Below are 57,671 nucleotides of genomic sequence, written 5' to 3'. Positions count from 1 at the left end.
CCCCGAGGGAAAATTCAGTGCCATCCTCGGCCCGAATGGGTCTTCTAAATCGTTACTGATGGAGGTTCTTGGAGGATTGGCCAGCGTTGATTCTGGCCAAGTGTTCACGTGTGGCGTCGAGCTCACGGCACTTGCTCCACAAAACCGTACTCGCCTACTTTCGGAGTCCGTCGCCTTCGTCTTCAACGAGCACAATGTTATCCGCAGTTTGACGTTTGACGATAATCTTCTCCTTGCCCATAAATTTTCGCGTCGCCCAGTTGATCGGGAGCTTTATCGCGACGTCGTTGAATCCTTTGGCCTTGCCCCCTACCTGGGTATGAAACCTTCACCAGAGACTACCGATATCAATCAACGCCTCGCAATAGCGCGTGCTGTGTTGAAAAAAGCCAAGTTAGTCCTTGCGTGTGAACCAACTCAGTTTTTACAACATAAGCCTTCGGAAAATGTTTTAGACAGTTTGCGGCGGTGTTCTCGTGAGTATGGGATGTCGATTATTTTGTCTACGCACAGCAATTTTGTTGCTACCTACGCAGATGAAGTGCACGTGTTTTTAGATGGTGCTCCCACCGGGAGCGTTGTTAATCCTTCACTACCGTCCTTGGCTTTTGCTCAAGAAAATATCACCTATTCGGCACGATAATGCTTAGTTTTGTTACTGAACATACGCTTACGTTTTGGCGCAAACACCTTACACCGATGCTGATCACGCTGGTGTGTTCATTCGTTGTGTATTTAGGTATGCTCACGCTAACTTATCTGCACCACTCAGTTGAATTCTCAGCAAAATCATCGGTGCCGCCAGCAGATATCACCGCCTACAATGTTTCACTTCCAGAGCCAAGTTTCCTATCTGAACTAGATAATCTCAGCGTTATCCAAACAACCTATTCACCTACTGCGTTGCAGGGTTTGGTGATAACTGACTCTGCTTCGGCTCAGCTTAATATCCGGTCAGTGCCACCAAAATCGTTGCGTGTTGAAGATTTTTATCGCGGTCACTATCCCAATAATGCCGATGAGATCGCGCTACCGGTCTCACTTGCACACCAACTCCAGCTCGCGGTTGGCGATGAGGTTTTGCTTTCTATTCCGTCAGTTAATCAACATGGATTCGCGCGCCGTGTCACGGTTGGAGGTATCTACGCCCACAGTCCTATCAATCCGGAACCTGATGCCACATTTAGTGCGCTATCGGGGATGGATATGCGTTCGTTGCGCCAAGATGTTCCAGATGAGCATCTCGTTGGTGAATCTGGAGTATTGGTTGTGGGGCAACCAGGAGTCTCGCTAGCCGATCTCAAAGAAGCGGTTTTGGGTATTCCAGGCACGGTGGTGATCACTTACAACGAGTCATATACCCGAGAACTCCATGAGAGCCAACAATTCGTTTCACAGCTAACTCTCACCGGCATTGGCATACTGGTCATCCCCCTGTTAATCACCGGAGTTTGCTGGTATTACTCGGCGCAAAAAATATCGGCATCGCGCAAAAAAGACTACTTTTTGTTGCTGTCCTTAGGCGTCTCGATGCCTCAGGTCTTCTTCATAGCTCTTGCCCAAATCTTAATTGCAGCACTTATTCCACTTGGCGTAGGGATACTGTTGGGCTACATGAGTGCAAAGATTCTTTTAGGAACGGTGCTAGATCTTCCAGGATCGCATTTCCTCCTACCTGCAATTCCTCATCTGCTAGAAACAACCCTCATAACGGGTGTGCTTGTAGTTGCCATAATATCTATTGCTGTCACACCCACTGCGTGGAACCTGGCATCGTTCTTCTCCGAACGCACAAAACCAGTATCAGGGTTATCGGAAAACAGTTTCGCTGTCATTCCTCGATGGATACTGCAGGTAGTCTTGGCAACAACCGTCTTGATTCTTCTAAGTTTCATGGCCTACGGTTCTACTCGCTGGCTTAGCTGGTCTGGGCCAGCAACCTTCCTAGCACTTGTGGCCATAGCCGGTTGTGTAACGGTAGCGTTTTTCTTTCATCTTCTGGCAACTCATTGGTTCGACTCCGTTTTAGCCTGGCTCAATATTCCACTTGCATTCACCACCGGCCAACGCCGCGATCGATACTTAGACATTGCCCGGCAGTCACATTCGCATTCGCGGCTTCTCATCGTGGCGGTAGCTAGCATAATCGTTGTTTTAACAACGCATTCATCACATGTCACACTAACTGCACACATCGCTGAGCACACCAGCCCCTACGACATCAATTTAGTTACCGGGCCCGATAACGACGTCGAAACCCGCACAGACCTTTTTGAATCGGCAATCGCCTACCCTGGCATTGCGGCTGCGCTCGATGTCCACACCGCGAGCGCATCGCTATCTCGTGGCCAAGGCATCTCCCCAGTCATGATTGATCTACATGCAGTCGATCGCCACGAGGCACTAAACTATTTTGGTGACGACGACGTGCCAGAAGTTGGCAAACGCGCAATGATCTACCTACCGCAAGCTCTCATGGCGCAACTCAACATAGGCGACGATGACGTCGTCTATGTTCCCGGCAATGACAACCGGCGTCTCCCCTTCGTCGTCAAACAAGCTACGAGCCCGTGGGCGATGATGGAGTTAGAGAATTTCCGCGATATCCAAGCCTCCAATGCAGGCTATGAATTGTGGCTCCGAAAAAAGCCTGATACTGACCAGGATCTCGCCTCGTATTTCGTGAGTTTTCGTTCCTCACTGCTAGGGGAATACCCCGATACCCAATTCCGGGTCTACTCTGGTACAACAGGGCAGATACTGGCTCACGAGGAGCTGCCAGAATGGACTACCCCTATCCTTATCGCCTTTTGCCTAGTAGGCATCGGAACAGCAGTGCTTGTGGTTCTTGGCAAAATCTCTCATCCGCCAAAATCACGTCAGCGCGATATATTCTTGCTAACGAGCCTCGGTATTTCACAATCTTCGCTACGTTCAAACCGTATCGTGGAAGGCGTGGGATACGTTGTGATCGATTCTGTGATCGGAGTAGCGCTCGGCCTGGCTATCATGCCAATCTTGTGGACGAATCTTCATCGAAGTCAATATGCTTCCTCGCTACACATTCCGCTAGGGCACATTGGGCTGTTGATCGTTGTTATTGGACTAGCTAGCGCGATAATAGCCTATGTCACGTCACTGCGCCGCCATCAAGAGCCGGTAGTTTTAGCTAGATAAGATGTGAGCTATCCCTAACCAGACAAACGTCACAGCGTCTGGTCTTTATTATCGAGACAAAAACTGCCAAGGTATCCATATAACTGGTAGCAGGTATCCATCTCACGAACAAAGGCAGTAAAGGAGAGTTGAAAAAGCTCAATGGATTGGCGACATAACGCTGCATGCTTAGAACACGATCCGGAACTATTTTTCCCCGTGGGTAGCTCAGCTGCAGCTATGGCACAAACTGAACGCGCAAAAGGTATTTGCCGCTCGTGCGATGTAGCCGAAACATGCCTACAGTGGGCGATATCAACAAATCAAGATGCTGGTGTATGGGGTGGGCTATCCGAAGATGAACGTCGCAGCCTCAAACGTCGTGGTCTTCGCGCTCAACGCCTCTCCTAGCGCTTACCTTATTTCAGCAACATCATAATAGTAACTACGGTTCCACCGGTTTCTCCTGGCTCCCAGGCGATCCGGCCATTTAGCTCAGAAGAGACCATAGTTTTAACGATCTGCGTACCCAGCCCGGAACCGGGAACAGAATCTCCTAAGCCTACGCCATCATCACTGACAGTGACGGTCAATTCATTCCCATCTCGTAAAGCATCGACCCATACCTGACCACCGTTTACTAACCCATGTTCGACGGCATTCGAAATAATTTCATTGAGTACAACAGATAGCGCGGCTGCTTCTTCGGCGCGGATAAGACCGAAGGAACCAGTAAATGAAGACTTGACCGCAACATCACTGACTGCAATATCGACCGCCATTTTAAGCACCGGAGTAAACAGCTCATCAAAATCGACAACTTCGTTAATCGTTTGAGAAAGTTGCTCGTGAACTAAGGCAATAGTAGCCACGCGCCGTTGTGCCGTAGCTAAAGCGGTTCGTGTTTCTTCAGTTGATGCGCGCCGCGATTGGAGCCGCAGTAGCGCCGAGACGGTTTGTAAATTATTTTTGACTCGATGGTGAATTTCGCGAATCGTTGCGTCTTTCGTAATCAGTTCTTTTTCCTGACGACGAAGTTCAGAAACGTCTCGGCATAACAACATAGCCCCGAGTCGCTTCCCGCCGTTACGCAACGGTAGCGCTCGCATCGAGACCGTAACTGAATGGGACTCAACTTCAGCCATCCACGCAGCCCGCCCCATAAGCACAACCGGCAACGACTCATCTACTGAAGAGTAATCATCAATCTTATCCGTCAAAAGTTCAGCTAAGACCCGATCATGGAGCGGCTCATCGATTCCGATTCGTCGGAAGTGCGAAATAGCGTTTGGCGACGCATAGATCACAACACCTTCTTCGTTGAGATGAATAACGCCGTCAGATACACGTGGCGTTCCGTGACGATACCCCGATGGCGCCTCGCTGTAGGGAAATTCTCCAGTGGTGATCATTTCCGCAAGCGCTTGCGCAATCGCATCATGGTTTTGTTGCGCATGGGACAACACACGATCAGGGAACAGAGCACTGACTGCAACGACGACGGCGATATTTCGTCCCCGATACCGCACCGGGATAAACGTCGTTTCAACTTCGTCGTCGCCCCACGTGATAACTTCGCCACTAGCTAACGCCGCGTCGATGCCGGGGCGATAAGTCCGTTCAATAACATCACCTACTGAATCTACTTCGAACAAGGTGGTTGCCGTTGCTGGGCGAGCTTGGGCAGCAATGACTGGCCCATCAACTGTAGCGGTCACCAGTAAGAGATCGGCGAAGAGAATATCGGCAAGGACTTGCCAGTCTCCGGTGAGCATATGTAGCCATTCGCGCTGGTCAAAAGCTAGGGCGGTTCGTTGTTGCAAAATATTTGTTAGTGTAGGCACAGTTCAACAATAGAGGGAAATGGTGTTCAATAGAAGTATGAACATCACACACGATCTGCACTATGGCGCAACCCTCATGGAAGTCCTTGACGTTTTACGTTCTGAAGAACTGCTTTTTGGGCGTCTGCAAAAAGTAGGACATCCTGATTACGAACTAGCTCACGATATTGTTGACGGTAAGAAGCGCACTGAGGTAACTATCAGTGCCGGTCCGAATCAAATTCCTGAACAGGTTGCGATGTTCGTCGGCAAAAATGCCTCAGTGACCGTTACCAGCCTTGAAACAGTCACTGACGCCGGTGCTCAAATTGATTATCTCATCTCCACCAAACTTCCCGTAAAATGCAGTGCACGAATGCTACTTGTCAATTCAGGTACTAGCACGGCTGGAAAACTCGAGATCCATCTCAGTGTCTCAGTGCCCATTGCTGGCGCCATGATTGAACGCAGTATTGAGAATAAGATTCCGCATATCCTTGATAAAGATACTGAATTAGTAAACGAAATACTGGAAAGAAAACGGAGTGAGCAGGCATGATTAATCGCCAGTATGAAGACTTGTTGGCTGATGTTTTAGCTCATGGGGATAAGAAAACTGACCGCACTGGCACTGGAACATTGTCCGTATTTGGCAGGCAAATGCGCTTCGATCTCAGTCGAGGTTTTCCTCGAATCACCACAAAATTTGTGGCGATGAAATCCATCAAGGGCGAATTGCTGTGGTTCCTCAACGGCGAAACGAATATTGCTTGGCTCAAAGAACACGGCATTACTATTTGGGATGAATGGGCTGATGAATCCGGCGAACTTGGCCCGGTTTATGGCTACCAGTGGCGTTCGTGGCCCACTCCATCTGGAGAACATATCGACCAGATTGCCCGCGTTATTGAGCAGTTGCGCACCACTCCAGATTCGCGGCGGATGATTGTTAGCGCCTGGAACGTCGCCGATCTCGATCAGATGGCACTCCAACCGTGCCATGCGTTCTTCCAGTTCTATGTGGCAGATGGCAAATTATCGTGCCAACTCTATCAACGTTCTGCAGATCTATTCCTTGGTGTACCGTTCAATATCGCCTCATACGCGCTACTAACTCACATGGTGGCGCAACAAGTTGATTTAGAGGTAGGCGATTTTATTTGGACTGGTGGAGACTGCCACATCTATCTCAATCACCTACAACAGGTTCGAGAACAGATCTCTCGCCAACCCTACCCCTTCCCCACGTTAGAATTACGCAAGGCTCGCGATATTTTCTCCTACACAATGGATGATATTTCAGCTGCCAACGGCTACCAGCATCATCCTGCAATTGTGGCTCCGGTAGCAGTATGAGATCAGAAAACACCATGCGAATCGGGGCGATATGGGCCCAAGGCCACGGGCGCGCCCTGGGCAAAGACGGCACGATTCCATGGCATCTTCCAGAAGATTTACGGCTATTTCGTCAAATAACCACCGGCCACCCGGTTATTATGGGGCGTTCGACGTGGGAGTCGTTGCCTGAGCGGATGCGTCCGTTGCCCCAGCGCACAAATATCGTTCTGACTCGAACTAAAGATTACCGCACTCCTGGAGCCCACCGCGCGAACAGTATAGATCAGGCTCTTGATATCGCGGACAACCAGGGTAGTGATTTTTGTTGGATTATTGGCGGAGCACAGATTTACCAGGCTTTTCTTGAACATTGCGATCTGATAGTCGTCACGAAAATCGACCTTGAGGTACCAGATGCTGATACCTTCGCACCACATATTCCTCGCGAGTGGATGTCGCACTGCTCGACGCAGTTGACCTCTATCTCGCAGATAACCTACCAGATCTGTAGCTATACGAACCCAGCATCGGCAATATCTAATGCGGATATTAACCAGCTACTGCCCCATATTTCTTTTCACCCAACACTGTAAGGATATTCATGTACGTTGCACATCAACATATGGTTGAGTCAGCCCAAGCTTTAGCACAAGCACAAGATATCGGAGTAGGTGAACTGATAACAGTGGGAGCCAACGGCATTAACGCAACGCGTGTGCCCTTCGTCGTCGTCGAGAAAAATGGGAAACAGATCCTTCAAGCTCACCTAAACCGAGTCAATCCGCAAGTTCACGACGACGGTGAGGCGCTTTTCGTCGTTACCGGAGCTCAGGCGCACGTACCTGGACACTACCTGCCGCCGGAAAAACCCGGCTCGGTTATGCCTAATGCGCCAAGCTGGGACTACGTCACCGTACATATTCGCGGAGATTTTTCCACATTTGACGACGACGAATGGAAGCAGGAACACTGGGAGAATCTTGTTGCTGCACATGAACCGATATGGACGATGAATGACACCGAAGAACACCGGATCAAGCGAGCCTATGCGGCGATCGTTGGTGTTGAAGTGGCGATTTCTGAGGTGATCGGCAAGGCGAAACTGCATCAGAATCTTTCTTCCGCGGACCTGACCCGGCTTGCCGATTCGATGGAGCGCGGCGGAGCTAGCGATGTCGCTGAACTTATGCGCGATATTTCGGTTCCGTGGGCACAGGCCCGTGAGGCGCGCGTAGGTAAAGCACTTGATCTACGCGCGCGCCACGAATATTAAACCGCTTACTCTTGCCGGTTTGTTCCTGGTTGGGTAATTCGGCGCATCATTGGAGTAAGCGCCGAGATCGCGCCAACTGCTAAGAGAAGTGCGCCGGCTAAAACTCCTAGGAGCAGCGGGTCAAAGCCGGCATCTAGTGTTGAGGAGAAAATACGCATCATAAACCAGGCAGTTCCAAAGCCCAACATGGCTGACATCAACAGCATGGCAAGCAAGGGACCAACGGTTTCAATGAGGATCATGCGTACAATATCGTAAAGTTGCATACCGCTTAGCCGTAAGGTCATCAGTGACCGTCGCCGTTCTAATAGACTGGCGTAGGTGGAGACCAAAATCGAGATGATTGCAATAACTATCGTGCCAACAATACCGATATAGACCAGGTAGGTGAGCATGATGATAGCATCTACCCCAGCAAATGTGGAGCGCTCATCTGCTGAGAAAATGAAGATCTGCTCTGCATTATCAGTTAAGATCCCTGTGCGAGCCAAAGTTGACCGGAGCTGTTCAAGACCGTGTGGATCGCGTAACTTCACGGCGATACTATAGATTGGATGATCTGTTGCTGCCCCGTATTCTCTGCCCACTTCTTCGATAAAACTAGCCATATCAGTTGCGTGAACTTGGCTCTGTTGCTCATCTGATGGGGCCCAAAAGTTCACACCAACAACTCCCTGATAGCAGGATACGTCTAGATATTCCGTGGCTTGTTGGCAATCAAAAACTGTCCATCCTCCCGCGATAAACGGGAAAACATCACTGCTGGAAACCTCTGGCTCAGCCTCTAGGAGGCGATCGAGCTTGGTTGCTTGGTCTTCGTCGACCAAACCACTGATCACTGATACCCCGGTTTGTACCGAATGAGTGGTTTGTTGGGAAAGGGCATAGACTTCATCGCTTTCCGATATCGCGGTGAGGAAGAATGAGCCAGCAAAGACTGCCAGCACAACACCCGTCACGGAACGTGAAATACGCGAAGCGTGGGCTTGAACATAGGTCAAACCGATAATGGTCGGTGCTCGGCGTGCCCAACGCGCACTCAGCCGGGCAGTGATGAATGTCAGCCACGGACTTGCGAGCACTAAACCGATCATAATACCCATAACGACGCCCATAAGGATATAAGTATCGTCTATAGTTCCTTCGTTAGCTCCAACGGTGAAATACTCGTAGCAGATCGTGGCGATGGCGATGACCAACAGGCTCATGCGCATCCAGTGCGGACGTCCCTGGGTGTTTTGACGGCGCACTACGCCCAGTGGAGAGAGATGGATTTTACGCATACCCCAACTGTGGGCGAAGAATACCAGAAGTATTGTTGCCAATGCGATGATGCCAGCTTGGATGGGTGTGACTGCGAAGTTTTCAGCCCAGATGTGTTTTCCATCTATGGCAACTGTTGGAAAAATATTTTTGATCCCTAGGAAGATTGCGAACCCGGCGATATACCCTAAGATAGCTCCGACGAATGCTTCAAGTACCAGCATTCGCAATACTTGTTTACTTGTTGCGCCCACTAATCGCAATGCCGCGTAGCGTTGTTCGCGTTGGACGCTGCCCAGGGTTGCCGAGATAGCGATCAGGAGAACAACCGGGAAGAGTAAAACCACGAGTCCCACATACATAATGACGACACTAATTTTGAGAGGTTCTGCTCCGGCCTGAGAAAAGTCGGCAATACTGACGCCACCTTGCGGGAGGTCACGAGCTCCACTGATCACAAGCAGATCGTCAGGGCCAGTGGTCAATTCATGAGGTAGATCTCCAGCATCGGTAACGCCGAAGCGATCTGGAAGCTGATATTCCGGATGGTCATTCATGATCCTTCGCAACCCAGCTGAAACGAGATATTCACCCGGCTCAGGCCATGACATACCAAAGAGTTGTGGTGCCTCTACTGTATCGGTCGTGTCCACTAAGACGCTTGTGATGACTTCGCCTTCGACTTTCATCACAGGATTCATCGCATCTTTATAGATGCGTACAGACACTGCCGGATCGGGTGCCGGCCGGCCTTCTTCTTGAGAGCCACGTTCTTCACTGATGCTGCGCAACCATTGCTGAGAGGTATCGACTGATAGAGCATTATTGAACGACGCTGCGGTTAATAAGAGCACCACTCCCAATGCCACTGCGCCAGCGATGAGCGCCAAACGTCCTTTAGTTTGAGACAACGAGTTTCGAAGGAGTGTCCACGATAGGTACATGGTTTATCCTTCCAACATGCCGTCACGAACAATTACTTCACGATCGGCATAGGCGGCGATCAGTGGTTCGTGAGTGACCATCACAACGCTCATGCCAGTTGAACGAGCAATATCCATAAACATGGTCATCACTGATTCGGAGTTGATCGAATCTAAAGAACCGGTTGGTTCATCAGCAAATAATAGAGATGGCTGCGGGCTTAGTGCGCGCGCGATAGCCACGCGTTGCGCTTCGCCACCTGAAAGCTGACCTGGCAACGCATCGGCATGGTCGAGCAGGCCGACGGTCTCAAGCCATTTATCAGCCGCATGGTAGGCTTTGGCTTTTGATTTTCCGTCAAGGAGAAGCGGGACAGCAACATTGTCACGCGCGCTGAGTTCTGGGACAAGCTGGGAAAATTGGAAGACGAAGCCGAAGTCTCGACGTCGTAGAATTGTGCGCTCGGTTTCGCTCATCGTGGTCAGTTCGCGACCATTGAACTGCACCGATCCAGAATCGGGTAATTCGATACCGGCAAGAGCATGGAGCAGCGTGGATTTTCCTGAGCCAGACGGACCCATAATTGCCAGAGCTTCACCGCGTCTGACGTCGATCGATATCCCCCGCATAGCATGGGTTTTTCCGTAAGTTTTGATTAAATCCTGGGCGCTAATTATGAGTTCTGACATAGTTCTTCCTTAAGTTTTTCGACACGTGCTGTAGCAAGTTCGATCCACCTCAGATCGGCTTCAATATGGAAAATGGCGTTATCAAGCATGAGCGTATCGGCCAACGACGCATCTTTTTTCCGAGCAGTTAGCTCACGCAATCGCTGCAAATGACTGTGGCGTTGTGCTTGCAGGTAGGGTGCAGCCTCGCCGTCAACAATGAGCGCGAGAACAGTTTTGGCATACATCGTTGCCTGCAAAGTTGGGGAGGGAACTTCAGGTTTATGCAGCCATTCGACGACGGCGTGATGCCCGGCGGGCGTCAAGGCATACCGGGTGCGAGCTGGACCATTAGATTCGCCGTCGTCATCAATCTCGATGACCTTAGCGTCACGCAAGAGGCGAGCCAAGGTGGAATAGACTTGACCGGGCAGAACTGGTTTGTCGCCGGCGAAGAGCTGATCGTAGAGTTTTTTCAACTCATAGCCGTAATTTGGTTCTTGGGTCAGTAAGCCAAGGAATGCATACTGGACTTCCATACAACCCCCTATACACTGAGTGACTAGTTACCTCTAGTCACTCAGTGTATAGGTGTTTTTCTTATCGTGTCAACTAAACTTTCTCCCAGGACTCAACGCCGCCGGGAACCACAACAAAAATAGGATGAGCTGAATACGAATCATCAACCCACGGTTCTTCACTCAACAAATGCGGTGCCCGCCGCCCAATCTTCTCACGCAACCAACCCGCCTCATAGGCCAGCTGTCCATCGGTCACTTCAATCTGGATATCAGCCAAATTCTGCGGTAAAAACAAAATCTTCGACCGGTCGAAATTATAGCCCCGGCGCGTAGCGTCGTCATAAAGCCCGGTCAACCATGCGCCAATAGCCAACATCGGATCGGGATATTCGCGGAAACGTTGCAACTGCGGATGGTGACGATAACCTTTGGTTTGACCGGCAAGAACTTTTTGCGCCAGCAAACCCTCACGCCAGCCAGCAATCAACGCTGCACGATCCAAATTAGCTGGATGTAAACTCCACAACCGCACGGTAGCCTCCAAGGTGTCACGGCGATCGCCGTCGTTACTAAAATTTCTCCGCCACCACTCTAACTTATGGCGTAACCCAGTCGGCGGTGTCGGACGCATGAGCCAGCGAGCGCCACAAAATAATTGCCAGCAAAACGCCCGCCACAATTAGCGCCCCGATCGACACCTCATACCGGACAAACATCGCCCCGATAAATGCCCCGAACGCCATCGAGAAAATAGAAACCAACCGGCGGCCTATATTGTGCTCTTTACCAGCCTCGCCGCTACCGTCGCCAGCCAGGCCAGTAATCGTTAGCGTGAGCACGGTCGTCGTCAAATCTGGGACAGCAATAGCGCGCGCAGTTGCGTTTTGTACTCCCATAGACAAACTCAAAAACACAATAGTGACCACCAAGCCCACAAAATGCACCTGCGAAGCCAAGATTAGAGAAGAAAATATCGACGATACGACAAGCGCGCCTTGTGTCACCATCGCAGTAGCTAAAAACTGCGCTCTATGTTTGCCATATTTACTGCGTTGGATCACACCTCCAATAAACGCCCCCGCCATAAACGCAACAATCGCCAAAATTGAGGCCCACCACGTAAAGCCCTCCGCCCCTCCAAGAGCAAAGCCTAAGAAGACAACATTTCCGGTCATATTTGCAACGAAGACTCGACCAAGAACAAGATAGGAATACGCATCAACAAGCCCAGTTACCACCGTCCACAACACAAAATAACGCGGAAGTGGCCCATGCCGATTGCCCTGAACTGGAATAATAGTTTCTTTTACCTGGCGAATGACCCGATTCATATCAACTCCCATCAACACTATCCGGTAGGCGAAGTACACGAAGCCTGTTGGCAATAACGAGCACGTCACCACATTCATGGATAAGAACAACCATAGTCAGTCCCAGTATTCCACTCAATGCCAATTTCAGCTAGAGTCAGCTAGAGCCGGAGCAGCCCAGGTCGTGCGGCGGATACCCGATCACCACATCCCAGCTACTCTAAGCTCTCCTTGGCTGCTTTTCAGCTGAGATCGGCTCATCTTGGCTGACTTCCAGCCGATCTAACCGCGGCGCAACCATCTTTCCGGACAATCCCGACCTCTATTGACCGACTTCCAGCTGACTCGAGTCCATTTCAATCTCGAATAAGACCACAACATGTTACAAAACCGGGGTATATGGGGCGATGTCCTCATATACAGGGCGATCACCCCATATACCCCGGTTTCGCGACAGGGAAGTCCCTTTACCAACCTTGACAACCCTACATTTCAGAATAAACGGCGCGTCGGATTCTAGGCTCTTCGAGCTTTAACTGAGCCTGGGATAGATTGTGGACTCTTCCGGCTTTAGCGGCTCTTCGAGCTTTAACGGCTCTTCGCGTTTTGGCGGGGTGTGGAGATGCAGAAGTGGTGAAGGTAGTTCATGCTTAGAGTGTGAATCAAAAACTTGAACGTACCTTCACCGCTTATGATCCTACCGTAATTCTTGCTCGGCTTGTGAGTTTGAAAGATATTCGCGTCTTGGCGTATCACCGTCATGGCTCTCAACAGGAAATCGAAATTGAACAAGTCCTTAAGAGACCAACATGCCCACGTTGTGAAAGTCTTGCACGCGTTAAAGAAAGGCCAAGAGTACGGTATATAGATTTACCTGTCTATGGTCGGTCTATGAGCTTGTTATGGCGTAAGCACCGCTGGTATTGTCCAAACGTTGCATGTGATGTTGGTTCATGGACAAGTCAAGATAAACGTATTGCTGCTCAACGTTGCCAGATGACTACCAGGGCAGCTAAATGGGCGACCCAGCAAGTAGGCATGGGACGAACAATTAGCGAAGTCGCAGCTGAACTTGGTTGTTCTTGGCACACAGTCAATGATGCAGTAACTATGTATGGTCAAGTGTTACTACAAGCAGACCGTAAGCGTTTAAACAAGACTCACGCAATCGGGCTTGATGAAACAAGTTTCGTTCGCATACAAGGACACCGCACAAGTTATGTCACTACGGTATGTGACGTCGAGCATCATCAAATCATTGATATTATCCCAAGCTGTAACTACATAGACGTAGCCCGCTATTTAAAAGACCAGCCCAACGCTTGGAAAGCACGAATCCGCTATGCCACTTTAGACATGAGCCCAACATACCGTGCTGTGTATAACGTGGTATTACCCCAGGCAACTCAAATAGCTGATCATTTCCATGTGATTACGTTAGCCAATCGTGTGTTAGATACTGTACGTAGACGCGTACAAAATCAGACCTTGGGACACCGTGGGCATAAAAAAGATCCTTTATACAAGATTCGGCGTTTACTGACATATGGTAGTGAAAAACTACTGCCAGCAATGGTCCAGCGTCTAGAAAGCATGCTTGTGTTAGGAGATCCTCACGCTGAAGTAGCGATTGCGTATCGGATAAAAGAACGCTTACGAGAGTTTTATCAGCAAACAGATCTTGGTGTTGCGACCACCATGCTTGCAGAATTGATACAAACATGCCTGGATGTGGCTATGCCCCCAGAAATTCAGCAGCTAGGACGCACGCTACAACGATGGCAGCTTCAAATCTTGGCGTATCATCAAACGCATCTTTCTAATTCCATCACCGAGGCGTTAAACAATCTCATCAAACGTATTAAACGTATCGGATTTGGGTTCACGAATTTCAACAACTATCGCATTCGTGCATTACTGTATGCCGGTAAACCTAACTGGAGACTGCTGCATAATATCTTCGTGTAACCTGTTTACCAGTGAGAAGATCACAAGGCATTTTCTATCATCGAGTGTTGCTCGCACTAACACCAACGGGTTAACAAAGACAATGTATGTTGCTTACTTTTGTATAGTTATTCCGGGCCACTAAAAATCTCATCACCACCACATTAACGCCAACGAAAACACAGCTGCTAACTTTAAAATCACTACACCAGCACCTGATACTAGGCCAGTAAACCCACCGAGTAACAACGTTTCACCCCGCCAAAACGCGAAGAGCCGCTTTAACGACTCTTCGGATTTTGGCGGGGTTAGGGGAAGATTGTGTTGAGAAGTCACCAGTTGGATTTGCCGACATAGAATAGGCATCGGCTCAGCACTGGTGAAGTTGGTAGGCCTCAAGAGCCTACAGGGCACACTTAGAAAAGGGCGTACTTAGAAAAAGCATATTTAGATAAAACAAGGGCGGAATCTCAACGATTCCGCCCTTAATAGTTGCGGGACCAGGATTTGAACCTGGGACCTCCGGGTTATGAGCCCGGCGAGCTACCGAACTGCTCCACCCCGCGCCGGTAGTTACTAGCTTAGAATCCTTAACCGCTAAGTTCAAGGTAGAAGCAGGTGCCCTTTCTCACGTCAGATCTTTTATAGGCGGTAAATTGAGGTAAATCAAAGAATAATGACGCCTAAACAGCGTAGAAAATTGCCACCTAAACAGCTTGACAACTTCCTCAGTTGCATGGTTAATTAGTCATGTAACTAACCAGTTAGCGAGGTGATGTCTGTGAATGATGAAAAACAGATGCGTTTTGAGTCAAACACGCCAATATACCTACAGATCGCTGAAGATATTCGCCGCCGAATACTTGACGGTGATCTGCAACCAGGAAGTCAACTCATGTCAACCACGCAATACGCCACCACATACCGTATTAACCCGGCAACAGCCAACAAAGCATTTGCCATATTGCAGGCAGAGGGCTTGGTTTACAAACAGCGCGGAATCGGAATGTTTATCACCGATGATGCCCCAGCTCTCCTACGCGCTAAAGGGCAAAAAGAATACCTTGACTCCGTTCTATTACCAGCTATCAACCACGGATTAGCGCTTGGATTTGATGCACACAAAATCCAAGCCCTAGTTCTTTCGATTTTGGAGGAGCACAAATGACACCGAATCCACCGTTGCACGTCGTAACCGACAAAACTAGCTACTCATACTTCCACCACCGTGCTCTTGACTCAGTGTCAGCCACTTTCGAAGCAGGCACAATCACCGGCCTTCTCGGACGTAACGGATGTGGAAAATCTACACTATCAATGGTTTTGGCTGGACAACTGAAATATTCCGGTCATGTGCAGATGAGCTGGGCTGGGCAAACATCCTCGCAACCCATCTGGGAAAACCGCGAACTTATGCAGCATGTTGCCCTAGTTTCAGATGAGACTTCAGTCTTTACGGATCAAAAGATGCGTGAAACAATCGAGCTGTGGCAAGCCACCCGGCCCAACTTTGACCGCGAGCTATGCCTCGAACTTCTCGATCAATGGTCGATCAACCCTAAGCGTAAACCCAAAAAACTCTCTCGCGGACAAAAATCAGCATTCTTTGCTTCGCTTGGTCTTGCTTCACGTTGCGCGCTAACCATATTCGATGAAGTACACATAGGCATGGACGCAGTAGTGCGCCAAGAATTCTACGATGCCTTGTTAGCCGACTACGTCAAACATCCACGAACGGTCATCATTTCTTCCCACCTGGTTAACGAAATCGAAGACATGATCGAAAACGTCGTCATTTTAGATCGCGGCGCAGTGAAAGAATCTGGCAACGCCGATCAGTTGCGTGCAAAGTATTCGGCCGAAAATACCCTGGCTTCACTGACCGATGTTCTCATCGCAGCAACTCGGAGGAACTCATGAAACTCATCTCTCGTCTCATTTTTTCTAACCAACTACGCCTAACCGCCCTGTGGGCTTTAGGTTTGATTACCGCTATCTATGTGCTTAACGTGTGCATGGCATACTTCTTCGGTGCTTCTGGCGGATTCGTACTCAGCGCGAATTTCTTCGACGTTGAATTGCAAGCGGTTCCACCAAGCGGGGATCTCGGTCAACTGTCAACGATTGTTGGCGCAACAACGCTGGGTCTGTCAGGTCTTCTGCCGATAGTTTCTGCCGGTTTGCTCATAGCTGTTTTCGGAGAAGGCGCCCGAGCCTGGTTGGCTGCCGGGGTAAATCGTCGCACGATCTACGCCACCTGCCAAGCGTTCGCAGCCTTGACCACCGTCGTAATCACTGCCTTGATCTGCTTACTCATCGGTGGCACGATATTCACCGGAGCAGCAGTTTTCACAGGGTTTTCCCTCACAACCGTGGTCGATACTCTCTTGACCTGTATCGTAATCTCGCAACTAGCACTTCTAGTCACCGCCGTTTTTCTGCGATTTTCAATGTGGATAGGGATGAGCCTACTCATCGGCATTCCCCTAGCCGTGGGATTATTCATAGGAAACGTCGGAACGTGGATACCTCAGCTGATTATTGGCTTTGACCTGGCTAACAACGATCTGCTGTTATACGTTCTACTGATAGCTTTCAGCCTCCTCATGGCTGTATTGAGCTGGCTACTCCTCTACCGCTTCCCCATGCGCCGCGGATAAACCCCAACACAATCAAAAATGGCGAGCGCTATGCTCGCCATTTTTGATTCCCTACATCTTAGGGCTGATTTTGTGCATCAACCTTTTGCTGGGCCTCAGCCGCCCGGGTGATAGCTTCATTGAGCTTCTTTTGAGCCTCACCATAAGCTGCCCAATCGCCGGCCTTCAACGCTGCATCAGCAGATTCAATCGCTGCCTTCGCATCATTGAGTGCCGTATTCAGATCCGCAGCTGGAGTGCCTGCAGGCGCGTCTGGCAATGCCGGAGCTGGCTTGGCTGGCTCGGCGGGCTTAGCAGAATCTGAATCGCTGCTCTCAGTTCCCGGAACCTTGACCTTATCGCCATCAACTGGTGCAGCCTTGTCACCAACGATATTCGCATCACCTGCATTCACACCAGCATCACCAGCGAAGACCATATCAAGAGATTCTTGCAAGGTTGGAGCAAAACCGACTGAATCACCAAACAGTGTTAGCACATACTGCAAGGTTGGATACTGGGTACCCTTTGACGCTTGAACATAGACCGGCTGAACATAAAGCAGACCGCCGCCAACAGGCAAGGAAAGCAAGTTACCTTCCAATACCTTGGTACCGCCTTGACGCAACAAGTTCAAATCCGTGGATACCTTCGGGTTAGCAAACATTGTATTTTGTGCTTGTCCTGGCCCTGGAACCGTTAAATCACGCGGAAGTTCTAGTAGCCGCAACTTGCCATATCCCGGCGCAATCTTTCCAGTCTCGTTACCCGCATTAGAATCCGCGGCTAAGAAACCAGTCATCACGTTTCGTTTAGTATTTCCGCCCGGAATGTAGGAGGTCGATAGTGAGAACGAAGTTTCGGTTTGGCCGGGCATCTGCAACGTCAAATAGTATGGCGGCTGTGCCGGTGCATTCACATCATTTTCCGACTGCCCGGTGGGCTCGCGCGGAATCTGCCAGAAGTCACCACCAGAGTAGAACGATAACGCATCATCAACGTGGTAGCGGGCAAGCAGTGAACGCTGAACCTTAAAGAGATCCTTCGGGTAGCGCACGTGCGCAATCAAATCTCCAGGCATCTGCGCCAATGGAGTAACCTGCCCAGGGAAAATACCTTGCCACGCCTTCAAAATCGGATCTTTTTCATCCCATTGGTAAAGCGTTACCTTACCGTCGTATGCATTCACAACGGCCTTGACCGAATTACGAATATAGTTAATTTCGTTTGTACCGCCAGCAATCAGCGCACCGCGACGATTTGTTGCATCCGAGGTTGCTTCATCGAGGGTCTCACGAGCCGAATACGGATAGTTATTTGACGTAGTATATCCGTCAATAATCCACACCAATTCAGCTGGGGTATCCGGGTTGGAATCCATATCGACGACGGCGGGAACCGCTTTCGAATCGAGGGTCAAGTAGGGGGCTACTTTCGCAACGCGCCGATGGGGATCGCGATCAAACAGAATTTGCGACTCGCTTGTTACACGGTCGGAGAAGAAAAGTTCAGTAGAACGATACTTAATCGCAAACATGAGCTTAGCCCATGTATTGCCAATTGACGGGCCACCATTTCCAGTGTAGGTAGTATTGACCTGGCCGTTAGGGGCATTATCGTTGGGATAATCGAGCTCCCACGGCTCAGCGGACTCGGGCGCACCAACGATAGAATACTCTGGAGATTGTTGACCGAAATAAACGCGCGGCTCAAATTCGCCTAGCTCACCTGTTGAAGGAATACCGGCTTCCCAGAACGCCGGATCACCCTTGGAGGTAACAGTATTGCCGTAAGCAGCAGCGACGCCGAAACCATGGGTAAAGACGGTGTGGTCATTAACCCATGAGCGCCGTTCATCATCTAGGCCCGCAAGATTCAATTCTCGAACAGCGATCACAGTATCGCGCAATTCGCCATCAATCGTATAACGATCAACCGTCAAGGGAGCCTTGAACGAATAATACTGGCGGTTTTGCTGTAACTGGTTAAAGGAAGGATCAACAATATTGGGATCCAAAAGACGAATCTGGGCAGTGGTTTGCGAATCCTGGCGTAGCTGCCCAGCCTCGACCGTGGTACGCGCTTCGTATTGCTGGGTCTCGACGTCGGATAACCCGTAGGCTTCCAAAGTTGCGTTGATATTTCGTTGGATGAATTCTGATTCTAGCTCAGCCGCGTTTGGATCAACCTTGAACCGTTGCAAAAGCGCTGGATATGCGAGATTAACAACCAGGGCCACCGCAAATACCGAAGCGATACCAACGATAGCTGGCTTCCAGTTGCGCACAATACCGGCGTATAAGAACAACACCGCAACAAGTATGGTGACAACTGCCAAAATAGTTAGACCCGGTTGTGAGGCATTGATATCGGTATATGTTGCGCCCGAGAAACGCTGCTTGTTGCCTAAAAGCAAATTGTAGCGATCCAGCCAATAGTTACCGGCAAACAGTAAGGCGCCCAGCGCGAGCAAAATGCTCAGATGTAGCTGAGCTTTGCCCTTCAAGTGTGGCCGGTTCGCCTTGAACTCAAATGCACCACTAACCCAGTAACCGGCAATCGAAGCCATGAGGGAAAGCAGTAACAAACTGCTTAAAAATCCGAGAAGGATCTGTAACGCGGGTAGTGAAAAGACGAAGAAAGAAATATCGAGCCCGTATTCTGGGTCGGTTGCCTCAAATGACGTCCCGTTAAACCACAGCAAAAATGTTCGCCAGCTACGCGATAACCCGGCGCCAAATATAACTCCTGCGGCAAGCGGAATGATTCCATACGTTACTACTGAGTGCTGCCGTAACCATTCGATATTGCGTGCTAACGGATTCGTGGAGACAATAACATCGGCATTGGCCGGAGCTTTGCCGAGCGAAACTCGCAAATTAATCGCAAAAGCAAGCCCGGCTATCAACGTGCCGATGACTCCCAAACCGATTGCTGCTCCGTATTGGGTCCAAAATACTCGGGCGGCACCGACTTGGTCAAACCACGCCAGCTCGGTCCAAAAGTCAGCAAAAATCACAAGACCAAAAACGATTACGCCCAACACGATTAATGTTGGACCGAACGCGCCACCTGGAAGCTTGCCCAACTTCGGAGTAGGACGCGAGAAATTCGACGTCGGTGATGTCACTACAATGTCCTTCAGCTCGATACACTATTTATGCATTCGCATAAATACTTTCCTTAACCGTATCTTACTTGCCCGCGATCATAAAGCTCACACGAAAGCCCTTAGATATGCCGGTGGAGAAATATGGGACAATAAAACTATGACACGTGAACTAACAGATCAATTACGCGCATTGCGCGATGCCACCGTCGATATTGAACGCCATGTTGCCACCGGCGGTTGGGATGGACCAATCCGGCTTTTTGCACTCGTACGCGCCCAAGCCGCATTGGCGAAAACTCCAGAACTTGCCCAAGAACTACCTGCCGATGTCTCGGCTCAGTCTATTACTGATCCGCTTTTGTTGTTTTCCGTCGAACAAGAGGGACTTCCGCACACGTCGTCGCTCGAAGAGCTTTTGGGGCAAATTGTTTGGCCCGACGACGTCGATGGGGCAGCGTTGTCTGTGGAACGGATCGTCTTACCGCCGTCGGCAGAAAATGATATTCCGGCCGATCCGGCTCAGGCTCTCGAATATTTGCGCAATCATCGCGATCGTCAAGATGTGCGTATGGTGGTTGCGGTATTGCGCGAAGGCCAGACTTGGAGTGTGATTCGGATGCGTTCACATGACACTGATGCCGAGGTGCTCTCTGGAGAAAATCTCGTCGAAGGGCTCACGGCTGCGTTGCAGGCTACGTTTGAATAATCTAGCCCTGGGTGGCTTCAAAGGAAAATAGCTCTACATTACTGAGCACTATCTACCGGTTACTGAGCAATATCTACCGGTGGTCGAACTGCAGAACACGGGGTCAGGTCCGAAGTATCTGCCGCACCGATTGCTTTAACTGCCTGGATTGAATCGTCGATTGTGCGTACCGCCCACACATTCATTCCATCTGGAATACGACCAGTTGTTTCAAAACAATTTGCTGCCGGAGCCAAAAAATCACGTGCTCCAGCTTCGTATGCCCCAACGAGTTTTTGTGCAATACCGCCAATAGGTAATATGGTGCCATCCCAGGAAAGTGCCCCGGTGCCTGCGATAATGTGGTCTCCTCCAAGGGATCCTGGCGTGAGCTGGTCATAGATTTCGACCGAGAATATATTTCCAGCACTTGGCCCGCCAATGCCATCAATAACGTAATGCGCTTGGGCTGGCATAGTCACATCGGTGACGTTAATGAGCACTCCCATAATCGAGCCGGGCCGTAGGCTACCATCGAACTCTGGCTGACGTTCTTGGGTTACTACCGAAACTTCACGTTCTACCCCGTCACGTTCGATGCTCACGCTTAACGTTGTGCCCGGTTCGATACCTGCTAAGAACCCGGTGAGTTGGCCAAAAGTTGCTACTGTTTGAGGCTGGTCCATCTGCGCGGCTCGCACTGCACGAATAACATCGCCTTCCACAAGGTCGGCTTGTTCATTGGTATTTCCAACAACCACGAGATTCATTGAGACTTCTAAGCCGGCACGTTCCATTGCCACTACCGCAGCAGTATCTTGGGAGGACATCATCATTTGTTGGTCACGCGCCGAAATCTCATCTGCACTCTGGTTGGGTGCATACAATGCTCGAATAGGGACAATCCGTGAGGAGTCATTAAAAATCGCCGCCGTCACTGTTGCGCCATTGGCACCTGTTTCGGCAGAACCATAAGCCGATACGGTCGTCATCAATAACTGCGTCTCGGAAGGATATGTTGGTAGCCCGGTAACATCAACAATCGGTGTGCCTTGGTAGAGTGCGCTAACGTCATTTGCTGGACCTGGGCGCATCACAATGAAACTGGTAGGCATCAGCAAAGCTGCCAGCATAAGTATTCCAAACAGCAACGCTGGAATAGCAGGTGACTTCGCTGGTTGGAGATTGGGCGACGACATTTTGTTCACCCTCCTATCATGCCCTACCCGAGATACTCCTGGGTATCTCGTTCGCCCTGCGCGCACCTAACTACCTGCGTTGAAGGTAGCCTGCCTTGCCCGCTAGGCTAGAGACAGATACAAAGGAGAGCAGTATGCCGGAGCAGAATAATGAACAATGGGAAGAGATGTTGCGCGCTATCATGGGCGATTCCGCTGATGAGGTGATTCGCTCTATGAAGGATTCTGGCATGGATCCTTCTGCTTTGGGTGGTGCGCTAACTCCCGATCAGCTGCATGCTGTGACCTCCCAGCTCAAAGCAATGCTGGGTTCGCATGGGGAAGGCCCGGTTAATTGGAAGATTGCGGAGGAAGTGGCGCGCGATACGATTATTCGTACCAATATGGATAGTTTGTCTGCTGCTCAAGGCGATAAAGTCCGTTCTGCACTCTCGGTTGCTTCCTTGTGGCTGGATGCAGTGACCGACGTCGATCCCACAACTGGTCCGAATTTGGCCTGGACGCGCCTAGATTGGATCGCCCATTCCCTACCGACGTTTAAAAAACTTCTTGATCCGTTGGGAAGCAATATCAATCGTGCTTTTGGTGATGTGATGCGCGAACAACTCGCCGGGTTGCCACCGGAAATGGCTGGCATGATTTCCAACCCAGAAACACTATTGAGTTCGATGATTTCCTCATTCTTAGGAATGCAATATGGGACTGCTCTTGCTCAGCTGGCGCTATCGTCTTTCGGGACAGCCGATATTGGTCTACCACTGATGGAGGGTTCATCGGCAGCATTGGTGAACTCAAATATTACTGAATTTGCTGCTGAGCTCGAAGATTCCCCGGATGATGTTCGCATGTATATTGCAGTGCGTGAAGCCGCCGCCTCGCGGTTATTCACATCTATTCCATGGTTGCGCGCGCGAATTATTGATACGGTTGCAGAGTATGCGCGCGGTATCGAAATCGACATGTCCTCCATTGAAGAGCAAGCTCGTTCGTTTGATTTTTCGAATCCGCAAGCAATGCAGGATATGGATTTCACCGGCGTATTTTCGCTAGAACAGTCCGCGTCACAAAAGGACGCCTTGGCTCGTTTAGAGCATTTACTTTCCTTGATAGATGGATGGGTTGCCGCAGTTTCTGCGCGAGCAGTGTTGGCATATCTGCCCAATGCAGCCGCACTGCGTGAAATGTTTGCCCGCCGCAACGCTACATCACACCCGGCTAAAGCAGTTTGGGGAAGCCAACTCGGCGTGGAGTTAGCTCCGCGCAATCTTCGTGCCGCCTTGGCTTTTTGGGAGCAGGCAACAACCCAATTGGGTGACGCCGGCCGGGATCGACTCTGGACTCACCCCGATCTTCTTCCAACCGCCGAACAACTAGCTGATCCACAGTTGTTCTTCTCTCCGCAAGCAGCCACGATTGAAGAAGAACTCGAATCGTTCTTATCTGAGTTACTTGACGGAGAAGATAATACCGGAACCGGAACCGGCGCTCAGTAGTTTTTCCACAGCTGTGGATGCTTCGCCTCGCCGTTCTCACGCTTTGTTTTAGTCTGGTGCCACCACGAAGGAGGCACCATGCAGATAAAGCCCGGTTTACCGGTTGTTTGGCGAGAAACCGATCAGATCCAGATCGGTTTAGATCCACGAAGCGCTGTTATCCTCAACGGGCTGACCGCCCAAGAGCTACATTTTGTTGATTCGTTGAGCGCATCGCACTCAGATATCGACTTATCCATCCGCGCCCGCACCCACGATGTCTCACTTGAGCGGGCGCGAAGCATTATCGCTATGTTGGAGCGCAGCGGTGTGCTGACTCGAGAAACCGCCGCGAGTGCCGATAGTGCAGCTCATCTGCGCCTGCACAATCGGATTTCGCAGTCACGCCAACGAGCACACGTAGTTTTTCCACGAGGTGACTACTTAAGTACAGCGGCGGCAGTTATTTTGCGCGACGCTGGTATCACGGCTCTTTCATGCCGCGACACCTCGATGGTTGGTTCCCAAGACCATCGGTTATTAGCTACGGATTATCTTGGGATTCCGCGATATTTAGCTTTCCGATCTGCACTTAACCTGACCACCGATTCCCCAGAAGTTTTACAACCACCTACCGTGGTAGTTGAAACTGGCTCTTATTCGCTCAATCCCGCACACAGCGCACAGTGGCTTTCTGCTGGGATCCCTATTGTTCATGGGTGGGTGGAAGAAATAGATGTGGTGGTTGGGCCGACGACGATTGCGCATGAAAGTGCGTGCACTTCATGCATATATTTACATCGATGCGATGTTGATCCGGCATGGTCACGATTGGCGATGCAAATGTTTGGTCGGCCCGATATCCGTGCTGATCTTTCTTCGATGGAACTCGGAGCTGCTCTCATTGCGCGCGAGGTGCTCGCGCTAATAGATGGCGAACAACCTGCTTTACTCAATAAGCTCAGCGTTATCGGCCCACAGCCAGCTCCCCCTGCCCTGTGTGACATATCGGTTCATCCGCAGTGCGGTTGCCAAGACTTCGCGGACTGAGGCGGGCGGCTCGCCACGCTACACAGCCTGGTCTGCCAAGTTTGCCCTCAGCAGGCTCACTGTGCCGAGAACTGTGCGACGACGGCGAGGACGCCTTGGCCAAAATGTGATAGTTTCATGGCACCAATGCCTTTGATCTGACCTAGTTCTGCCAAGTTTCGGGGTTTAGCAATTGCAATATCGCGCAACACTGAATCATGGAAGATCAGATACGGTTTGCGTTGTGCTTGGCGTGCCACATCGGCACGCCAAGCACTAAGCGCATCAAACAATTGTTGATCGTCATGGTGATAGATGGTGAACTCTTGGGCTTGTGCTGCAGACTTTTTGCGTGCCTGGGTTGATCGTGATTGCATCTGTGGCCAAATCTCATCTAAGAACCGGGAACGTTTGCGATCCGATCGACCAGTGTTAGTACGCGCATACGAGATTGCTAAATGTTCTTTAGCACGAGTAATACCGACGTAGAGTAAGCGCCGTTCTTCTTCGATACCGGCTTCGCCTTTGGCAAGCGAGATCGGCATGAGTCCCTCACTCATCCCGATGAGGAATACTGCCCTCCACTCCAAACCTTTCGAGGCGTGCAGTGATGCTAGGGTTACGGAATTGGAAACCGGTTCGTTCATCATCTGTGCACGTTCATCCATCTCATTGATGAACTCTTCAAGACTGGCATCGCGCTTTTCTTCCATATCGGCTGCCAGCTCACGCAATGTGTTGAGTGCATCCCATCGTTCGCGAATTGCGCCTCGGCCAACTGGCGGCTCGGGTCGCCACCCTATTTGTTTCAATGCATCAATAACTGCATTTTCTAAGCCACTATGTTGTGGGAGGCGGGCAACTGAGCGAATCGAAACCATTGCCTCTTTGACATCTTTACGTTGGAAGAACCGATCTGCATCTTTAATGGAGACCGGTATTCCAGCTTGAGATAACGCGGTTTCACATACGGCAGATTGAGCATTAGTACGGTACAAGATCGCAATATCGGAATACTGCATTCCGCTTTCCACCAGCGTTAAAATCTTGCCCGCCACTTCGTTCGCTTCATGTTCATCATCGCCGTACTCACTAAAGCTTACGGGACGCCCCGATGGCAACATGGAGGTGAGGTGGACTGCGCCATCTAACTGAGATTGCCCGATAACCGTATTGGCTAATTCCACCACTTGTGGGGTGGAGCGGTAATCACGGTGTAGTCGCACGATCTGAGCTTGGGGAAAGTGGCGCGAAAACTCAGAGAGGTAGGTTGAGCGCGCTCCAGCGAAGGAATAAATAGTCTGCGCCACATCACCCACCACGCATAGATCTTTGCGATCCCCTAACCACAGTTGAAGTAATCGGTATTGCATCGGGGAAACGTCTTGGAATTCGTCAACCACAAAATGGCGATACTGGTGGCGGATGATACTTGCAATTTCGGGTTCTTCACGCATCATACCGATGAGCAATAAAATGACGTCTTCAAAATCGATGACGCCGCGTTCGGTTTTAGCTTCCTCATAATGCGAGATCAGATGGGCAATATCGCGGTATGTTGTGCCGGCAATATAATCTCGGTTTTGTTCGCGAGCGCGCTCCTCGTATTCTTCAGGCGGACACAAGCTCACTTTCGACCATTCAATTTCGGCAGCAAAATCTCGGATAGCTGGCTTGCTCGTTTCTAATCCGAGAGCTGCCGCAGCACCCGAGACGAGCGGTATTTTTGATTCTTTAATTTCGGGCACGTGCCCGCCAATAGCTTGCGGCCAAAAGTGGCGTAGCTGAGCTAAAGCAGCGGAGTGGAATGTTCGTGCATTTACTGGGGAAACACCGAGATCACGCAACCTAGATCGCATCTCGGAAGCAGCTTTCGTGGTGAAAGTGACTGCTAGAATATTGCGCGGATCAAAAGCCCCTGAATGTACCGCGTAGGCGATGCGATGAGTGATGGCACGGGTTTTACCGGTTCCGGCACCCGCTAGAACTGCCATAGGACCGTAAATATGCTCAGCTACTGCACGCTGATCTGGATCTAGAAAATCAAGCAACCCATCGGTGTTCATGCTACCGCTCCTCCCCCGCGAATCATTTCCGCCGTATATTGATTGTAGTTGGCGCCTCCGACATCGCGTGACGTCACAACCACAAGGTGTGGATTAACCCAATTTTCCACGTAGCCAGTATTCAATTAAGGCTCGTCCTACCGAGGCCTTAGCCGGCAAAGTTAGGTCACCGCGGCCAACTGCTTCACCCACCTGCTCGCGAGTGCAAAAGAATGCTTCGGCAATTTCGTCGTCGTCGATTCTCACAGCAGTATCACGAGTGTAGCCGACGAAGGCGACCATTAAAGAACGCGGGAAGGGCCACGATTGCGAACCGAGATAGTGCACGCGATCGACCTGCACTCCGGCTTCTTCATGTGCTTCGCGGCGCACGGCTTGTTCGAAGGACTCCCCAAGTTCTAAAAATCCAGCCAACACAGATACGCGCCCTTGCGGCCAGCGGCTGTTGCGCGCCAACAGTAGTCGCCCCTGCTCGTCAACAATCGCCATAATGACGGCTGGATCCATGCGTGGAAACACCACATGCCCGGTTGCGCATTGACGTTTACGCCCGAGCCGGTCACGCACGAGCGGCGTTCCGCATTGTTCACAGAAACGTGCCTTGCGATGCCATGCGGTCAACGCCAACGCCGACCACACCAGTTGCATTTGCGCGGTAGGTAACTCCCCCACCACATGGCGGACGTCAAGAAACTCCACCCCACTTTTTTGCAAAATTTCCTCCCACGCGCGGTAACCCTCAGGACTTGGCGAACGCTCACCGTCGTCGTAACCGAAATAATCGTGAGCCGAATCGGAGGCAAGATAGATCAATTCCTCGGCTGGAAGAGCTGCGGTTTCCTCGCCATCAAACCAGGCTATTTCCCCGTTATTGAACGCAATAGTCGCAGAGCGTACACACGCTATCTTCATTCTTTCTCGCACAGGCATAAGCGCACTATCAATAACGAACGCCCCAGTGTTATCGGGCACGTCTAACGGGTTATACGTATGAGTTAAGTCATCCACTTTTACAACCTTACTCTTAGCCTGCCCGAAAACTGCATAAATTTGCCACAATATAAGGCGTGACTATTTCAGATACGCCATATATTGACGCTCCCCTAGCTCAGCCCACGCTTAGCAACCCGCCCAAGCTCGGTGCACACCTCATTGCCGACGGGGTTGATATCGCTGTGGAAGCACCGCACGCCACGAACGTCTGGGCGTGCTTTGTGGATCCGGACAATAACCATGCCGAACATCGCGTAGCGTTACGCCGCGGTCTTTATGGCGTTTGGGCTGGTCACATTGCCGGCATTACGGCTGGAACTTTTTATGGTTTTCGGGTTGATGGTCGCTGGGATCCAGCCGCCGGTCACGTCTATAATCCGGCGAAGTTGCTACTCGATCCGTATGCGCGCGCAGTGGGACGCACCCCGATCATCGATCCACGGCTGTACGGCTATGTGATGGACGACGATCACACCGCTCACCTCGACCAGCGCGATCCGCGTGACTCGGTGGAGGTTGCTGGGCTCGGCGTAATTATTGCTGATGAGCCAACCGCTTGTGCGCACCCCTACACGCCGTGGGATGAGACTGTTATTTATGAAGCTCACGTTGTGGGTTTGACCAAGACGCTGCCGGGCGTACCAGAAGAATTACGTGGCACCTATGCGGGCTTGGGCCATCCAGCGACGATTACGCACCTAAAATCGTTGGGAATTAGCGCGATTGAGTTGTTGCCGATTCACGCCAAGCTCAGTGAACCGTTCTTGATTCATAAGGGTCTAGAAAATTATTGGGGCTATAACACGTTGAGTTTCTTTGCCCCAGAGCCGAGCTATGCGAGCGCTGCTGCTCGCGCGGCTGGTGCCCAGGGCGTGATTGACGAAGTGAAGAATATGGTGGCTGCGTTACATGCGGCTGGTATTGAGGTGTTGCTCGACGTCGTCTACAACCATTCGTGTGAAGGCGGTATAGATGGCGTGACGGTGTCGTGGCGCGGCCTTGGTTCAACGCACTATTATCGCCACGATTCGGCTAATCCGGGTGCATTGAAGGACACCACGGGGTGTGGGAATTCTTTCGATTTCCGCCGCACGTCTGTGATTCGGATGACGTTGGATTCGTTGCGTTACTGGGTTGAGGTGATCGGCGTGGACGGGTTCCGGTTCGATTTGGCGGTAACTTTGGGGCGCGAGGGCGATAATTTCAACCCGAATCATCCGCTCTATAGTGCGATGGCAACCGATCCGGTGCTCAGTACTGTCAAGCTGATTAACGAACCGTGGGATGTGGGTTATGGTGGTTGGCGTACCGGCCAGTTCCCGGTGCCGACGGCGGACTGGAACGATCGCTTCCGAGATACGTTGCGTTCGTTTTGGCTCAGTGAGCCGGCGGCGATCGTGCACGGCGGGCACGGTAGCGATCTGCGTGATTTGGCCACTCGTATGGCAGGTTCTGCTGATTTGTTCGGCCACGGCCGACTCCCTGGTGGACGTGGCGTGCATGCCTCAGTTAATTTTGTGACGGCACATGATGGTTTTTCACTCAACGATTTGACCGCTTATTCGCATAAACATAATGACGCGAACCTCGAGGATAATCGCGACGGTAGCAATAATAATTTGTCGTGGAATCACGGAGTTGAAGGTAGCGCGTCGGAGGCTATTATGACGATGCGGCGTAAATCGGCACGTAATTTGATGGCGTGTTTGATTTTGGCTGCCGGCACTCCGATGCTCACCGCCGGGGATGAAATCTTGAAAACCCAGCATGGCAACAATAATGCGTACTGCCAGAATTCGCCGTTATCGTGGCTGGATTGGGAGCTTGGCGAGCATGAAGAAAACATGTTGGCAACGACGTCGTTCTTGTTGCAGTTGCGCCGGGAACATGCGGTGTTCCGCCCGACCCAGTTCTTTACCGGCAGTCCGCGCGAGGGCGACGCGCTACGTGACATGGAATGGCTGGACGCTTCTGGCAACCAGATGCAGGACTACACGTGGTTTGATCCCCAGGCCCGGTTGGTGCAAATGTTGCGTTCGGGGCGCGGAATAAGTCGCGATGCGTTGGTGATTATTAACGGCCAGGCTCAAGCTCAGCAAGTCACGCTCCCGTGGGGACGCGGTACCGATTTCGAACTCATGTGGGCCAGCCAATGGGAACGCCCACGCGACCACACGGAGCATATTGCACCCGGTGGGCATCTGACCCTCGCACCGTTCTCAGTCGCAGTATTGCTTGGCGAAATACTAGAAAACAACTGAACCAATGAATAGATCGGCCCTTCGACAAACTTAACAATATCGACAGCAAGAGGAGCGCACGCGATGCATCCAGATTTTAATAAGCTGTGGTTTGCTCGTGCTTCTTCTGATGCTGGAGAAGCGCTTGCAACTGGTGCACTATCATTAGCAGCAGTCACGCTTCTTTCAGTGTCTTCGCTTGAGCTTTCGCTACTTTCTGCGATCCCTGGCTTTATTAGCGCGTTCGTCATGATTGTTGCTGGTCCGTGGCTGGAATTCAGAGCCAAACGGCCACTGATGATATGGATTGATATTTTGCGTGCAGGCATCCTCGCAACCATTCCTATCATGCTCGTTTTCCAATCGTTTTCTTACGTTCATCTGCTAGTTGTTGCAGTTGTGCTCTCCACGCTCTCAAGTCTTTTCTTGCCAGCTTCAATGGCACATCTCAAGGATCTTATTCCTGCTGAACAGCGTGTATGCGCCTTATAAACAGCAACTCGTCGAGGGCTTTGGCTATATCGCTTCAAAGCCTATACTGCTCACGCTTTTGGGAAATGCCACGTTATTTGCCGGGTTCCTTGCCTTCATCTACCCGTTGGAGATCTTGCTCCTGCTAGATTCTTGGAAACTATCACCTATTGAATTTGGTATAGCTCTTACTGTTCCCGGCTTTGGCGGGATACTCGGGTCAACCTTTGCCGGACGAATCACCAACACATTGGGAGAACGCAATGTTCTTACCTATATTGGAATGCTGCGTTCGCTTCCTATCTTTGTTATTCCTTTCCTTCCTGGAACAACAATAGGCTTTACTATCTACGTGTGTGCGAATTTCTTCCTCATGTTTCTTGCTGCTCTCTTCCGTCCCGCATACGCTACCGTGCGGTTGACTGAAACTGACGATCACCTCATAGCGCGAGTTACTACCGTCTTTAGCCTTTGCTCGAGAATCTCTGGCCCCTTACTCACAATCGCCGGTGGCATCATCGGCCAGTACTGTGGAATCCACACTGGAATCTTCATCGGTGCTTGCGGTTTACTGATAGCAAGCACTATCCTGCCGTGGAACACATGGCAGGCGCCAACACCCCCGTCGTCGTAAAATCTTTTAGACAACGGTTACAAACCCGAACTAATATCCATCATGAAAAACAATCACCCTCACCCTAGTGTGATACGTTTCAACACCGAAGAAAACGCGGTCAGTACAGATAATCAGGAAGAGACTGTTGCAGACGATGTGGTTACTCAACTAACTCACCAGTTTGCCAACAATTACGAACAGGCACTGTGCGAACTTGCCCATCAAAATCCCCACCACGGATCAGAACAGCCAAGCAGCGAAAATATTCGGTAAACAGATGCTCTAGCCTTATCCATAGTCGCAGTATTGCTTGGCGGAAGTGTGGAGAGCTAAACCGAGCATTGTTCGCACTAAGCCGTGTTGCACTCTACTAGCGATTAACTAGTGCACACCATTAGCTTCACCATACAACGGGAAGAATAACGAGGTCGCCCAGCTCAGTATCTGTAGCACGTTCATCGAATACTATTAAGAAAAGCGTCAACTCCAAGATTATGTTCCTATTGTTTGCGGGTGTAGCAGATGTTGAGCTTTCGGCTACTAGCCGAGGTGCCAGTAGTAGATCCCGCCGCTAATAGTTAGTAGCATACCGGCCGCGAAGGACACCCGTCATTCGAACTGGTGGAGTCCTTCGCGGCCGGTTCTGTTTCAGCGCAGGTGCGACAAGATAGCGGGGTCTTTAATCTTCTTGTCGTTCGCCAACATGAGAGCCTTGCTGACAATTTCGGCGGTCTTCGGGTCACTGTCCACGAAGGGAAGGAAGATGCGTCCGCGCTGCTGTGAATGGACGGGGAATACCGGTAGCATTCCTCTGCCGGCCACATGAATCACGCCGGAGCCTAAGTGCATGGAGTATTCATGCAACAGGCCTTTAATGGTGATGTGGGAGCCCTCAATCTGGTAGTTGCTAACTCCGAACAGGCCCAGATTGTGTTCGAGGATGCGGGTGCGTAGTTCAATCGTGGTGTGATTGAGCTCAGGATCAACTCCGCCCACGTGAGCAACCGATACAACCAAGTCAAGGTCTCGCATGGTTTCGCTGAAAATGATGGGATCCAGCTCAGCCATGTTATAGGTTTTACCGGTCTTGTTGTCCAAGAAGACAACTTTTTCGAAACTGGGAGCTTCCACGTCACCGGCGGTATACCAGTCAGCGTAGGAGTACAGTTCAATCCGCAGATCGCTATGATGGTGGACTTTCTCGAAGCCTTCCTCGCCATTTAGCATCCATCCGCGAGAGTTCAGTAAGCCTAGGGTCTGGTTGACAGCAACCTGGTAGCCGGCGAAGCGTTGCGTGTATCCATCTTGTTTGCGTTCTTCCGCGGTCATGGTGTAGAGCTCGCGGAAGACCTGCTTGAAGGGCTGAATAATTTCACGTTCCAGTAGCAGGTTCTGCCAGGCCACCCAGTCGTGTTTAAGCAGATCAACGGGATGGGCGATGCGGAGCTGTGCGTCCTCGGCCAGCTCTATCTCTGCCTTAATCCCCTCAAGTTTTCCGTTACGGAAGAATCCGACCTTTCCTTCATGGATGAACAAAAGGTCACGCATGAGAGCTGAGACGACCGGGACTGTGTCCAGTTCAGCAAGCGCTGACGGAGTGAAGGTTTCCCGTGTGCACATGGCTTCTTCGAGCATGGTGCGGGCCCGCCGATACTGGGCTTTGAGTGCAGCCGTAACCGCTTTTAGCTCTTTCACGTAGGCATTCTTGCTGATCTTGCCGGGCACGCTCTTGAGTTGCTTATCATCTTTTGAGACGATGATTTGCGGCTTCTCAGGCCTAGTCAGGTCAATATGGATGAAATAATCGTCAACTTGATGCGGGCTGAAGAATTCCGCTTGGCTCTGCGATAGTTTCGCTTCCATGCTCCAGGTGAAACGGTTAATGGACATACCCACATTTCTGGCTAGGTTGTTCATCGCGATGGAAACTTTGAGGGCTTCCGATGCGCGCCGTTGGGAACCGAACTTCTTCGATTCAGCGAGGAAGGATTGGAGTTTCTGGTAACGGTGCAAAAGATCCTTTTCGCGGTCTCGAGATTTACCTTTGCCGAGGGGGATGAGGCCGTATGCCAGCACCATCTCCTGATTTCGTTTATCGGAGATCCGTGATTCAACTTCTTTGAATTTGAGTTTGCCGCGGACTGCGTCGGCGAAGTATTGGGCGCGCTTGTGTTTGCCGCCATCCGTAATGTACTTGGCGGCGTCGTAGAGTGCTTGGAAGTTGTTTTCTCCTAGCTCTTGGTAACTTTCTTTGAACCAGTTCAGGTCCATTTGCCCGTTCTCAAAATCAGTAAAAGCGATGTCAGTGTAGCGACGCACAATCAGTTTTTGCTGGTCGCTGAGACTGTCATTCAAATGAGTTTTGAAGAAGTAGGCGGCTTTCACTAGCCCCGGAATCTTCAGATAGTTTTCCGCGTATTCGATGAAACGCAGATTGTAAACGCAGGCCTCTAGCAGGCGCTGGTTATCAATCTGATACTGCTTTACGAGTTCGTTGAAACGTTCTTGGGTGAGGTCTTCTTCAGGCAAGGTTCGGGCAATAATCTTGGAGAACATTTCTTTTTTGCCTTCATGCCCCCAAGAGTAGCCGCGCACGAAAGTTAGCTTGTCCATTTTGGAGAGGGTCTTCAAGAAGACTTCCGCGCCATAGAAAGCAAACACTCTAGAGATTGCTTCAGAATAAGGGGTGTCAGAGTCGGTGCGGGCAATCTCAAACTCCACCAAATAGGAAACCATCGCCCGGTAAACTTCTTTCTGCTTTTCCAGATAGGCGGGCTCTTGATAGGTTACGTTCGTACTATGATTGACCGCCCGACTCACATTAGTGGAAACCTGAAATAGCAAGGTGTTCAAATGGGAGTCATATTCCACGGAGGAGCGCCGATAGCTGCGGACAATGGGGTACGGATCGGGGTCTAGCATCAGCGTGTAAATCAAATCCAGCCCGATTAGTCCCAGATCTTCCAGTTTGAAGAGCACTTCAATTGGGAACGTGTAGTTGTGCTGTTTGGAAATCGAAACTAGGTTGAGGACTATTGCCAGCATTTGTTCCGGATTAGCCCACGTGGTTTGCGTATCGAAGGCCTGTATGGACACGTAGCGTTCGTAGTCGAAAAGGCTGACTGTCTCTGGTTTGGCCTCTTCAGGCATGTCATCTAGCGGAATCATTTCTCCTGCCTGGATGCGTTCTCTTTCTTTCGCTACCTGATATGCCAGTACTTGGGCGAAGAAATCTTGACAAGAATCGTTGACTTTCTTGTGTTCGCGGCGGGCCAGTTCCATATTCAGGGCAGCTCGCGCGTTAGAGATAACATACTCGCGATCGGTCTTGTTTACCTTTGAAGATGCCCACTCTTTAAACATGCTGGAGAGGTCCGGAAGATACTGATGCTTAATCGCCCAATCTGTAATCTCATCACGGTAACTTCGCCCGTAATCCTCATACTGAGTGACGGCCGTCAAATAGTGTCGCCAGAGTAGGCACTCTAGGTCGGAAAGTTGTGTGGTGAAAGGGAGGAAGTCTTCGTAGAACGTGTAACCATCGTATGGTGTTGTTTCCCGATACTGGCTCACAACGTCAGTCATGTAAAAGAAGTCGTATCCGGCGCGAGCCTCATATTTAGCCCCATCATATCCGGTGCGGACCACAGTTTCCCCATGATGGGCGGCGAAGGCTTCCGCACAGTCATTCATGAACTTGGTTAGTTTGTTGAGATCAGGGTTCAGGTAGGTATCTACCGCTTGCGGATCCCAGTTAAGTTCTGGGCGGGGAATCTCAGCAACCGGGGTGAAGAAAAGCTCTCGTTCCTCATGTGCGGGCTTTTCTTCGCCGAGGAGGACCGCCACCTGATCTTGTAGCGAGGTTTCAAACTCGATGCCGCGAATAAGCTCTTGCACTTGAGCGTACTGGGGCAGGTTTTTAACTACCTCATAGTTGTCGGTCAGGATGCCAATAGCACCGTTACGCTTGTTCTTATTGCGGGTAGACAGTGCAGCATGGGCTACCTCAAGAATAGTTTCAGCGGGTGCTTCCTTGAGTAGCTGTGCCACGTTGTTACGAACCGTGGAGCTCTTTAATCTCAGCAGATCACCTACGGTGAGGAAGTCTTCATGGGTTAGCTCTAGCTTTGCGGCTTTGATGATGTCGAACGCGGTATCGCTAATACCGGTACCGATTGCGGCGACCACAGCCTTATGGACCGCCGGTACTTTCATCCTCGGAATCATCGCGCTGTGGTCGCCCCAAGAGGTCCAGTACTTAGGAAAGACCGCGTAGGCTTCCTCGTAAAAGTCTTCAACCTCATCGACTAACGGAAGGACCACAGACCGGTAGTGCAGGTTCACATAGTAGGAACTGAAGGGGGCATCTCCTTCACCGTAGATGTTGTGGTACCGGGCAGAGGTCTTTACCTTAGCGAATAAAGGTAGGATTCCAGCCAAGAAGTCACGTTTTTCAGGGAGGGAACCGAAGCTGAGCTCGGGAATATTAGTTAGCAGAGCTGCCGCTAAATTTCTGGCTTTTTCTTGTCCAGCTTTGGTTTCTTCTGGAATCTGATTGATAGTTTGCATCAAAAGGGTCGGGACAGAGCCCGGTATGGTGAGTTTTGCTTGCCCAACGAAATGCAAAGCGGCAATTTGTTGATGTTGATCCCATGCTCCGAATCGTTCAACAATCACAGATAGGGCATCTTCAACGCTATGGCAGGCTTTCAAATACAGGCCGAGATAGAACTTCACATAGTTCTTTTCCAGTAAATATTCTTCAGCCTTTTCCTCTAACAAGCCCTCAAGCAGCCATTGGCCCACCAACGGAATGGTTTTATCGGACAATCCATCAGTCAGGCCCCCAAAAGTAAGGAAAGCCCGTTTTACCGAAGAAAACCGGAGCAGATTCTCATCTTGAATAATCTGTAGGAAATATTTAAAAGTATCCAAAGAGCCAAAATCAATCACTTCAATAATACTCTGACGGAGGCCTTCAGACAGTTTCGCGGCCCGCAACAGCTTCTCAACTAGGGCAATAGCTCTGGGGTGCCCCGACATTATCAGGGCCTGAAGCAAAATGTTGGAGAGCTGGGAAACCCCCTCGGCCTCAAAAATGCCCTGCTCAATCCGGTCCAGAATACCTTCCCTGTCACGTGAAACTGCGTTATCGAGGCCCGACAAGTTCAGATTTGGTGCCAAGATAGCAGCCAAATACAGTCCTGCCTGCTCAAACATCCAAGCGTTCGCAGTGATGGGGTCTTCTGGCGAGAAGAACAACTCAGTCAGGTTCAACCCCAAGTGTTGATAGACGCTGAAGTGCTCCAAAATCCGATATCTCAACTCAATCTGCTGGTACGGAAAATCAGAATGGTAGGAGCGGCGCTGATAGGTGTTCAAGTGAGTTGCTAGTTCCGGTGCCAGCGCTAAGTAACGATAGTAGGCATCCCGGTAGTCATCATTTAATTGCTGGTACAGGAGGTCGAATGCAGGCAGGGCAAGCAATTCCTCAGGGGTGCGCGGGTTAGTGTCACGATACCGGCCCGCAATCATCATTCTCTCTTCTACGGAGTCATAATCTGAAAGATCAGAGACAGAATCTTCAACTTCTAGCAGAGCTTCTTCAACATCACCGTCAAAGGAGAGAATGAGCTCTTCAAGGTTCGTTGTTTGGGCTGTTGCAGGTGTTTTGCCGTAAATCAGTTGCTGCTGCGACTCCGGTAAACTGGCGCGCAGCTCACCCAGTGCGCACAGGTCACGCCATGCCTCTTTAAGAGAGTCGTTTTCTCCTAAGCCGACGCGGTTGAATAGATCCCGCACCCACTCAGGTTTAGTAGTAAAGTAGTTGTATTCGGTAGCCATGTTGCTCCTTCAAAATAATGCTGGACAGTGCAGCATGGGTTTAGTATCGGCCAGTCAAAAAGGTGAGTTTTAAGAGCACTAGACGGTCATCTTCTGCTAGGGAAATCTTGCTATCTAAACCAATAATCTCCGCATCGTTGAGGAAGATCTTTACCAGTCCATCCTCCACTGCCTGCAGAGCAGTGTCTATGGCATCAGATAACACGACCTCCCCCTCGTTTTCATGATCCCCGAACCAGACTTTGCCGGTCTCTAGCATCCCTGCCAGCTCCGGCTGAGTCAGCGCTACAGTCTCGGGTTTTTGCAAGAAAGCTGCCACCTCAATCTCAACCAGGGCGGCAATCAAATCATGCAGGGTGTTCACCTCAGACTGTAGATAGTACGGAATCTCGCTGAGGGGACGCGTCTTCCCCAGCGACTTCTTAACGACCTTGATTCTCATTGATAGTCTCCTAACCGGTGTTGCTTCCACTATAAAGGAGCGGCGGGACATTTAGGACTGCCCGTCCCACAGTTGGACATAAAACTTCTTTCCTAGAACACAAATTAGTAAAAACCGCCCGCACAAAACTGTGAATGGGGCTCCTATTTTTCTTTTGTTTAGTCTAGACGGCTAGTTTGACGGGCCTGGTTTCGTAGAAAGTCTCGTCTCGGATCATGGTGAAGAGGACTGCTAGATACTTGTGTGCGAGTGTGATTGGACTGGCCTAGTTTTTAGGGCCACTCGGCTTAAGTGTTGACCGTGTTTCCTTTTCTCCATCGTTGCGCGTATTGTCGTGGGCTAAGGTAACTCAGCGAGGAGTGCGTAGGGAAGTTATCGTAGAGCTGTGACCAGTGTCCGATGAGCACGCGGGCGTGAGAAGGATTCTCGATGAAGTTACCCTCGAGCAATTCCTCACGCATTCGATTGAGGAACGATTCAACAAACCCGTTATACTATGACTGGCCCGGTGGAATACTGTCTGAAGCGTTTGATCCTCACTAACCCAACTTTCCAGAGCACGGGAGATGAATTTCAGGTCCGTTATCCATCCGGATCATCCGTGGTTTATCACCATGTTCTTAAATGAACTCATCGATGATAGTACATATGCTGACCATCTTCCCGTGCCGGGCCTGAATCACAGTGGAAATCCAAAGACCACACATCTTTAGGGTATAGACCAGGGGCAACCTTACGGTGTTCTTCACCAGTTAAACGCTTACGCGTCTTCCTGGATAGCACACGCAGACCTTCCTCACACCAGATTCTGCAGAAGGCTTCCCGACATACTCCATATCCTTCTACTAGCGCCTTGATTCAAGCATCGCTGGTGTCCCCACCGGCGGTGGTCCTTAGCAAATGCGTGCATCCACTAGCACAAGGGAGGACACTTAACAGATTTGCTATCGTAGCATTTTGCATGCCGCTAAGCACTGTGTGAGAGCCTAACAATGTGCCAGGGAAGTCTTTGGAAGTAGCCAGCGCAACTAGATACCATTCCCATCATGACGGCGAGCTGGGCCTAGAATTTCCCACCCCATAGTTTCTTCCGCGCTACTTTTTCAACTCAACCCGGCCCAACAAAAGCTTCAGATGCGAGTTCTCGCCCCGCCTTCCTTAAGTTCGCGAGCCTTTTTCAACTTACGAACAATGTGTTCTGAAGTGGGCCTAATATAAGCCCACATCACCATTCATCCATTCTCCCCCCCCCGAAGGCAGGATATCAATAGACAACACTCAAGTCACCTGGATCGAAAAATCTAGAACGCTCCTATCTTCACTGGAACAATTTCCTTGATGGCTCACAAAACTGCATGTTTCACTCTTTAATGTAATTGGTGGTGGATACTCGGTTTGAGTATCCACCACCAATATTCTTCATATGTGTATCATGGTCTTCGCGAATCCCAGCCTACGATTACAAAAAGTATTCCAAGAATTTCAGAAAAAACGCCATAAGAGAGATATTTTGTAAATGACGCAACTTTTTGCAGCGCAGCAACAGAGAAATCTGAATCTGCGGCATGGTGTCCCGAACTAATATCGTCCAAAAGAATATTGAGAGTGTATGAACTATTCAGCGATGCAATAGTCAATAGAAACCCGACCAACACACAGATAATCCCTAAAACCAAGAAGACTTTTTTTAACTTCATTGCAATCTCATTCTCTCGTCGGTTTAGTAGATGTTATGACATTGTTCTCCAGCATACTGTCCATTTACAAACACTCTGGCACATTGCACACCTCTATTAACGGATTTGAAACGAGAGTAGATGGGACCTGTTGTCAAAAGTTTGCACCCCCAGTAGGTATTTCCGACATCTGTACGGTAGATCGTATTCCCGTAGCGATTCTGAAAGTCGATACGATAATTACAGAGGTTTAATCCTTCTGCTTCGGCCACTTCAGAGTTAATTGTCAAACCGCTTCCGTTGATTACGTGATCAAGCATCATTGACGGAATTCGGATGTCTTTAACGGTAAAACCTCCGATTGGTTGCGATCCCGACGCTGAGAGTGGCATTATGATATCTCTTCGCGTAGGAACAAGTTCGTAATTATTATCTCCTAGGCTTGGAACAAAATTTGGGAGAGAGGGATCATTGTTCTGAACCGACCCCCCGTAAATAGTGGTTCCTTCTTTGAAATTGTCTTCTGCCACGGCCGATGTCATCATGGACAAACTGACCACCACACAAGTGATGGATGCAATCAACATGTTCTTCACTGTGTTTTTCATGTTAGACCTTTCGTGTCAGTGCATGAGGTTTGCGATTATCACGACCTCTTCGTCGTGATAACTACTTTCATAATACAAAATTGATTAGTACCATGTGCTGGTTCGTGCAGTTTACTAAACGGAAATTTAAGTTACGAGAATTAAGGAATGTTTCAAATCGCTCACACACCCTGTGGCAGAAGAATAAATGCGATCATTTTTAAATCTATTTTTTACATACTATTCGGTGCGTCTCATGTCCCGTTGGTCCGGTAATACTGCACGATGTAGCGTTTTCGACGACAGTGTTCAACGTTTGTCTCCGCACAATAAACTTAAACCTAAACGATCACCACACCGCTCAAAGAATGATGGGGTTACCCTTGAATACCGGATGCCTAATTAGTGCGGACTGGGTGTTCGTACGGAAAGATGTTTGTTATGAGTCGTCAGAGGAAAAGATACACGTAGGAATATCGCGTTGAGGCTGCTGGCCTTGTTACTGAGACTGGGAGGACTATTGCAGAGGTATCGCGCGAGATTGGTGTTGGTCAGGCTTTGCTTGGTCGCTGGGTTAAACAAGAACGAGAGCACAATAACAGTTCCGGGGAACGGACATGTGCCGAATTAGAGGCCGAAAACTCACGGTTGAAAAAGGAACTGGCCTCGATCAAGCTTGATAATGAGTTCCTGTCAAAAGCCAGCGCCTTCTTCGCTGCGAAGCAACACGAGAAGAGAAATACGAACTAATGCAGCGCGAGAAGGCTAACTACTTTATTACCCGCATGGTCCGTTTGCTTAAAGTTTCGCGTTCATACTTTTATGCATGGGCTAAAAAGCAGGCCGCTATCTCAATTGGAGATGATGAGAAAACCAGCTACTACCAGCAACTAGATGAAAAAATTTATCGCATGTGGGAACGGTCAGACAAGGTCTATGGCACACCACGTATTACTGCTGATCTTCATGCTGGTGGTGTGAGTATTGACAAAAAGACCGTGGCCAAACGCATGAAGTTGATGGGCATTGAGGGTATTTCCCCGAGGAAGTGTGTACCTAGTAAAAAAGTTGGTGATGCTTCAGTTGCTGCAATCCCTGTGAAGTGTACCGGGTTTTCTTCCTAGGCTTTTGCCCTGGTTGGTGTTTGTATTTTCTGTGTTGTGTTAACGGTGTGCCAGTAGTCGTTTTCAACTTCGAGTGGTGTGCGGTAGTCGAGTGCTTGATGTAGCCGTGTCTTATTCCACCAACTTACCCATTCAAAAGTAGCGATTTCCACTTCGAGTACGTCTTGCCATGTACGAGGATGAATAAGCTCGTTTTTATAACAACCATTGACATTCTCAGCTAAAGCATTATCGTAGCTATCACCCACGCTACCGGTTGAGGGAATAATCCCTCCCCTGTGCTAGGTGCTCGTTATATACAATCGAAGCGTACTAGGAACCATGATCACTATGATCTACTAGCCCGCTGACCTCCTTCGCACAAGCAATTACTTGGTTTAACGCCTGTAGTGGTAAAGCCTGGGTTCGCATAGAATCCGACAACGCCCACCCCACGATCTTAGGGCTGAAAACATCCACAACAAAAGCCGCATACACAAACCCCTGACGTGTTCGACCATACGTAATATCGCCCCACCCATAACTAGCCGGGTTTAACGGCACAGAAATGACGATTAACTAAATCAAGACGAGTATCTTCACATCTTCTTAGTCAACTCACCACCGAGGATCGGCCTTTACCTTTGCCTAACAACCCGGCTAAACACATAAACCTAGCTGTTTGTTCACACCCAATCATGATCCAGGCACGCCCTAAAGCACGCCACATCTTACGCACCCCATACACACCATAATTCGAGGCATGAATATCCACGCATAATCCTCACAAGATCACTATCACGTCTGGCTCGAGCGCTTAACAGAACCGACCTGGCATAACAATAGCCACGAAAGGTAATGAATCCTCCCTCACGATACTTAATTCAACATCACGCACATGAAACACGACATGCGAAACGATCCTTATGAGGTCTGATGCATTTTTAGGTGACAGTCTTTTATGCAGCTTTGAGTGCTGTGGTTACTATTTTCTCATATTCTATGGGTGTTTGTTTACCGAGCCGGTTTTGGCAGCGTTATCGCCACACGCTCCAACTCTTCCCATGGACCCAATCAAGTGGTGATTTTGCAGGGCTTGAGTCTAAGCATTCGAACGAAATTGGCTACCGCGCTCGGAATGGACAATACATCCGTGCATGTTCATTCCTTCTCACTTGTGGTAGTGAACTTATGGCTAATTACTCCTTGTTGATCTGTGATTGCTCAGTAATCATCATGAACAGCAGGCCCAGGCCTTGGATGGCGAGAACGTTTTTTACCGTAAGAAGACCATAGTTGTTCTTGATTACACAGTTTCCATGCATCAGACCCCTTCCACCTTGGAGCATACAACCGCTTCTAACCTATGTGGAACACATGGCACGTGCCAACAACCCCGTCGTCGTAAAATCTTTTAGGCAACGGTTACAAACCCGAACTAATATCCATCATGAAAAACAATCACCCTCACCCTAAAGTGATACGTTTCGACGACGACGAAGAAAACACCGCTAATTCTGGCATCATCGCGACCGAAGAAAAACCTTCATGTACTACAGTGAGCGAACGTTTTATGAGCTAGTTGTTCGAAACGAGCATATTACTTCTGCTCTGCGTGGTTTTTGCTAAGGAAACTGGTGATGAGCGTTTTAACATCGCGCCAAGTGCGGGTTTGAGGAATCGAAAGCGCGCCGTGAAAAGTTCCTGGAAGTATATGCAGTTCGGCAATTCCACCGCCATCGATCAGATCTGTTGCCAAAGTAATCGCTTCGTCTCGCAAGGGATCCACAGGGTTCGCAATAATCATAGTCGGCGGCAGCGAGGCTGCACTATTTCGCACTGAAACATGCACTTGTGTAGGATCCACGCCAGCGAGATAGTGCTCCCAAGCTGCCTGGGCTGCTGCCGCCGTCCATACTGGACCCTCGCGATAAATCTGGTAAGAGCGGGAGGAAGCTCGTGGATCAAGGCATGGTTCTAAACAAATAAAACCGGAAATCGTCGCATTCGATCGTGTGGCCACTAGGGTTTGTAAAGCTTGTAGTCCAACTCCAGCGCCGGCTGAATCCCCCAACACAAAGATAGGAACGTTTGGGTATTGATCTTCCATATAATTGATGGCATCAATGCAGTCTTGAACTGCGGCTGGATACGGGTGTTCGGGCGCCAGGCGATATTCAGGTGCACAGATCACAGTAGTTGGGAGCAGCTCTAGTAATTCATAGTTGCGTTCATCATCATATTCGGCCTTCCCAGCCACATAACCACCACCATGAAGCGCAATGAGTATCTGATCTGGTTGTTGATCGGTGCGGTGCAATATCCGCAACGGTAAACCGCGGCCGGTTTTCATTATGGTGGCACGAATTTTACTGCCTACACCGCCATCAGCTCTCGTTAGCAACTGTTCTCCGGCCTGGCGTAATTGTTCAACATCCCACGTGGTTTGGGACGGAGCACTGCTTAAACAACGTTGCAACTCAGGGGCAAGATAAGGATGTGGGGAAGAATTATCGTCGAGAGATAACAAGAAATCATCAACAAGAGCATAAAACGCAGTGGAGTTATCTCTACGAACCGTATGGGAAGTGCCCGAAATCAGTGCGGTTTTCAGATACGGGTTGCCATAACTGTTAATTTCTTTCAAACCCTGCCCGCCAAAGAGAACATCACTGCCTTCGCCGGTCACTAAGAGAGTAGGGACGCTAACATGGTGGAGAATTGTTCGGCCCTGGGAGCCGACAATTCCAGTTCTGACAAACTTTCGATCCACTTGCGTCTTTCCTTGTAACCATCCGCCATATTCAGACACCGGCCAGCTAGTATATGTTTTCATAAGCTCGATCATGGCTTCACCGACGTCGTTACTCATGAGTTCTAGGCGTTGAGCCAGGAGCGGACCTCCGGCTCGATACGTTTCATACTGCTGTGGAGTAAGCAGCGCCGGATCTTCGAGGATAAGCGCTGTAACAAGTGAAGGTATCTGTAAGGAAACATGCGTAGCAATCGCGCCACCAAGGGAGTGCCCGTAGATAACAACTTTCCCTTGTGGTGACTGAGCAGCGGCAGTTTGAACACTTTCGATCGCCGTTTTCACGAGAGCAGAAAACGGATCTAGCAGTTGGCTATCAGAAAATCGAGGGCTAGTTCCATGCCCGAGAGAATCGACGAGGATTACCCGCCAGTCAGGCGCCCAATGGTCTGCGAGGTCACTCAGTGAGGCCGCGTTATCCGTCACTCCGTGAAAAGCGACAATGGTACCGCGCACGGACTTACCGCTTGCAATGTGAGTCAACGGCGTGAACACTGATCTGCTCCTTTACATAACCTCCGAGGATTCTAATGAATATCCTAAAGCATCACTGGCTTTAATAACCGCGGCGAACTCACCATCACCGCACTCAAAGCCGGATACTAGCAGTGCAAACCGTCAGATAGCTACGCCTATTACTTACTAGCAGCCAGAAGTCTCAACTTTCACTTTTCTTTGAGAATCGAGGAGATAAGCAACGTAAAAAACAAACAGCGAGAGAAAACCAGGCAAGGCCCCTCCAATTACATCTAGCGCAAACAGAAGAGCAAAAGCAAAGGCGGCTAAACCTGAGAAAAACATGACGAAAGCAAGGAAAATTTTCATTAGCTGAGAGCCTTCCTCTATCTTCACATCACTGACACTTATAGGGATATTTTACCAAAGACCGATACGAAGCAATATTCGGATGGAGCAGGGCAATCACTCAATCCACTATCGGACACGCCCACCTACAAACAAACGCTCACAACACAAAGCTAAAGACATTTTCTTTTATTTCTTCGTTTTCCTATCCAAAGCTACAACCAACCACGTAATATTCCACAACAGAAGATGAACATGAGGAACTGACCATGTGTTCCATCAAGAATACGGATGAATCCCATGCAAACCTACGTCTACTTCACTGGGAGAACTGACCGTATTTGACGGAAGTTATCTCAATGGGAGGAAAAGAAGGCCCGTTACTGTTTTGATAAGCTCTGAAGCTGGCATTTGCGCGATGATGGGTTTGGCTGGACTATCTCGGCATGATTGTTTGCCCCTGTCTTTTAATGATCCGGGGGGTGTCACCGGGATCGGACAGACATACTCGTGATTACTCATCAGGGGCATGGCGCTGGAATATGATGCCTGTCGCAGGCGTGGGTGTAAGACGGATGTATTTACCCGTGAAAGCTAACAACTAGTTAGCTGGTTGTATTCTTGAAAGTCAGACAGGCAGTGATACCGGAGAATTTTGATATCTGGCTTGGCATCGACGCAGGGCAAGACTGATCACTGGGCAACCATCGTTCACGGTAGTAGCGATCAAGTCTACTCACATTCGCTTACCCAACGATGGAGAAAAACTACGACAGATTTATGATGAGCTTGCCAGCCTTGGCCCAATACTTGTTGTGGTAGATCAGCCAGCAACAATTCGGCGCGCTGGCTGTGGCAGTGGCCCAAGCAATTGAGGATACATGTCGCGTACTTACCCGGTTCGGCAATGCGACCGATCGCGGATCTATACCCCGGGATAAGCTAAAACCAACCAGCGCGATGCGTTCATCATCGCTCAAGCAGCTCCCACGATCCCCCACTTCACATGGTTGATGAAGATGAAGCCGAGCTGGGGATGCTCACCGAATTTGATGATGATCTCCCCAACAAAGCATTGCCGGAAACCCTTAATAGCTCAAGTAAGATCGAGCTGGTTCACACTCAGGTTGGGGCGAACAACGTCGACGTAGAATTCGCGACGTTCAAGTGAGCAACCTGATGAAATCGTCCCAGACTTAACCGGAGTCTAGGTTATCACCCCGCCAACTGAGACTGAGTAGGAATTTTAAAACCTGCTCCTAAATCAAGAAAATGAATGAAATCAAGACAGATGCCTAGAAACAAAACCGGGGCAGTTCATGCCACATAACTGAATTTCTTACACCTATAGGATTTAGTTCCTATTTTCTCTGGAATACTCCTTATATACTTATATGCATAAAGTTAGGAGGTGAGATGAGTTCTACAACAGACGCTCTGAAAGAGCTCAATTTAGACAGTGAGTTAATCGAGCTAACCGACCAAGACGACCATTGGCATTTCATTACATGCGGAATCATCATCGGATCAGGCGGTTGCTAATGCAACTCGTGTGGCCGAGATAAACGCTCGGCCACACGACTTTGGAGAAAAATGAAACGTGGTATAAGCGTAGGAATTATCATTACCCGACGATGTAATGCACATTGCATCCACTGCTGCTTCGAATCAACGCCTAAATGTTCAGAGGAGATACCGACAGAAACTCTTATGCAAATTGCGCACGAAGTGGCTTCAAATCCAATAGTCCAAACGGTAGGGATAAGCGGAGGTGAAGCAATGTTACGTAAACAGGTGGTCCTCAACATGATAAAGATCGTGACCGCACAAGGTAAGAAGGCTACCCTAACATCGAATGGTTTTTGGGGAATAACCCCGAGAAGTGCACGAGAGGCCATTTTAGAACTCAAACAAGCTGGACTCGCCTATCTGACTATTAGCCACGACAGCTTCCATTCCCCATTCATCAACAAAGCTCGTGTTGAAAACATCATAAAAGCATGCGATGAATTGAATTTGGAATGTTGCATAAATTGCGCCACAACTAAGAGTAACCCTCTCGATTCTTCCATTCTCTCAATCAAGAAAAAATATCCCCAAGTTACCATAAGGGAATTTCCCGTAACACCAGTCGGCGCTGCCACCAATCTTCCAGAGAGTGAATTGTACAGATCATCACTACCAATTTCGGAGCTAAACTGCCCCAGCTTCGAACCAACTTTTCACTACGATGGGTATATCTACCCATGCTGCTCTCCCGCAGTCTTTGGCACTAGTTTAAAAATCGGAACTGTAGACGGGACGCCTTTTGAAGAAGCACTAAAAACGATTACTTACAATAGCTACTTTTCAGTTATTAGGCATGAAGGTTTTGGCTGGATCTACAATTTAGCAATTTCCAGAGGCCTAATCCCACGCCTTGAAGACTCAATAGTTACAGACGCATGTAGCGTCTGCCGAGCACTAACACTCACCCCACATGTATTACAGAGCCTCGCCAACGATATAACCTCACGCGCGAAATTCCTTATGCAACAAAGTTAGATATTTAGATAATGAAAATACGTAAATATCTTCGAGCTTCCACAGAGGATTATATTCTACTCTCAAAAGGCGAACAAACATTTGTGTATTTCACCTCAAAACGGAAGTGCTACGTAGGAAAAACTGAGGAGTTTGAGGAAAACCATACGTGGCAAGTCGAATACACCTATCACGAATATCGATACGCCTTCATAATTTTCATTATTACAGCCGCGTGTATTGCTTGGTCATTACATCTATATATTAGCAGCAACCTCAACTCTTACAGATATCTATCGAGCTACCCTCACCTATTATCGCTATTGTTCTACGCGCTATTTCAAGCTCTTATACACGAATATTCCCATGTTCTCGCTTTACGTTTACACGGTCAAAAAATTGATTCATGGGGATTTCATTTTAACCTCGGTTTCATACCTTCAATTTTCGTCCGAATAAACCGTGTCTATCTACTCCCTCCGGGATTCAGAATAACTGTACATCTAGCCGGAGTCTTTGCGAATGCAGTTTCAAACACAACTTTCCTCATTAGTAGCTATCACTGCACACAATTAAGTGCTAGTGCACCGATATTTCTAATTTTCAACTTTGCTATACTCTTCAATATTATTCCTTTTGTAAATTCAGATGGTTATAGAGCACTCCTCACACTCTTAAACCTGGACACCTCCACCTTGAAGCATACAAACTCTTCTAACCTATATAGTAGAATTTATTATGCTCTGAAAGTTGGAACGGTTTTATTTTTCCTTATTTCCATCGCAACAATAGTAATAAGCATTGTGGGAGGCCGGGCAATATGCTGAAAGAGATTCGCGATTTCATTCCAATGTTCGTAGCAACCCTCAGCATTTCCTCCATTTCTTGTTGCCTCATCACACTATCCCTGGGCACGACTATCGCAGGCGCACAGTTACCAACTGGCCCAGCTGCAGAGCAATTCTCCGTTCTTGGAGGCTTCCAGATGGCGTTGACTATTATGGCAATACTTTTCTGCGTTCCAACCATTATCCGGCTAGCGGTCGAGGAAGATTCGAGAAGAATTGCGCTATGGCAAGTCATTGGCGCTTCTCCAGCTGCAGCACGATTACGGTACGTTACTTTAGCCTACCTTGCGGCCGTTATCGGCTGTGTGCTTGGCACTGTACTTGCAATGTCACTATGGGATTTCTACATAGTTCTGATTCAGAAAACTGGACTTCTCCCAGCTGATTCAGGATACATACATCAAAGTATATGGGCAATCGTGTTCGCACCGATTACATCACTTCTCACCGTCATTCTTCCGTTAGTTTTAACGACTCGCTCTCTACTCAAACTCGATCCTGTTATCGCAGTAAATGGCCCTTTTGCGAATCCAACTGAACGCCAGTGGGTGCGCTATCTTTTCTCTTTCCTCGTGACGGGAGGAATGATCGCATCTTATATAGCAATATCAAAGGTACCTATCACCACCAGCTCTGAGATTCTTAGCGGTTTGATCAGCGCTTACTGGGGAATCGGACTTGGGCTATTACTCGCGTTTGGCATAACAAGCAAAGCGATAGTTAAGTCCACGATCGCGTTCATTGGACTATTCGACCCAGTTAATATTTTTGATAGCTGGATGATTGCGTTAACCTCTGCGAAGCGCCGAGCATTCCGCTCTACAGCGTTCATCACTCCGCTAGTTTTGGCAGCAACATCAGTCGGCCTAGTATTTGGCATGATCGCCCAAACACGTAACGTAATGTCCGCAATTGGAGCCTCCGAGGAGAGCCTTCAAGTCAGCCCTAGTTCCCAGATTCTATTAATTTTCAGCACACCAGTTATTCTGGCAGCGGCAGGCGGAGTATTAGCTGTCTACTTAACAAACCGTTCTCGAGTGCACGACATTGCACTACTACAGGTTCTCGGTTGCAAGCCTTCGACCATCACATTCGCAGCATTTCTAGAATCCCTTATTTATCTACTGGTCGCATCCTTAATCAGCACAGCGATCCTTTTCATCAACAGTCTAGCTATGGGTTTGGCACTCTCGGCTGGGCCAGTTCCAGATACGCAATCAAGTGGCATACCTCTTGAAACATACATTCTTTTAACCGCTGGATTTTTACTGATAACACTTTTTACCGAAATCTCAACTTTGATTCAATCTCGCTCACTAAATATGCAAGCTATTGTCCGATAAGAGGTTTAAGATGCAACCCATAGTCCAGGTAGAAGCTCTATCGAAGAGTTTCCCACTAAACAAGAATGAATCAGTACACGTGCTGAAAAACTTATCGTTCCAGGCTCAAGCAGGAGAGTTTGTGTCTATTGTTGGCCCGTCAGGGTCTGGCAAAACTACCTTTCTTTACTGCATGTCTGGACTAGAACAAGCAGATTCCGGGATAGCAAAACTATGCGGCAGCGATGTAGTGTCCGCCTCCAGAAAGGAAAGAAGCGCGATACGTCGTAAGAACGCAAGCTTCATATTTCAAGATTACAATCTGATTGACTCGATGACAGCGCTTGAAAACGTCAAACTTGGCCTTCGTTTCAATAAAAAACGACTCTCCGCAAAAGCTATCAAAAAACTATTCGACCGCTTCGGTCTTTCGGATAAGTTAGATTCTTATCCAGCCCAACTCTCCGGAGGTCAACGACAGCGAGTTGCAATTGTCCGGTCTCTCGCGGTACAACCAAAAATTCTTTTTGCAGATGAGCCCTCAGGAGCACTCGATTCAGCCTCAACACGCCTACTTCTCGATCAACTCGCCCAGTTACATAAAACTGGGACCACTGTAATCATGGTTACCCATGACCTTGCAGCTGCCGCTAGAGCAGACAGAGCCATAGTTTTACGCGATGGTATCATCCATAGCGATATACTAAGCCCCACCGCCGAACAACTATTTTCACTCATAGGTTCCACGGACTGATCCGCCCAGAAGTTACCACTAGGAAAACCACGTCGTTTTGAGCTTTAGATAACTCCCACCTGTCCGCCGTCGCAAGACCCTTTGCCAGAAGCCCGTGAAACGTCACGCTTCACAGCTATGTGAAGCAAAAAGTGGTGGCGGAGCACGCTAGACTAGAGGACATGAGTGAAAATAATGCGCAACTCGCCTTGGAAGCGACAACATCGGATGCTTCGCTCGAAGCTACCCGCCAGATGAGCGAGAAAATCAACCTAACTATTGACGACGATCCCTCGAAGTTCCGGGTATTGACCGGCGCACGGCCAACTGGGCACCTGCATATCGGCCACTACTTCGGAACGTTGCAAAACTGGCGTAAACTCCAGCAACGCGGCGTCGATACGTGGCTACTTATTGCTGACTATCAGGTGATTACGGATCGCGATGAAGCCGATTCGATCCGCGAGCGCACCATGTCTCTCCTCACCGATTATCTCGCGGTGGGTATGGATCCTGAAGAAACCGTATTCTTCGCACACTCGCAAGTCCCCGAACTCAACGAACTTGTTATTCCGTTCTTATCGGTTGTTTCCGACGCCGAACTGCGCCGCAACCCTACAGTCAAAGCTGAATACGAGGCAACGAACGGTCGGCCAATGTCTGGCCTTCTGCTCACCTACCCGGTTCACCAGGCTGCCGATATTTTGTTCTGTAAAGCAAACCTAGTACCGGTTGGCAAGGATCAGCTTCCGCACTTGGAGCAGGCCCGCGTGATCGCCGATCGTTTCGAAAAGCGGTACAACAAGGGTAAGAAAGCGAAGCGAATCTTCCCGCGCCCACACGCGCTTTTGTCCGATGCCGCGCACGTGCTTGGTTTAGATGGTGAGAAGATGTCGAAGTCGCGCGGCAACACGATCGAGTTGCGGATGAGTGCTGACGAGACGGCGAAGAAACTCAAACGCGCAGTAACCGATTCAGATCGTCACATTACATACGATCCAGTTAATCGCCCCGAAGTTTCCAACTTGTTACTTATCGCCTCGATGTGTACTGGACGCACCCCTGAAGTTATCGCCGAAGAAATTGGCGACGGCGGTGGCGGTACGTTGAAGAAGGTTGTCACCGAAGCTCTTAACGAGCACCTAGCTCCGATCCGTGCCCGCCGCGCGGAACTAGAACAGGATCCAGAGTATTTGCGCAGTGTTCTCATGCGCGGAATTGAGCGTGCGCGCGAACAAGCACAAGAGACTCTCGATGACGTCCACAACGCGCTCGGAATGAGCTACTAAAATTTACAACCATGAGGCGACTTTCACCATAGAACCCAATCCGCCGGAGATTGTGGCGTAAATCTATGGCGAAAGTCCCTCGTGAAATATTTTTCGCAACGTTTCATCTAGGTTACGATTGCACTATAAGGAAGTGGGCCACAGCCCACGACACCCCCGGAAAGGGAGAATATGACCCGTCCTGATACAACAACCGCAATCGGCATGCAGGTGCGCGCCGTCTCTGGCCGCAACGAACACTCTGGCACCCCGATGGAATACTGGGCCGCAACGTCCAACGCCGTCGTCGATCGCATTGCAGATAACTGGCAGCGCACCGAAGAAACCTACAACGCAACCCGTATGCAGCACTACTTCTCTGCCGAGTTCCTCATGGGCCGCGCGCTGTTGAACAACCTCACCAACCTTGGCATGATCGAAGAAGCCTCCCAAGCTCTGAATGCTTTTGGTCAAAACCTCTCCGATGTTCTCGAAGAAGAACACGATGCCGCACTCGGAAACGGTGGTCTTGGCCGCCTAGCTGCCTGCTTCCTTGATTCGTGCGCAACCATGGATCTGCCAGTACGCGGATACGGAATCCTCTATCGTTACGGACTCTTCCGCCAGCTATTTAATGACGGCTTCCAAGAAGAAGAGCCAGATGCTTGGATGGAAGAAGGCTACCCCTTCGTTATTCGCCGCGAAGAAGAACAGCGCCTCGTTAAATACGCCGATCTCGATGTTCGAGCTATTCCTTACGACATGCCCATCACCGGCTACGGCACCAAGAACGTCAATACCTTGCGCATGTGGAAGGCTGAGCCGACCAAAGAATTCGACTACGATGCTTTCAACTCTCAGCGCTTCACCGACGCGATCGTTGAACGCGAGCGCGTCCACGATATTTGCCGCGTGCTCTACCCCAACGATTCCACCTACGAAGGTAAGGTCTTGCGTGTTCGCCAGCAGTACTTCTTCTGCTCGGCATCACTGCAAGCAATCGTCGATAACCACCTCGAGCACCAGGGAACCTTGGATAATTTCCATGAATTCAACTGTATCCAGCTCAACGATACTCACCCAGTGCTCGCCATCCCAGAGCTCATGCGTTTGCTTCTCGATGAGCACGGCTACACTTGGGAAGCAGCATGGGAGATTGTTTCTCAAACTTTCGGTTACACCAACCACACCGTCTTGGCAGAAGCTCTCGAAACGTGGGAGATGAGCATCTTCGATCGTCTCTTCCCACGTATTAGCGAAATCGTGCGCGAAATCGATCGTCGCTTCCGCGAAGAGCTTGCCGCCGAAGGCTACCATCCAGGCAAGATTGAGTACATGGCTCCAATCCAAGGTAACCGTGTTCACATGGCTTGGATCGCCTGCTACGCGGCTTACTCCATCAACGGCGTGGCTGCCTTGCACACCGAAATCATCAAGAAGGACACGCTCCACGACTGGTACGATATTTGGCCGCAGCGGTTCAACAACAAGACCAATGGCGTTACCCCACGTCGTTGGCTCAACCAGTGCAACCCACGCCTGGCAGCATTGCTCACCGAGCTTCTCGGCTCCGATGCTTGGGTGCGCAACCTCGACGAGCTCAAGAAGCTTGAACACTTTGGCGACGACGACGCCGTCTTGGATCGTCTCAATGAGATCAAGGCAGCAAACAAGGCTGATTTCGCTGCATGGATCAAGAATCGTCAAGGCGTAACCGTCAATCCGGAAGCTATTTTCGACGTTCAGATCAAGCGTCTGCACGAATACAAGCGCCAGTTAATGAACGCGCTTTACATCCTCGACCTCTACTTCCGGTTAAAGGATGATCCAAGCCTCGACGTTGCTCCTCGCCTGTTCATTTTCGGCGCGAAGGCAGCTCCCGGCTATGTGCGTGCTAAGGCAATCATTAAGTTGATCAACGAAATTGGCCGCCTGATTAACAACGATCCAGATATGGACGGCAAGCTCCAAGTTCTCTTCGTGGAAAACTACAATGTTTCCCCGGCAGAGCACATTATCCCCGCTTCTGATGTTTCGGAGCAGATTTCAACTGCCGGTAAGGAAGCATCGGGAACCTCGAACATGAAGTTCATGATGAACGGTGCATTGACACTCGGCACCCTCGACGGTGCAAACGTCGAAATCCTTGACTCCGTCGGCGAAGAAAATGCCTACATTTTCGGCGCTAAGGAAGAAGAGCTCCCTGAGTTACGCGCCACCTACAACCCACGAGCAACAGCAGAACAAACCCCTGGTTTGAAGCGCGTTCTCGATGCCTTCGTAGATGGCACCTTGGACGATGGCGGAACCGGCATGTTCCACGACCTGCTCAACTCCCTTTACGAGCCAAGCTGGGAGCCAGCCGACGTCTACTACGTACTCGGCGACTTCGCTTCCTACCGCGAGACTCGTGACAAGATGGCTGCTGATTACCAGGATCGTCGCCACTGGGCAAAAATGGCGTGGAAGAACATCGTCGAATCTGGCCGATTCTCTTCGGATCGCACCATCGGAGACTACGCCCGCGAGGTGTGGAAGATTACGCCGCATGCAATCTAATCAGGTAGGCTGATCTACTCCCATACAAGCTGCAGCGGTGGGGTTGGTGTTCATCATCGAACACCAACCCCACCGGTTTTTGATACAGTCATCTTAGCGACCACAGGAGGGCAGCGATGCTCATTTTCCCACTCCATACTGGCGATCCCGTTATTGATGCCTACAGGTTAGGCGTGTCCACTTCTGGCTCTGTGATCACCCAGATAACCTTCACCGATCAAGAACAACGCCCGGCAATCCAAACAGATGATCCACTTGTAGCCCAGATCGACCAGGCGTTATCTGCATGGTATGACGGCGAGGTAAGCAAGCTGCGCGCTCTCCCACTCGTTGCGCCAGCCACACCGTGGGCCGCTTCGATTCGCACAGTGCTCCATGCCCTACCGCTTGGAAAAACTCTGAGCTATGCACAACTTGCGCAACGAGCCAACAACGCCCGCGCTGTTCGTGCCGCAGCCAGCGCCTGTGCCCGCAACCCGTTTCCTCTCGTCATCCCCTGCCATGCCGTCATTCCACAACCAACACAAGACAACCTAGAAAACGATCGGACTCTGGTAATAAATCCGCATTTTCCCACCGCAAACTACGCTTTCGGCTCTGATCTTAAACGCGCACTACTAAAATTTGAATACGAACATTCACACCAATTACGCTAAGAATTTTTGAGACGTAGATAACTAGATTAGACTAGAGGTGTGACTACTTCGCAACGTAAAACCAGTTCTGCCCCCAAGGGCTCGGCTCGAGCCTCATCCAGCCCGCAAAAACAACAGATCCAGGCGGTGAGTCGGATCCCGATCGTTGAGGTCTCGCCTCAACTCCTTGATGGCACCTGCCCAGTAAAAGCAACCATCAACGAGTCCTTCCCGGTGCGCGCTACGGTGTTTCGCGAAGGGCACGATAAATTTGCCGCCACTGCTGTGCTCGTTGACGACGCCGGCAATATAGTAGACCAAACCCTGATGCGCGACGTTGCCCCGGGCCTGTTCCGTTTTGAAGGCTGGCTGACACCACAACGCACCGGAGCGCATCATTTCTATATTCAAGCCTGGTCTGATCCTTACGCCACCTGGCTACACAACGCCGAAATCAAGATCCCCGCTGGAATCGATATCGATCTCGTTTTCGCCGAAGCTGAAATTATTTTCAATCAGGCAATAAAAGGCACTCCAGCGCGCTCTGCCGAACGCGCAATAATAAAAGACGCCCTCAATGTCATAACGAAGAAACGCGCTCTGCCTGAAGTTAAACTCGCTGCCGCCCGCTCAGCGCAACTCCAAGCCGCACTTGCGAAATATCCAGTCAAAGAACTCCTCTCTCACTCCGCACACTATCCAGTTTTTGTCGATCGCGAGCGCGCACTGGTAGGTTCGTGGTACGAAATCTTCCCGCGCTCAATTGGAGCGAAACAAGATCCCGAAACTGGCCAATGGATATCAGGAACACTACGCACCGCCGCTAAAGATCTTGATCGCATTGCCGGTATGGGCTTCGACGTCGTCTACCTCACCCCGATTCACCCCATCGGTAGCACAAACCGCAAGGGGCGCAACAACACATTGAACGCCCAACCTGGCGATCCTGGTTCACCGTACGCCATCGGTTCTGCCGACGGCGGCCATGACGCTATCGAGCCAGCCCTAGGCACCTTCGAGGATTTTGACGCCTTCGTTGCCCATGCACATAAGCTCGGCATGGAAGTTGCGATGGATCTAGCCTTGCAGTGCTCCCCCGATCACCCTTGGGTCACCGAACATCCGCAATGGTTTACCACCCGCGCTGATGGCACGATCGCATACGCCGAAAATCCGCCCAAGAAGTATCAAGACATTTACCCGCTGAACTTCGATAATGATCCCGAAGGTATCTATCAAGAAATCAAACGTATTCTCCAACTGTGGGTCAGCCACGGGGTAAGTATCTTCCGGGTGGATAATCCGCATACCAAGCCAGTTTCCTTCTGGCAACGACTCCTCGCCGAATTCCGTCAATTGCATCCAGAGGTGATCTTCCTTGCCGAAGCCTTCACCAATCCACCAATGATGCAAACCCTAGGAACTGTAGGTTTCCATCAGTCCTATACGTATTTCGCCTGGCGAAACGAACGCCAAGAAATTGAAGAATACCTCACGGAAGTCTCCCACGAGTCTGCCCATCGATTACGTCCAGCCTTCTGGCCCACCACCCACGATATTCTCACCCCATACATGCAACGCGGCGGTATCCCAGCTTTCGCTATTCGAGCGATCCTAGCTGCGACCGGCTCACCAACATGGGGTATCTATAACGGCTATGAGCTTGTAGAAAATATTGCGCGCCCTGGAGCCGAAGAACAAGTCGATAATGAAAAGTATGAGTATAAGCCACGCGATTATGCGGTAGCTGAGCACAATGGCATGGCAGTATTACTCACAATGCTCAACGATATTCGTGCCAAGCATCCTGCTTTGCGCCGGCTACGAAATGTCACTATCAACCCCACATCGGATGAAAAGATTGTGTCATTTACCAAAATTGCCCGCCCCGAAGAAGCCCCTGATGGGCACGGCGATGCCGTCATCGTCGTCCTCAATCTCGATCCGTATGCCTCACGTGAAGCTAGTGTCTATCTCGATCTGAGCCCATTTGGAATCTCGCCGCGATGGGATAACGGCCCGCTCTTGGAAGTAACTGACGAAATGAACGGCCAAACATATTTATGGAACGAAGCGCCCTACGTTCGCCTAGATCCGCACGGCCAAGTCGCCCATATTCTATCTGTAAAGGTCCTCCCTTGATAAAAACTAAGCTACAACTACCAGCACTCGAGCGTCCCGGGATCACCCCCGATCCTAACTGGTATCGCACCGCGGTCTTTTACGAAGTGCTCCTGCGTGCCTTCGGCGATACTCAAGGCACTGGCACAGGTGATTTTCGTGGCCTCATCGACCATCTGGACTACCTCCAATGGCTGGGAGTAGACGCGCTGTGGATCCCTCCGTTCTATCCCTCTCCGATGCGCGATGGTGGCTACGATATTTCGAACTATACGGCGATTAAATCCGAATACGGTTCAATGGAAGATTTTTCCGAACTCGTTACCCAAGCACATCAACGTGGCATCCGCATCGTCATCGACATCGTCGCCAACCACACCTCCGATCAGCACCCGTGGTTCCAAAGCTCACGCGCTAACCCCGATGGCCCCTACGGTGATTTCTATGTCTGGCGTGACACCGACGAAGAATACGCTGACGCGCGAATCATTTTCATCGATACTGAAGCCTCCAACTGGACCTTCGATCCGGTACGCCGACAATACTTCTGGCATCGCTTCTTCTCCCACCAGCCCGATCTCAACTTCGAAAACCCTGCCGTACAAGAAGCCATTATCGACGTCGTAAAATTCTGGTGCGAAATCGGCGTGGACGGCTTCCGCCTCGATGCTATCCCTTATCTTTTCGAAGAAGAAGGCACCAACTGCGAAAATCTGCCTCGAACGCACGAGTTTATTGCGCGACTACGCCGAGAAATCGACGAATCCTATCCCGGGCGAATCTTTATCGCCGAAGCCAACCAGTGGCCTGAAGACGTCGTCGAATACTATGGCACCGATGAGAATCCGGAATGCCACATGTGCTTCCACTTCCCCGTCATGCCACGCATCTACTATGCGTTACGCGACCAACGCGCCACTGCGATCCAAGAAATCCTCAAAGCTACCCCCGATATTCCAGCCGGCGGTCAATGGGGAACGTTCTTGCGCAACCACGATGAGCTCACTCTCGAAATGGTCTCCACCGAAGAACGCGCCAAAATGTATGGTTGGTATGCTGAAGATCCTCGCATGCGCGCCAACGTAGGTATTCGACGCCGGCTCGCGCCACTATTAGGCAATTCTCGTGCGGAAATTGAACTAGCCAATGCGTTACTCTTATCCCTACCCGGCTCACCGTGCCTGTATTACGGCGACGAGATCGGCATGGGCGATAATATCTGGCTTGAAGATCGCGATTCGGTGCGTACCCCCATGCAATGGAGCCCAGATCGAAACGCTGGCTTCTCCGATGCCGATCCAGGCAAACTCTACCTACCCCTTGTTCAATCCTTGGTCTACCACTATCAAGGAACGAACGTGGAATCCCAGCTAGCTCAATCTTCATCGCTCCTGCATTGGATGCGAGGCATTTTGCAGATCCGCGCCGAGTATCCAGTTTTAGGAAATGGTCGCTTTGAGTTGCGCGAAACTGACCACGAGTCTGTGCTTGCCTACACCCGCGTCAATTCCGATCAGGCGTTACTGTGCGTGATGAATATGGCTAATACCCCTCGCGCCGGACGCATCACGTTAGAAGAATTTGCGGGATACGAGGTTCGAGACGTATTTGGCGGAGCGCAATTCCCCCGTATCGGCCACGATGGAACC

At 50.1% G+C, this 57,671-nt stretch carries 51 protein-coding genes, 1 tRNA gene and 2 pseudogenes (2 of these 54 running past the window's edge); 31 read left to right on the top strand and 23 right to left on the bottom strand.

Going from position 1 to position 57,671, the window contains the following annotated elements; translation table 11 throughout:
• The 3 genes from NG665_RS01960 to NG665_RS01950 all read left to right on the top strand — a co-directional run.
• Window positions 1-643: the 3' portion of an ABC transporter ATP-binding protein gene (locus NG665_RS01960; protein ID WP_252673641.1), read on the top strand. 86 nt of this gene lie to the left of the window's left edge; the window shows 643 of its 729 coding nt (coding positions 87-729); the start codon falls outside the window, past its left edge; the stop codon is at window positions 641-643.
• 56 nt (window positions 644-699) lie between these two features.
• The gene (locus NG665_RS01955) at window positions 700-3,177 is read left to right on the top strand and encodes an ABC transporter permease (RefSeq protein WP_252673640.1); all 2,478 of its coding nucleotides are present in this window, start codon (window positions 700-702) and stop codon (window positions 3,175-3,177) included.
• Window positions 3,178-3,318: 141 nt separating this feature from the next.
• Window positions 3,319-3,567, top strand: coding sequence for a WhiB family transcriptional regulator (locus tag NG665_RS01950; protein WP_252673639.1), 249 nt, complete (start codon window positions 3,319-3,321; stop codon window positions 3,565-3,567).
• Window positions 3,568-3,575: 8 nt separating this feature from the next.
• Here the strand turns inward: NG665_RS01950 and NG665_RS01945 are convergent, their stop codons facing one another.
• A complete protein-coding gene (locus NG665_RS01945) occupies window positions 3,576-5,000 on the bottom strand; it encodes a sensor histidine kinase (RefSeq protein ID WP_252673638.1) in 1,425 nt (474 codons plus the stop codon).
• Window positions 5,001-5,037: 37 nt separating this feature from the next.
• Here NG665_RS01945 and NG665_RS01940 point away from each other — a divergent pair, with 37 nt between their 5' ends.
• Genes NG665_RS01940 through NG665_RS01925 form a run of 4 tightly spaced genes read left to right on the top strand, consistent with a single transcriptional unit; the run spans window position 5,038 to window position 7,590 of the window.
• Window positions 5,038-5,538 (top strand): DUF2505 domain-containing protein, encoded by a 501-nt coding sequence (locus NG665_RS01940; RefSeq protein ID WP_252673637.1) that lies wholly within the window; start codon window positions 5,038-5,040, stop codon window positions 5,536-5,538.
• The gene (locus NG665_RS01935; protein WP_252673636.1) at window positions 5,535-6,335 is read left to right on the top strand and encodes a thymidylate synthase; all 801 of its coding nucleotides are present in this window, start codon (window positions 5,535-5,537) and stop codon (window positions 6,333-6,335) included. The genes NG665_RS01940 and NG665_RS01935 overlap by 4 nt, the downstream gene beginning before the upstream one ends.
• Window positions 6,332-6,910, top strand: coding sequence for a dihydrofolate reductase (locus tag NG665_RS01930; RefSeq protein WP_252673635.1), 579 nt, complete (start codon window positions 6,332-6,334; stop codon window positions 6,908-6,910). The genes NG665_RS01935 and NG665_RS01930 overlap by 4 nt, the downstream gene beginning before the upstream one ends.
• Before the next feature lie 8 nt (window positions 6,911-6,918).
• Window positions 6,919-7,590: an FMN-binding negative transcriptional regulator gene (locus tag NG665_RS01925; protein WP_252673634.1), complete on the top strand. Its 672-nt coding sequence runs from the start codon at window positions 6,919-6,921 to the stop codon at window positions 7,588-7,590.
• Window positions 7,591-7,595: 5 nt separating this feature from the next.
• Here the strand turns inward: NG665_RS01925 and NG665_RS01920 are convergent, their stop codons facing one another.
• From NG665_RS01920 to NG665_RS01900, 5 genes are all read right to left on the bottom strand, one after another.
• A complete protein-coding gene (locus NG665_RS01920) occupies window positions 7,596-9,764 on the bottom strand; it encodes an FtsX-like permease family protein (RefSeq protein ID WP_252673633.1) in 2,169 nt (722 codons plus the stop codon).
• A 36-nt stretch (window positions 9,765-9,800) separates the two neighbouring features.
• Window positions 9,801-10,466, bottom strand: coding sequence for an ABC transporter ATP-binding protein (locus NG665_RS01915; RefSeq protein ID WP_252673632.1), 666 nt, complete (start codon window positions 10,464-10,466; stop codon window positions 9,801-9,803).
• Window positions 10,451-10,984, bottom strand: coding sequence for a PadR family transcriptional regulator (locus NG665_RS01910; protein WP_252673631.1), 534 nt, complete (start codon window positions 10,982-10,984; stop codon window positions 10,451-10,453). Before NG665_RS01910 ends, NG665_RS01915 begins: the two co-directional genes overlap by 16 nt.
• Window positions 10,985-11,057: 73 nt before the next feature.
• On the bottom strand, window positions 11,058-11,498 hold the full coding sequence (locus tag NG665_RS01905) for a pyrimidine dimer DNA glycosylase/endonuclease V (protein ID WP_252673630.1): 441 nt from the start codon (window positions 11,496-11,498) through the stop codon (window positions 11,058-11,060).
• Between the two features lie 64 nt (window positions 11,499-11,562).
• Window positions 11,563-12,297 carry a YoaK family protein gene (locus tag NG665_RS01900; RefSeq protein WP_252673629.1) on the bottom strand — a complete coding sequence of 245 codons (735 nt, stop codon included), beginning with the start codon at window positions 12,295-12,297 and terminating at the stop codon, window positions 11,563-11,565.
• A 636-nt stretch (window positions 12,298-12,933) separates the two neighbouring features.
• On the opposite strand from NG665_RS01900, the gene NG665_RS01895 reads away from it, so the two are divergent.
• Window positions 12,934-14,244, top strand: a complete 1,311-nt coding sequence (locus NG665_RS01895; protein ID WP_252672639.1) for an ISL3 family transposase — start codon at window positions 12,934-12,936, stop codon at window positions 14,242-14,244.
• Window positions 14,245-14,376: 132 nt separating this feature from the next.
• Here the strand turns inward: NG665_RS01895 and NG665_RS01890 are convergent, their stop codons facing one another.
• Both NG665_RS01890 and NG665_RS01885 read right to left on the bottom strand, forming a co-directional pair.
• Window positions 14,377-14,559, bottom strand: coding sequence for a hypothetical protein (locus tag NG665_RS01890; RefSeq protein WP_252673628.1), 183 nt, complete (start codon window positions 14,557-14,559; stop codon window positions 14,377-14,379).
• 156 nt (window positions 14,560-14,715) lie between these two features.
• Window positions 14,716-14,789: transfer RNA gene (locus tag NG665_RS01885), tRNA-Met, on the bottom strand.
• Between the two features lie 233 nt (window positions 14,790-15,022).
• Between NG665_RS01885 and NG665_RS01880 the strand changes: the two genes are divergently transcribed.
• From NG665_RS01880 to NG665_RS01870, 3 genes are read left to right on the top strand one after another with little or no spacing between them, the layout of a single operon-like run.
• Entirely contained in the window at window positions 15,023-15,391 is a 369-nt protein-coding gene (locus tag NG665_RS01880; protein ID WP_435366688.1) for a GntR family transcriptional regulator, read from the top strand.
• The gene (locus NG665_RS01875) at window positions 15,388-16,143 is read left to right on the top strand and encodes an ATP-binding cassette domain-containing protein (RefSeq protein ID WP_252673626.1); all 756 of its coding nucleotides are present in this window, start codon (window positions 15,388-15,390) and stop codon (window positions 16,141-16,143) included. The genes NG665_RS01880 and NG665_RS01875 overlap by 4 nt, the downstream gene beginning before the upstream one ends.
• Complete coding sequence (locus NG665_RS01870) at window positions 16,140-16,883, top strand: hypothetical protein (protein ID WP_252673625.1); 744 nt, start codon at window positions 16,140-16,142, stop codon at window positions 16,881-16,883. The genes NG665_RS01875 and NG665_RS01870 overlap by 4 nt, the downstream gene beginning before the upstream one ends.
• 58 nt (window positions 16,884-16,941) lie before the next feature.
• Here the strand turns inward: NG665_RS01870 and NG665_RS01865 are convergent, their stop codons facing one another.
• Entirely contained in the window at window positions 16,942-19,992 is a 3,051-nt protein-coding gene (locus NG665_RS01865; RefSeq protein WP_252673624.1) for a UPF0182 family membrane protein, read from the bottom strand.
• Window positions 19,993-20,131: 139 nt separating this feature from the next.
• Between NG665_RS01865 and NG665_RS01860 the strand changes: the two genes are divergently transcribed.
• Window positions 20,132-20,680 carry a PPA1309 family protein gene (locus NG665_RS01860; RefSeq protein WP_252673623.1) on the top strand — a complete coding sequence of 183 codons (549 nt, stop codon included), beginning with the start codon at window positions 20,132-20,134 and terminating at the stop codon, window positions 20,678-20,680.
• Between the two features lie 59 nt (window positions 20,681-20,739).
• Here NG665_RS01860 and NG665_RS01855 read toward each other — a convergent pair whose 3' ends face one another.
• On the bottom strand, window positions 20,740-21,858 hold the full coding sequence (locus NG665_RS01855) for a YlbL family protein (RefSeq protein WP_252673622.1): 1,119 nt from the start codon (window positions 21,856-21,858) through the stop codon (window positions 20,740-20,742).
• Window positions 21,859-21,992: 134 nt separating this feature from the next.
• Between NG665_RS01855 and NG665_RS01850 the strand changes: the two genes are divergently transcribed.
• On the top strand, window positions 21,993-23,351 hold the full coding sequence (locus NG665_RS01850) for a zinc-dependent metalloprotease (protein WP_252673621.1): 1,359 nt from the start codon (window positions 21,993-21,995) through the stop codon (window positions 23,349-23,351).
• A gap of 78 nt (window positions 23,352-23,429) precedes the next feature.
• The gene (locus tag NG665_RS01845) at window positions 23,430-24,380 is read left to right on the top strand and encodes a hypothetical protein (RefSeq protein ID WP_252673620.1); all 951 of its coding nucleotides are present in this window, start codon (window positions 23,430-23,432) and stop codon (window positions 24,378-24,380) included.
• Window positions 24,381-24,436: 56 nt separating this feature from the next.
• On the opposite strand, the gene NG665_RS01840 is transcribed toward NG665_RS01845, so the two are convergent.
• Both NG665_RS01840 and nudC read right to left on the bottom strand, forming a co-directional pair.
• Window positions 24,437-26,425 (bottom strand): ATP-dependent helicase, encoded by a 1,989-nt coding sequence (locus NG665_RS01840; RefSeq protein WP_252673619.1) that lies wholly within the window; start codon window positions 26,423-26,425, stop codon window positions 24,437-24,439.
• A gap of 93 nt (window positions 26,426-26,518) precedes the next feature.
• Entirely contained in the window at window positions 26,519-27,433 is a 915-nt protein-coding gene (nudC, locus tag NG665_RS01835; protein ID WP_252673618.1) for an NAD(+) diphosphatase, read from the bottom strand.
• A 59-nt stretch (window positions 27,434-27,492) separates the two neighbouring features.
• Between nudC and glgX the strand changes: the two genes are divergently transcribed.
• From glgX to NG665_RS01815, 4 genes are all read left to right on the top strand, one after another.
• A complete protein-coding gene (glgX, locus tag NG665_RS01830) occupies window positions 27,493-29,679 on the top strand; it encodes a glycogen debranching protein GlgX (RefSeq protein WP_252673617.1) in 2,187 nt (728 codons plus the stop codon).
• A 63-nt stretch (window positions 29,680-29,742) separates the two neighbouring features.
• Window positions 29,743-30,150 carry an MFS transporter gene (locus NG665_RS01825; RefSeq protein ID WP_252673616.1) on the top strand — a complete coding sequence of 136 codons (408 nt, stop codon included), beginning with the start codon at window positions 29,743-29,745 and terminating at the stop codon, window positions 30,148-30,150.
• On the top strand, window positions 30,134-30,763 hold the full coding sequence (locus NG665_RS01820; RefSeq protein ID WP_252673615.1) for an MFS transporter: 630 nt from the start codon (window positions 30,134-30,136) through the stop codon (window positions 30,761-30,763). Before NG665_RS01825 ends, NG665_RS01820 begins: the two co-directional genes overlap by 17 nt.
• 42 nt (window positions 30,764-30,805) lie before the next feature.
• Complete coding sequence (locus tag NG665_RS01815) at window positions 30,806-31,018, top strand: hypothetical protein (RefSeq protein WP_204425037.1); 213 nt, start codon at window positions 30,806-30,808, stop codon at window positions 31,016-31,018.
• Between the two features lie 375 nt (window positions 31,019-31,393).
• Here the strand turns inward: NG665_RS01815 and NG665_RS01810 are convergent, their stop codons facing one another.
• The 5 genes from NG665_RS01810 to NG665_RS01795 all read right to left on the bottom strand — a co-directional run bounded on the left by NG665_RS01810 (window position 31,394) and on the right by NG665_RS01795 (window position 39,315).
• Complete coding sequence (locus NG665_RS01810) at window positions 31,394-36,589, bottom strand: DUF4132 domain-containing protein (protein ID WP_252673614.1); 5,196 nt, start codon at window positions 36,587-36,589, stop codon at window positions 31,394-31,396.
• Window positions 36,590-36,629: 40 nt separating this feature from the next.
• Window positions 36,630-37,031: a hypothetical protein gene (locus NG665_RS01805; protein WP_252673613.1), complete on the bottom strand. Its 402-nt coding sequence runs from the start codon at window positions 37,029-37,031 to the stop codon at window positions 36,630-36,632.
• 287 nt (window positions 37,032-37,318) lie between these two features.
• On the bottom strand, window positions 37,319-37,492 hold the full coding sequence (locus NG665_RS08700) for a hypothetical protein (protein WP_168917347.1): 174 nt from the start codon (window positions 37,490-37,492) through the stop codon (window positions 37,319-37,321).
• A gap of 969 nt (window positions 37,493-38,461) precedes the next feature.
• Complete coding sequence (locus NG665_RS01800; protein WP_252673612.1) at window positions 38,462-38,728, bottom strand: hypothetical protein; 267 nt, start codon at window positions 38,726-38,728, stop codon at window positions 38,462-38,464.
• A gap of 23 nt (window positions 38,729-38,751) precedes the next feature.
• Entirely contained in the window at window positions 38,752-39,315 is a 564-nt protein-coding gene (locus NG665_RS01795; RefSeq protein WP_252673611.1) for a hypothetical protein, read from the bottom strand.
• Window positions 39,316-39,813: 498 nt separating this feature from the next.
• Here NG665_RS01795 and NG665_RS08665 point away from each other — a divergent pair, with 498 nt between their 5' ends.
• A complete protein-coding gene (locus NG665_RS08665) occupies window positions 39,814-40,044 on the top strand; it encodes a transposase (protein ID WP_435366687.1) in 231 nt (76 codons plus the stop codon).
• Window positions 40,044-40,418 carry an IS3 family transposase gene (locus tag NG665_RS01790; RefSeq protein ID WP_252673610.1) on the top strand — a complete coding sequence of 125 codons (375 nt, stop codon included), beginning with the start codon at window positions 40,044-40,046 and terminating at the stop codon, window positions 40,416-40,418. The genes NG665_RS08665 and NG665_RS01790 overlap by 1 nt, the downstream gene beginning before the upstream one ends.
• On the opposite strand, the gene NG665_RS08695 is transcribed toward NG665_RS01790, so the two are convergent.
• The 4 genes and pseudogenes from NG665_RS08695 to NG665_RS08790 all read right to left on the bottom strand — a co-directional run.
• Window positions 40,415-40,666, bottom strand: a complete 252-nt coding sequence (locus tag NG665_RS08695; RefSeq protein ID WP_252673805.1) for an integrase core domain-containing protein — start codon at window positions 40,664-40,666, stop codon at window positions 40,415-40,417. The two genes, NG665_RS01790 and NG665_RS08695, sit on opposite strands and share 4 nt — an antisense overlap.
• 64 nt (window positions 40,667-40,730) lie before the next feature.
• Window positions 40,731-40,877 (bottom strand): hypothetical protein, encoded by a 147-nt coding sequence (locus NG665_RS08690; RefSeq protein ID WP_353888248.1) that lies wholly within the window; start codon window positions 40,875-40,877, stop codon window positions 40,731-40,733.
• Window positions 40,878-41,010: 133 nt separating this feature from the next.
• Window positions 41,011-41,172, bottom strand: coding sequence for an IS3 family transposase (locus tag NG665_RS01785; RefSeq protein WP_252673609.1), 162 nt, complete (start codon window positions 41,170-41,172; stop codon window positions 41,011-41,013).
• 255 nt (window positions 41,173-41,427) lie between these two features.
• Window positions 41,428-41,544 (bottom strand): annotated as a pseudogene (locus NG665_RS08790) (IS3 family transposase); the annotation flags it as partial.
• A 303-nt stretch (window positions 41,545-41,847) separates the two neighbouring features.
• Here NG665_RS08790 and NG665_RS08660 point away from each other — a divergent pair.
• On the top strand, window positions 41,848-41,979 hold the full coding sequence (locus tag NG665_RS08660) for a hypothetical protein (RefSeq protein ID WP_275586617.1): 132 nt from the start codon (window positions 41,848-41,850) through the stop codon (window positions 41,977-41,979).
• A gap of 18 nt (window positions 41,980-41,997) precedes the next feature.
• Here NG665_RS08660 and NG665_RS01780 read toward each other — a convergent pair whose 3' ends face one another.
• Window positions 41,998-43,704: an alpha/beta hydrolase gene (locus tag NG665_RS01780; protein ID WP_252673608.1), complete on the bottom strand. Its 1,707-nt coding sequence runs from the start codon at window positions 43,702-43,704 to the stop codon at window positions 41,998-42,000.
• A 147-nt stretch (window positions 43,705-43,851) separates the two neighbouring features.
• On the bottom strand, window positions 43,852-44,061 hold the full coding sequence (locus tag NG665_RS01775) for a hypothetical protein (RefSeq protein ID WP_252673607.1): 210 nt from the start codon (window positions 44,059-44,061) through the stop codon (window positions 43,852-43,854).
• Window positions 44,062-44,759: 698 nt separating this feature from the next.
• Between NG665_RS01775 and NG665_RS01770 the strand changes: the two are divergent.
• The 10 genes and pseudogenes from NG665_RS01770 to treS all read left to right on the top strand — a co-directional run.
• A pseudogene (locus tag NG665_RS01770) lies at window positions 44,760-45,142 on the top strand (IS110 family transposase); the annotation flags it as partial.
• Between the two features lie 287 nt (window positions 45,143-45,429).
• Window positions 45,430-45,555: a hypothetical protein gene (locus NG665_RS08655; protein ID WP_256367955.1), complete on the top strand. Its 126-nt coding sequence runs from the start codon at window positions 45,430-45,432 to the stop codon at window positions 45,553-45,555.
• A gap of 51 nt (window positions 45,556-45,606) precedes the next feature.
• The gene (locus tag NG665_RS01765; protein WP_168917338.1) at window positions 45,607-46,557 is read left to right on the top strand and encodes a radical SAM protein; all 951 of its coding nucleotides are present in this window, start codon (window positions 45,607-45,609) and stop codon (window positions 46,555-46,557) included.
• Window positions 46,558-47,356: 799 nt separating this feature from the next.
• Window positions 47,357-48,727, top strand: coding sequence for an FtsX-like permease family protein (locus NG665_RS01760; protein WP_252673606.1), 1,371 nt, complete (start codon window positions 47,357-47,359; stop codon window positions 48,725-48,727).
• 121 nt (window positions 48,728-48,848) lie between these two features.
• Entirely contained in the window at window positions 48,849-49,460 is a 612-nt protein-coding gene (locus NG665_RS01755; protein WP_197672576.1) for an ABC transporter ATP-binding protein, read from the top strand.
• A gap of 161 nt (window positions 49,461-49,621) precedes the next feature.
• On the top strand, window positions 49,622-50,728 hold the full coding sequence (trpS, locus tag NG665_RS01750; protein ID WP_252673605.1) for a tryptophan--tRNA ligase: 1,107 nt from the start codon (window positions 49,622-49,624) through the stop codon (window positions 50,726-50,728).
• A gap of 171 nt (window positions 50,729-50,899) precedes the next feature.
• Complete coding sequence (locus tag NG665_RS01745; RefSeq protein WP_289812921.1) at window positions 50,900-53,266, top strand: glycogen/starch/alpha-glucan phosphorylase; 2,367 nt, start codon at window positions 50,900-50,902, stop codon at window positions 53,264-53,266.
• A 116-nt stretch (window positions 53,267-53,382) separates the two neighbouring features.
• Window positions 53,383-53,922, top strand: coding sequence for a methylated-DNA--[protein]-cysteine S-methyltransferase (locus NG665_RS01740; RefSeq protein WP_252673604.1), 540 nt, complete (start codon window positions 53,383-53,385; stop codon window positions 53,920-53,922).
• A 39-nt stretch (window positions 53,923-53,961) separates the two neighbouring features.
• Complete coding sequence (locus NG665_RS01735) at window positions 53,962-56,043, top strand: alpha-1,4-glucan--maltose-1-phosphate maltosyltransferase (RefSeq protein WP_252673603.1); 2,082 nt, start codon at window positions 53,962-53,964, stop codon at window positions 56,041-56,043.
• Window positions 55,965-57,671: the 5' portion of a maltose alpha-D-glucosyltransferase gene (gene treS, locus NG665_RS01730; protein ID WP_435366682.1), read on the top strand. The gene runs 69 nt beyond the window's last position; only the first 1,707 of its 1,776 coding nucleotides appear in the window; it begins with the start codon at window positions 55,965-55,967; its stop codon lies beyond the right edge, outside the window. The genes NG665_RS01735 and treS overlap by 79 nt, the downstream gene beginning before the upstream one ends.

The organism is Arcanobacterium pinnipediorum (assembly GCF_023973165.1).
Lineage (GTDB): Bacteria > Actinomycetota > Actinomycetes > Actinomycetales > Actinomycetaceae > Arcanobacterium > Arcanobacterium pinnipediorum.
This window is presented reverse-complemented; position numbering and strand designations above follow the sequence as displayed.

Excerpts from the sequence above, each read along its gene's own strand:
- NG665_RS01855 (WP_252673622.1), bottom strand. The coding sequence starts at position 21,858 with ATGTCGTCGCCCAATCTCCAACCAGCGAAGTCACCTGCTATTCCAGCG.
- NG665_RS01910 (WP_252673631.1), bottom strand. The coding sequence starts at position 10,984 with ATGGAAGTCCAGTATGCATTCCTTGGCTTACTGACCCAAGAACCAAAT.
- NG665_RS01745 (WP_289812921.1), top strand. The coding sequence starts at position 50,900 with ATGACCCGTCCTGATACAACAACCGCAATCGGCATGCAGGTGCGCGCC.
- NG665_RS01950 (WP_252673639.1), top strand. The coding sequence starts at position 3,319 with ATGGATTGGCGACATAACGCTGCATGCTTAGAACACGATCCGGAACTA.
- NG665_RS01850 (WP_252673621.1), top strand. The coding sequence starts at position 21,993 with ATGCCGGAGCAGAATAATGAACAATGGGAAGAGATGTTGCGCGCTATC.
- NG665_RS01940 (WP_252673637.1), top strand. The coding sequence starts at position 5,038 with ATGAACATCACACACGATCTGCACTATGGCGCAACCCTCATGGAAGTC.
- NG665_RS01810 (WP_252673614.1), bottom strand. The coding sequence starts at position 36,589 with ATGGCTACCGAATACAACTACTTTACTACTAAACCTGAGTGGGTGCGG.
- NG665_RS01740 (WP_252673604.1), top strand. The coding sequence starts at position 53,383 with ATGCTCATTTTCCCACTCCATACTGGCGATCCCGTTATTGATGCCTAC.
- NG665_RS01765 (WP_168917338.1), top strand. The coding sequence starts at position 45,607 with ATGAAACGTGGTATAAGCGTAGGAATTATCATTACCCGACGATGTAAT.
- NG665_RS01915 (WP_252673632.1), bottom strand. The coding sequence starts at position 10,466 with ATGTCAGAACTCATAATTAGCGCCCAGGATTTAATCAAAACTTACGGA.
- NG665_RS01845 (WP_252673620.1), top strand. The coding sequence starts at position 23,430 with ATGCAGATAAAGCCCGGTTTACCGGTTGTTTGGCGAGAAACCGATCAG.
- NG665_RS01825 (WP_252673616.1), top strand. The coding sequence starts at position 29,743 with ATGCATCCAGATTTTAATAAGCTGTGGTTTGCTCGTGCTTCTTCTGAT.
- NG665_RS01840 (WP_252673619.1), bottom strand. The coding sequence starts at position 26,425 with ATGAACACCGATGGGTTGCTTGATTTTCTAGATCCAGATCAGCGTGCA.
- NG665_RS01760 (WP_252673606.1), top strand. The coding sequence starts at position 47,357 with ATGCTGAAAGAGATTCGCGATTTCATTCCAATGTTCGTAGCAACCCTC.
- NG665_RS01870 (WP_252673625.1), top strand. The coding sequence starts at position 16,140 with ATGAAACTCATCTCTCGTCTCATTTTTTCTAACCAACTACGCCTAACC.
- NG665_RS01925 (WP_252673634.1), top strand. The coding sequence starts at position 6,919 with ATGTACGTTGCACATCAACATATGGTTGAGTCAGCCCAAGCTTTAGCA.
- NG665_RS01815 (WP_204425037.1), top strand. The coding sequence starts at position 30,806 with ATGAAAAACAATCACCCTCACCCTAGTGTGATACGTTTCAACACCGAA.
- NG665_RS08655 (WP_256367955.1), top strand. The coding sequence starts at position 45,430 with ATGAGTTCTACAACAGACGCTCTGAAAGAGCTCAATTTAGACAGTGAG.
- NG665_RS01860 (WP_252673623.1), top strand. The coding sequence starts at position 20,132 with ATGACACGTGAACTAACAGATCAATTACGCGCATTGCGCGATGCCACC.
- NG665_RS01880 (WP_435366688.1), top strand. The coding sequence starts at position 15,023 with ATGCGTTTTGAGTCAAACACGCCAATATACCTACAGATCGCTGAAGAT.
- NG665_RS01900 (WP_252673629.1), bottom strand. The coding sequence starts at position 12,297 with ATGAATCGGGTCATTCGCCAGGTAAAAGAAACTATTATTCCAGTTCAG.
- NG665_RS08700 (WP_168917347.1), bottom strand. The coding sequence starts at position 37,492 with ATGCGTGAGGAATTGCTCGAGGGTAACTTCATCGAGAATCCTTCTCAC.
- trpS (WP_252673605.1), top strand. The coding sequence starts at position 49,622 with ATGAGTGAAAATAATGCGCAACTCGCCTTGGAAGCGACAACATCGGAT.
- NG665_RS01955 (WP_252673640.1), top strand. The coding sequence starts at position 700 with ATGCTGATCACGCTGGTGTGTTCATTCGTTGTGTATTTAGGTATGCTC.
- NG665_RS01805 (WP_252673613.1), bottom strand. The coding sequence starts at position 37,031 with ATGAGAATCAAGGTCGTTAAGAAGTCGCTGGGGAAGACGCGTCCCCTC.
- NG665_RS01795 (WP_252673611.1), bottom strand. The coding sequence starts at position 39,315 with ATGAAAAACACAGTGAAGAACATGTTGATTGCATCCATCACTTGTGTG.
- NG665_RS01790 (WP_252673610.1), top strand. The coding sequence starts at position 40,044 with ATGCAGCGCGAGAAGGCTAACTACTTTATTACCCGCATGGTCCGTTTG.
- NG665_RS01930 (WP_252673635.1), top strand. The coding sequence starts at position 6,332 with ATGAGATCAGAAAACACCATGCGAATCGGGGCGATATGGGCCCAAGGC.
- NG665_RS01875 (WP_252673626.1), top strand. The coding sequence starts at position 15,388 with ATGACACCGAATCCACCGTTGCACGTCGTAACCGACAAAACTAGCTAC.
- NG665_RS01935 (WP_252673636.1), top strand. The coding sequence starts at position 5,535 with ATGATTAATCGCCAGTATGAAGACTTGTTGGCTGATGTTTTAGCTCAT.
- NG665_RS01800 (WP_252673612.1), bottom strand. The coding sequence starts at position 38,728 with ATGAAGTTAAAAAAAGTCTTCTTGGTTTTAGGGATTATCTGTGTGTTG.
- NG665_RS08660 (WP_275586617.1), top strand. The coding sequence starts at position 41,848 with ATGAAAAACAATCACCCTCACCCTAAAGTGATACGTTTCGACGACGAC.